The organism is Anabaena lutea FACHB-196, assembly GCF_014698305.1.
GTDB classification, from domain to species: Bacteria; Cyanobacteriota; Cyanobacteriia; order Cyanobacteriales; family Nostocaceae; genus Anabaena; species Anabaena lutea.
In genome coordinates, this window is sequence record NZ_JACJST010000022.1 from 57,672 (window position 1) to 105,938 (window position 48,267).

Annotated in this window: 50 protein-coding genes and 4 pseudogenes; 30 read left to right on the forward strand and 24 right to left on the reverse strand. The window is 40.3% G+C overall.

The window, feature by feature from the left end; translation table 11 throughout:
- Positions 1–224 precede the first annotated feature (224 nt).
- The 3 genes from H6G59_RS20545 (at position 225) to H6G59_RS27125 (ending at position 1,742) form a co-directional block, all read left to right on the forward strand.
- A complete protein-coding gene (locus H6G59_RS20545) occupies positions 225–473 on the forward strand; it encodes a colicin E3/pyocin S6 family cytotoxin (protein WP_190717750.1) in 249 nt (82 codons plus the stop codon).
- Between the two features lie 82 nt (positions 474–555).
- Positions 556–819, forward strand: a complete 264-nt coding sequence (locus H6G59_RS20550) for a DUF7683 domain-containing protein (RefSeq protein WP_190717752.1) — start codon at positions 556–558, stop codon at positions 817–819.
- Between the two features lie 179 nt (positions 820–998).
- Positions 999–1,742: a hypothetical protein gene (locus H6G59_RS27125; protein ID WP_242038935.1), complete on the forward strand. Its 744-nt coding sequence runs from the start codon at positions 999–1,001 to the stop codon at positions 1,740–1,742.
- Positions 1,743–1,803: 61 nt separating this feature from the next.
- Here the strand turns inward: H6G59_RS27125 and H6G59_RS20560 are convergent, their stop codons facing one another.
- From H6G59_RS20560 to apcD, 3 genes are all read right to left on the reverse strand, one after another.
- Complete coding sequence (locus H6G59_RS20560; protein ID WP_339327988.1) at positions 1,804–2,178, reverse strand: DUF2887 domain-containing protein; 375 nt, start codon at positions 2,176–2,178, stop codon at positions 1,804–1,806.
- Between the two features lie 55 nt (positions 2,179–2,233).
- Positions 2,234–2,875: a hypothetical protein gene (locus H6G59_RS20565; protein ID WP_242038936.1), complete on the reverse strand. Its 642-nt coding sequence runs from the start codon at positions 2,873–2,875 to the stop codon at positions 2,234–2,236.
- Between the two features lie 820 nt (positions 2,876–3,695).
- Positions 3,696–4,181 carry an allophycocyanin subunit alpha-B gene (apcD, locus tag H6G59_RS20570; protein ID WP_190717754.1) on the reverse strand — a complete coding sequence of 162 codons (486 nt, stop codon included), beginning with the start codon at positions 4,179–4,181 and terminating at the stop codon, positions 3,696–3,698.
- A 182-nt stretch (positions 4,182–4,363) separates the two neighbouring features.
- Here apcD and rlmD point away from each other — a divergent pair, with 182 nt between their 5' ends.
- A complete protein-coding gene (gene rlmD, locus H6G59_RS20575) occupies positions 4,364–5,743 on the forward strand; it encodes a 23S rRNA (uracil(1939)-C(5))-methyltransferase RlmD (RefSeq protein ID WP_190717756.1) in 1,380 nt (459 codons plus the stop codon).
- A 411-nt stretch (positions 5,744–6,154) separates the two neighbouring features.
- Entirely contained in the window at positions 6,155–6,604 is a 450-nt protein-coding gene (locus tag H6G59_RS20580; RefSeq protein WP_016951442.1) for an ATP-binding protein, read from the forward strand.
- Positions 6,605–6,705: 101 nt separating this feature from the next.
- Here H6G59_RS20580 and H6G59_RS20585 read toward each other — a convergent pair whose 3' ends face one another.
- Positions 6,706–6,978, reverse strand: coding sequence for a hypothetical protein (locus H6G59_RS20585; RefSeq protein ID WP_190717837.1), 273 nt, complete (start codon positions 6,976–6,978; stop codon positions 6,706–6,708).
- Positions 6,956–7,216: a DUF6439 family protein gene (locus tag H6G59_RS20590; protein ID WP_190717827.1), complete on the reverse strand. Its 261-nt coding sequence runs from the start codon at positions 7,214–7,216 to the stop codon at positions 6,956–6,958. Before H6G59_RS20590 ends, H6G59_RS20585 begins: the two co-directional genes overlap by 23 nt.
- Positions 7,217–7,331: 115 nt before the next feature.
- Here H6G59_RS20590 and H6G59_RS20595 point away from each other — a divergent pair, with 115 nt between their 5' ends.
- The 3 genes and pseudogenes from H6G59_RS20595 to H6G59_RS20605 form a co-directional block, all read left to right on the forward strand.
- The gene (locus H6G59_RS20595) at positions 7,332–7,700 is read left to right on the forward strand and encodes a sll0565 family protein (protein WP_190717759.1); all 369 of its coding nucleotides are present in this window, start codon (positions 7,332–7,334) and stop codon (positions 7,698–7,700) included.
- 95 nt (positions 7,701–7,795) lie between these two features.
- Positions 7,796–9,187, forward strand: a complete 1,392-nt coding sequence (gene asnS, locus H6G59_RS20600; protein ID WP_190717761.1) for an asparagine--tRNA ligase — start codon at positions 7,796–7,798, stop codon at positions 9,185–9,187.
- A gap of 252 nt (positions 9,188–9,439) precedes the next feature.
- Positions 9,440–9,811, forward strand: a pseudogene (locus tag H6G59_RS20605) (Uma2 family endonuclease); the annotation flags it as partial.
- A gap of 451 nt (positions 9,812–10,262) precedes the next feature.
- Here the strand turns inward: H6G59_RS20605 and H6G59_RS20610 are convergent.
- Together H6G59_RS20610 and H6G59_RS20615 are read right to left on the reverse strand one after the other, a co-directional pair.
- Positions 10,263–10,940 carry a response regulator transcription factor gene (locus H6G59_RS20610; RefSeq protein WP_071190900.1) on the reverse strand — a complete coding sequence of 226 codons (678 nt, stop codon included), beginning with the start codon at positions 10,938–10,940 and terminating at the stop codon, positions 10,263–10,265.
- A 336-nt stretch (positions 10,941–11,276) separates the two neighbouring features.
- On the reverse strand, positions 11,277–11,429 hold the full coding sequence (locus H6G59_RS20615) for a hypothetical protein (protein ID WP_190717839.1): 153 nt from the start codon (positions 11,427–11,429) through the stop codon (positions 11,277–11,279).
- A 552-nt stretch (positions 11,430–11,981) separates the two neighbouring features.
- Between H6G59_RS20615 and groES the strand changes: the two genes are divergently transcribed.
- The 7 genes and pseudogenes from groES (at position 11,982) to ureA (ending at position 18,990) form a co-directional block, all read left to right on the forward strand.
- Positions 11,982–12,293, forward strand: a complete 312-nt coding sequence (gene groES / locus H6G59_RS20620; protein WP_016951426.1) for a co-chaperone GroES — start codon at positions 11,982–11,984, stop codon at positions 12,291–12,293.
- Between the two features lie 128 nt (positions 12,294–12,421).
- Positions 12,422–14,059, forward strand: coding sequence for a chaperonin GroEL (gene groL, locus H6G59_RS20625; RefSeq protein ID WP_190717763.1), 1,638 nt, complete (start codon positions 12,422–12,424; stop codon positions 14,057–14,059).
- Positions 14,060–14,224: 165 nt separating this feature from the next.
- Positions 14,225–14,665: a hypothetical protein gene (locus tag H6G59_RS20630; RefSeq protein WP_190717765.1), complete on the forward strand. Its 441-nt coding sequence runs from the start codon at positions 14,225–14,227 to the stop codon at positions 14,663–14,665.
- Between the two features lie 386 nt (positions 14,666–15,051).
- Positions 15,052–17,382 carry a MinD/ParA family ATP-binding protein gene (locus tag H6G59_RS20635; RefSeq protein ID WP_339327989.1) on the forward strand — a complete coding sequence of 777 codons (2,331 nt, stop codon included), beginning with the start codon at positions 15,052–15,054 and terminating at the stop codon, positions 17,380–17,382.
- Between the two features lie 18 nt (positions 17,383–17,400).
- Positions 17,401–17,696 (forward strand): annotated as a pseudogene (locus H6G59_RS20640) (DUF4351 domain-containing protein); the annotation flags it as partial.
- Between the two features lie 116 nt (positions 17,697–17,812).
- Positions 17,813–18,652, forward strand: coding sequence for an urease accessory protein UreD (locus H6G59_RS20645; protein ID WP_190717769.1), 840 nt, complete (start codon positions 17,813–17,815; stop codon positions 18,650–18,652).
- A 35-nt stretch (positions 18,653–18,687) separates the two neighbouring features.
- Positions 18,688–18,990: an urease subunit gamma gene (gene ureA / locus H6G59_RS20650; RefSeq protein ID WP_190717771.1), complete on the forward strand. Its 303-nt coding sequence runs from the start codon at positions 18,688–18,690 to the stop codon at positions 18,988–18,990.
- 247 nt (positions 18,991–19,237) lie between these two features.
- On the opposite strand, the gene H6G59_RS20655 is transcribed toward ureA, so the two are convergent.
- From H6G59_RS20655 to H6G59_RS20665, 3 genes and pseudogenes are all read right to left on the reverse strand, one after another.
- Positions 19,238–19,870 carry a hypothetical protein gene (locus H6G59_RS20655; protein ID WP_190717773.1) on the reverse strand — a complete coding sequence of 211 codons (633 nt, stop codon included), beginning with the start codon at positions 19,868–19,870 and terminating at the stop codon, positions 19,238–19,240.
- 312 nt (positions 19,871–20,182) lie between these two features.
- Positions 20,183–20,347, reverse strand: a pseudogene (locus H6G59_RS27870) (CsbD family protein); the annotation flags it as partial.
- 263 nt (positions 20,348–20,610) lie between these two features.
- Positions 20,611–20,793 (reverse strand): CsbD family protein, encoded by a 183-nt coding sequence (locus H6G59_RS20665; RefSeq protein WP_190717775.1) that lies wholly within the window; start codon positions 20,791–20,793, stop codon positions 20,611–20,613.
- Between the two features lie 435 nt (positions 20,794–21,228).
- Between H6G59_RS20665 and H6G59_RS20670 the strand changes: the two genes are divergently transcribed.
- The 4 genes from H6G59_RS20670 (at position 21,229) to H6G59_RS20685 (ending at position 26,183) form a co-directional block, all read left to right on the forward strand.
- Positions 21,229–21,534 carry an urease subunit beta gene (locus H6G59_RS20670; protein ID WP_190717829.1) on the forward strand — a complete coding sequence of 102 codons (306 nt, stop codon included), beginning with the start codon at positions 21,229–21,231 and terminating at the stop codon, positions 21,532–21,534.
- A gap of 119 nt (positions 21,535–21,653) precedes the next feature.
- Positions 21,654–23,381 carry an urease subunit alpha gene (gene ureC, locus H6G59_RS20675; protein ID WP_190717777.1) on the forward strand — a complete coding sequence of 576 codons (1,728 nt, stop codon included), beginning with the start codon at positions 21,654–21,656 and terminating at the stop codon, positions 23,379–23,381.
- Between the two features lie 63 nt (positions 23,382–23,444).
- Positions 23,445–24,560: a hybrid sensor histidine kinase/response regulator gene (locus tag H6G59_RS20680; protein ID WP_190717831.1), complete on the forward strand. Its 1,116-nt coding sequence runs from the start codon at positions 23,445–23,447 to the stop codon at positions 24,558–24,560.
- A 237-nt stretch (positions 24,561–24,797) separates the two neighbouring features.
- Positions 24,798–26,183: an aldehyde dehydrogenase family protein gene (locus H6G59_RS20685; protein ID WP_190717779.1), complete on the forward strand. Its 1,386-nt coding sequence runs from the start codon at positions 24,798–24,800 to the stop codon at positions 26,181–26,183.
- Here H6G59_RS20685 and H6G59_RS27655 read toward each other — a convergent pair.
- The 5 genes from H6G59_RS27655 to H6G59_RS20705 all read right to left on the reverse strand — a co-directional run bounded on the left by H6G59_RS27655 (position 26,180) and on the right by H6G59_RS20705 (position 28,157).
- On the reverse strand, positions 26,180–26,308 hold the full coding sequence (locus tag H6G59_RS27655; protein ID WP_277924646.1) for a hypothetical protein: 129 nt from the start codon (positions 26,306–26,308) through the stop codon (positions 26,180–26,182). The two genes, H6G59_RS20685 and H6G59_RS27655, sit on opposite strands and share 4 nt — an antisense overlap.
- Positions 26,309–26,431: 123 nt before the next feature.
- The gene (locus H6G59_RS20690; RefSeq protein WP_190717781.1) at positions 26,432–27,025 is read right to left on the reverse strand and encodes a sulfite oxidase-like oxidoreductase; all 594 of its coding nucleotides are present in this window, start codon (positions 27,023–27,025) and stop codon (positions 26,432–26,434) included.
- Positions 27,026–27,151: 126 nt separating this feature from the next.
- A complete protein-coding gene (gene rpmF / locus H6G59_RS20695) occupies positions 27,152–27,325 on the reverse strand; it encodes a 50S ribosomal protein L32 (protein WP_071190913.1) in 174 nt (57 codons plus the stop codon).
- Between the two features lie 111 nt (positions 27,326–27,436).
- Positions 27,437–27,952 carry a hypothetical protein gene (locus H6G59_RS20700; RefSeq protein WP_190717782.1) on the reverse strand — a complete coding sequence of 172 codons (516 nt, stop codon included), beginning with the start codon at positions 27,950–27,952 and terminating at the stop codon, positions 27,437–27,439.
- Complete coding sequence (locus tag H6G59_RS20705; RefSeq protein ID WP_190717784.1) at positions 27,945–28,157, reverse strand: hypothetical protein; 213 nt, start codon at positions 28,155–28,157, stop codon at positions 27,945–27,947. The genes H6G59_RS20700 and H6G59_RS20705 overlap by 8 nt, the downstream gene beginning before the upstream one ends.
- Before the next feature lie 72 nt (positions 28,158–28,229).
- On the opposite strand from H6G59_RS20705, the gene H6G59_RS20710 reads away from it, so the two are divergent.
- Positions 28,230–30,083, forward strand: a complete 1,854-nt coding sequence (locus H6G59_RS20710) for a caspase family protein (protein ID WP_190717787.1) — start codon at positions 28,230–28,232, stop codon at positions 30,081–30,083.
- A gap of 172 nt (positions 30,084–30,255) precedes the next feature.
- On the opposite strand, the gene H6G59_RS20715 is transcribed toward H6G59_RS20710, so the two are convergent.
- On the reverse strand, positions 30,256–30,633 hold the full coding sequence (locus tag H6G59_RS20715) for a Mo-dependent nitrogenase C-terminal domain-containing protein (RefSeq protein WP_190717789.1): 378 nt from the start codon (positions 30,631–30,633) through the stop codon (positions 30,256–30,258).
- Positions 30,634–30,979: 346 nt separating this feature from the next.
- On the opposite strand from H6G59_RS20715, the gene H6G59_RS20720 reads away from it, so the two are divergent.
- Entirely contained in the window at positions 30,980–32,176 is a 1,197-nt protein-coding gene (locus H6G59_RS20720; RefSeq protein WP_190717791.1) for an anion transporter, read from the forward strand.
- 22 nt (positions 32,177–32,198) lie between these two features.
- Here the strand turns inward: H6G59_RS20720 and H6G59_RS20725 are convergent, their stop codons facing one another.
- From H6G59_RS20725 to H6G59_RS20745, 5 genes are all read right to left on the reverse strand, one after another.
- Positions 32,199–32,450: a PIN domain-containing protein gene (locus tag H6G59_RS20725; RefSeq protein WP_242038937.1), complete on the reverse strand. Its 252-nt coding sequence runs from the start codon at positions 32,448–32,450 to the stop codon at positions 32,199–32,201.
- A 106-nt stretch (positions 32,451–32,556) separates the two neighbouring features.
- Complete coding sequence (locus H6G59_RS20730) at positions 32,557–32,772, reverse strand: hypothetical protein (RefSeq protein WP_190717793.1); 216 nt, start codon at positions 32,770–32,772, stop codon at positions 32,557–32,559.
- Between the two features lie 307 nt (positions 32,773–33,079).
- Entirely contained in the window at positions 33,080–34,846 is a 1,767-nt protein-coding gene (locus H6G59_RS20735; RefSeq protein ID WP_190717795.1) for a ribonuclease J, read from the reverse strand.
- A gap of 300 nt (positions 34,847–35,146) precedes the next feature.
- Positions 35,147–36,031 carry a 4-hydroxy-tetrahydrodipicolinate synthase gene (gene dapA / locus H6G59_RS20740; RefSeq protein WP_190717796.1) on the reverse strand — a complete coding sequence of 295 codons (885 nt, stop codon included), beginning with the start codon at positions 36,029–36,031 and terminating at the stop codon, positions 35,147–35,149.
- A gap of 116 nt (positions 36,032–36,147) precedes the next feature.
- Entirely contained in the window at positions 36,148–37,179 is a 1,032-nt protein-coding gene (locus H6G59_RS20745) for an aspartate-semialdehyde dehydrogenase (protein ID WP_190717798.1), read from the reverse strand.
- A gap of 979 nt (positions 37,180–38,158) precedes the next feature.
- On the opposite strand from H6G59_RS20745, the gene tig reads away from it, so the two are divergent.
- The 4 genes from tig to H6G59_RS20765 all read left to right on the forward strand — a co-directional run bounded on the left by tig (position 38,159) and on the right by H6G59_RS20765 (position 42,844).
- On the forward strand, positions 38,159–39,574 hold the full coding sequence (tig, locus tag H6G59_RS20750) for a trigger factor (protein ID WP_190717800.1): 1,416 nt from the start codon (positions 38,159–38,161) through the stop codon (positions 39,572–39,574).
- A 247-nt stretch (positions 39,575–39,821) separates the two neighbouring features.
- Positions 39,822–40,520 (forward strand): ATP-dependent Clp endopeptidase proteolytic subunit ClpP, encoded by a 699-nt coding sequence (gene clpP / locus H6G59_RS20755; protein ID WP_190717833.1) that lies wholly within the window; start codon positions 39,822–39,824, stop codon positions 40,518–40,520.
- Positions 40,521–40,529: 9 nt separating this feature from the next.
- Positions 40,530–41,870 carry an ATP-dependent protease ATP-binding subunit ClpX gene (gene clpX, locus H6G59_RS20760; RefSeq protein ID WP_127054138.1) on the forward strand — a complete coding sequence of 447 codons (1,341 nt, stop codon included), beginning with the start codon at positions 40,530–40,532 and terminating at the stop codon, positions 41,868–41,870.
- A gap of 83 nt (positions 41,871–41,953) precedes the next feature.
- A complete protein-coding gene (locus H6G59_RS20765; protein WP_190717802.1) occupies positions 41,954–42,844 on the forward strand; it encodes an alpha/beta fold hydrolase in 891 nt (296 codons plus the stop codon).
- Between the two features lie 98 nt (positions 42,845–42,942).
- Here H6G59_RS20765 and H6G59_RS20770 read toward each other — a convergent pair whose 3' ends face one another.
- Together H6G59_RS20770 and H6G59_RS20775 are read right to left on the reverse strand one after the other, a co-directional pair.
- Positions 42,943–43,080, reverse strand: coding sequence for a hypothetical protein (locus H6G59_RS20770; protein ID WP_190717841.1), 138 nt, complete (start codon positions 43,078–43,080; stop codon positions 42,943–42,945).
- Positions 43,081–43,090: 10 nt separating this feature from the next.
- Positions 43,091–44,077, reverse strand: coding sequence for a GntR family transcriptional regulator (locus tag H6G59_RS20775; RefSeq protein WP_190717805.1), 987 nt, complete (start codon positions 44,075–44,077; stop codon positions 43,091–43,093).
- Positions 44,078–44,498: 421 nt separating this feature from the next.
- On the opposite strand from H6G59_RS20775, the gene H6G59_RS20780 reads away from it, so the two are divergent.
- Positions 44,499–45,266 carry a dienelactone hydrolase family protein gene (locus H6G59_RS20780; RefSeq protein ID WP_190717807.1) on the forward strand — a complete coding sequence of 256 codons (768 nt, stop codon included), beginning with the start codon at positions 44,499–44,501 and terminating at the stop codon, positions 45,264–45,266.
- Between the two features lie 108 nt (positions 45,267–45,374).
- Complete coding sequence (locus H6G59_RS20785) at positions 45,375–46,277, forward strand: S1 RNA-binding domain-containing protein (RefSeq protein WP_190717809.1); 903 nt, start codon at positions 45,375–45,377, stop codon at positions 46,275–46,277.
- Between the two features lie 49 nt (positions 46,278–46,326).
- Here H6G59_RS20785 and H6G59_RS20790 read toward each other — a convergent pair whose 3' ends face one another.
- On the reverse strand, positions 46,327–46,815 hold the full coding sequence (locus H6G59_RS20790) for a hypothetical protein (protein WP_190717811.1): 489 nt from the start codon (positions 46,813–46,815) through the stop codon (positions 46,327–46,329).
- Positions 46,816–46,961: 146 nt separating this feature from the next.
- On the opposite strand from H6G59_RS20790, the gene H6G59_RS20795 reads away from it, so the two are divergent.
- The 3 genes and pseudogenes from H6G59_RS20795 to H6G59_RS20805 all read left to right on the forward strand — a co-directional run.
- Entirely contained in the window at positions 46,962–47,174 is a 213-nt protein-coding gene (locus tag H6G59_RS20795) for a helix-turn-helix domain-containing protein (protein WP_190717813.1), read from the forward strand.
- Between the two features lie 45 nt (positions 47,175–47,219).
- Positions 47,220–47,432 carry a helix-turn-helix domain-containing protein gene (locus H6G59_RS20800; RefSeq protein WP_190717815.1) on the forward strand — a complete coding sequence of 71 codons (213 nt, stop codon included), beginning with the start codon at positions 47,220–47,222 and terminating at the stop codon, positions 47,430–47,432.
- A gap of 109 nt (positions 47,433–47,541) precedes the next feature.
- Positions 47,542–48,165, forward strand: a pseudogene (locus tag H6G59_RS20805) (molybdopterin-dependent oxidoreductase); the annotation flags it as partial.
- Positions 48,166–48,267: the final 102 nt, after the last annotated feature.

Consider the following 48,267-nt stretch of genomic DNA (forward strand, 5'->3'; position numbering starts at 1 on the left):
ATTCTCAATTGTATTTTCAGGTAGAAGCAGTGAGCTAGATATAAATGTATGTTTACTTATATGAAAAGACCAAAATTTATGTTACTATAATTACGCTTAGTAGCTTTTTCAAGTAAGCCTACTATTTCCCTAATGTGTCTTCAAAATTTACTCCCTTCAATACTCTCCTCAGTATAGAGATGGGTATCAAGGATTAATTATAATACACTATTAAGGAAATTAGTATGAGTTATGTTCCCGCTCCAAAAACTCTTGAAGCCTTTCCACAAGCTAAACTAGTTAAAAGTAGAACACCCGTACAAGGAGGCGGCACATTACGAAAAAGATGGGAGGATAAAAAGTATATATATGAGTGGGATTCTAGACATGGTTTAGTTGAAAAGTATGATAAACGAGGTAATCATCTGGGAGAGTTTGATCCTGTAACAGGAGAAAAAATAAACCCTAGAGTAGCTTCTCGTAGAATCATTTAACAAAATTGGGGGCTTTATGCCCCCATTATCTAAAAATTAGATTTAATATTAAATTGAGTAATGAGTATTAGGAGAGTGAGTAATGAGTATTAGAACACATAAACCATTAGTTCAAAGAGTTGTACGTTGGTATGCTAAATATGGCAGTGATCTTGTAGGAGAGAAAGTTTTGAATAATGTAAATCTTCCTAACCTCCAAAATTTATTTAGAGTGGAATCAAATAATCCTATGTATGATTGTTATCCAATTAAGTCTTTTGAACAAAAAAATTATATTGAAAAAACTTTTAGTTTTAAGCTAAACACACAGGCATACGATTATTTTATAGAATGTGATGCTATCTAAATGTGTAAAGCTGATTTATATTTTTATTTTCTAACTTCATCATTTTTATCTATTGATTAGGTGCATTTTACAAATTTAATATCTCATTATTTAACGTTATTCAATTAATTGAACAGGTAGCCCAAGATATCAAATTTGAACAACATCGCACGGTTTTAATTAGAGCCTATGGTTTATTTGTGCAAGCTATAAACCGTTTACGTTCAGCTATACAATTACAAGATATTAGCCGCAGAAATGCAGAAATTGACGCTGCTAGAGGAATGTTATTTGAGGCTTTAGCAGATTATACTAATCCCCATTTATTAGCAGAAACCTGTGCGCCTGGACAACTGCGGCGGTTAGAATGTTCTTGGGCTATTGAACAAGCAATTATTATCACTTATCAAGTGCAAAATGAAGTTTCGGCAGTAAGCGATCGCTTGCACCAACTCCAAACTAAAATATGTGAAGATGCCCATACTGTAATTAATCAATGTGAATCCCACGACGAACTTGATTTTCTCTTTCCTGAACTTACCCGCATTCATAATCATGATTTAGTAATCATCGAATCATGGCAAAATCATGTAGATTGGGTAAAATCTCTACCTCCAGCAGAATTAAAACTTTTAAATAGTGCTGATTTCAACAATTCCGAAACAACCCAAACTATAACTAATTCAGAAATACCACTAGAACAAATCAGCTATGAAACCATAGCCGAAAAATCTCATTTTTATTCATTACGTGATCAATTATTATTTATGTTTGCTCCAGAATTACGCCGGGAGTATGAAAATTATGTCAGTCAACAAGCTGCAAATTCTGGATACAGAACATTAGTTACATCTAATTTACAACAAGCATCAGATTTAACAGTTGCTAATCTTTTTCACTATTTTAATATTAGAAATGAATCACAGGAAGAAGTAAATCAATAATCAACTTTTGAAAATGTTAAAAAACTGCTCAGTAAAACTAATCACTTTCCATTTATTCTAACTACTCCGAAGGAGTTTCATCAACAGATTTTTCCGCGACTTTCCTCACCGCTTCAATATCCACACCTAAATTTGCGGCTATTTGTTCCACAGTCAAACCTAACTGCAATAACAGCGGTACTGTTTCTAACTTACCTTCTAACTTACCCGCTACGTTTGCTTCCTCCGCAACTTCTCGAAAATACCGTGTTTGCTTTAATTCATCTAGAGTAAACATTGCTTCAATCTCCTGACGAGTTAAATTACTTAATTTATAAACTAAGATCGTCTCTAACAATTCTAGAACTTTTTGCCTTTTACTGGCATCAGTTAATTGTTGTCGGGATTTTTGGATTAACTGTTTGGTATGATCAATCGCAGTTTCCTGTTTTTCCACAACTAGTTGATATTTTGTATATTTACTTGAAAAAATACTACGGTTTGTATTGACCTTACCTACCTATTTCTAGATTTTTCAAAATTAAATCTGCTCTTGGACTAAAGCCATCACCATATTCTACCGGCAAATGAGTGATGACATAGAAAGCTTTACCTTTTTGTTCTCCAATGTAAACAGCACCCACTATATTTTTACCTTGGCTGAAAACAATTCTTTCTTTCGCCCAGGCATATTTGACATTATTACTCCGGCTCACAACCCGCCATTTATTAGATGCAATTAAACCATTTTTGCCATTCACAAAGTTTCTAACTTGTCCGAGAGTTTTTAAATAATTCAAAAAGGCAAAATGAATATATGCATTCTCATTTTTTTTACCACCAAAGTTAGCAATAAACCTCACTCCGCTTCCTTCTCCAGAACTGCTTTCTGTAACTAAAAAATCCTTTTCAGGAAAGTAGGTAGTTAATAAATTGCTATATTTATATAGTCTGAGTTTAACGGGAACTTTTTCACCTTCGACGGTAATTGTGGCAGTTTTGGTAGGCGGTTTATCGGCTTGAGAATTATCTCTAGTTAAAAGTGCTGTTTGGGTAGTTGTGAGGGTGTTTTCATGCTTCTGTGGCATAGCACAAGCAATGGATACGCCTAGAAGCATTATTCCAGCGGTTAATCTCATTAAATTCAGCTTCATTTTATATCCCAAGTATTTAGTATTAACTTAAATAAAAGAAACAGACACAGAGGGAAACTCTGATGCTGAGAACCTTTCAAATGCGGAGTTTGGGTATTCAACCCAAGTTATCCTCCCGAGAGTAAACGCTCTGCGTCTTCTTGATCAGAGTTGACTGTTGGATCTGAGCAACTGTTCCTAACTCAATAATGTTGACGTATTTTTATATATCAATAAAATGCTAAATACAATACATTTTATCTGTAATTTTTACGTGATTTTCATCACTAGTATTTATGATTAGAATCACACGTATTCATGATTAAGATCGTCTCTTTATAATTAGCAAATTGGCATAATTCAGTACAACTGAACTCTAGCCGAGTCATTAATAGGGAACACATCAAGTGCCGACAGCCTTTTACAGGATTGTTGGCTTTTTATTAATGGTAATTCTAAACAATTAAAAATAATTCGTAATTCGTAATTCGTAATTCGTAATTCGTAATTCAGTTTTTCAACGGGGAAGCAAGCTAAGGGTAACGTCCCGTAGGTAAAGCTCACTTGAGCCGCTGACGCTGATTCAGTCGAACGCTTGTCAAAACTCACGGCGGAAGCCTGTCACTTGTCATATTACAAAAATAAGGCTAATGGTCGTTGAATAGGGATTTTGATCAAATATCCCCACAATCGGTTAATAACTTGACACATAATTTGCCATAGCCACTACCAAGTGTGGGGACAAGATGATCACATGAAGAAATTTATTGCCATCAAGTGCTAACGTCTGATAACTCTAGTAGACTCAAAATCCACTGGGAGAACCAGCACAGGCTTTATATCAGGACATCGCTTGAATGATGTAATCAAAGTAAGGCGCTGTTTCGGCGGCATCTTCAGCACTCAATAAATCCAATGATGCTTGCTTCAGGGAAGTGATAGCTTCAACCATTCCAGGAACAGGAACGCCCAGAGAGTTGTACATTTCCCGCACGCCTACTAAACCAATCTTTTCAATTGGTTCTTTATCGCCAGCAAGTACACCGTAGGTAATCAGGCGCAAGTACCAACCGAAATCACGGATACACAAAGCACGTTGTTTTTCACCGTAAGCATTACCGCCGGGGGCAATAAAGTCAGGACGCTTCTGCCAAAGTTTTTTGGTGGCTTCTTGGACTATCTTTTTTTCATTTTCGGCGAGGGTAGTAACGATTCTTGTGCGTTGTACACCAGTTTCCAAAAATTCTTTAATACTCTTGAGTTCGCCACTACTGGGGTAGCGCAGTTCGTCATCGGCTTGGAGAATAACTTGGCTAATTACAGTCATGATTATTAAGCTGTTACGCGAAATATTATTTGCTAGTTTAACTAGTTAGAGGTACAGAAGTGAAGGGTGTGAGAAGATAGGGATGGGAACTGGGGATTGGGGATTGGGGAAAATTAAGGAAGTAATTGTAATAATTCTTCAATCACCAAATCCAAAATCGAAAATCCAAAATTGAATGACTAATGACTAATACAGCTTGGCGACAGGGTGAAGTAATTGAAGTTGATATTTCTGATTTGAGTGATACTGGTGATGGCGTGGGACGCTTTGATCAGCGTGTGGTCTTTGTTCCAGACACTGTTAGGGGCGATCGCGTGCTGGTGAGATTATTACAAGTTAAACCAAAATATGCTTATGGTAAACTGGAGCAGATAGTCCAACGCTCTCCAGGACGTATCCGACCAAGTTGCATTGTGGCTGATAAATGTGGTGGCTGTCAGTGGCAGCATATTAATTATGATTATCAGTTAATAGCCAAGCGTAATCAGGTGATTCAAGCATTAGAACGTATTGGCGGGTTTGTTCAACCACCTGTAGACCCTGTATTGGGGGCTGATTCATCCTTAGGTTATCGGAATAAAGTTACCTATCCTCTGGGTGTCTCAGCGACAGGCCAAGTGCAAGCTGGTTATTACCAAAAAGGTAGCCACCAATTAATTAACTTAAATCAATGTCCAGTCCAAGACCAACGCTTAAATCCCATGCTGGCTGAAGTCAAGCAGGATATCCAAAAGCAAGGTTGGTCAATTTACAACGAACGTCGTCACCAAGGGCAAATTCGCCATCTGGGTTTACGTATTGGTCGTCGGACAGGTGAAATGCTGCTGACTTTGGTGGTGAAGGATTGGAAATTACCCAGAATTGAAAGCCAAGCCGAAGAATGGTTGCAGCGATATCCCCAATTGGTAGGAGTGTCACTGAATCGGAATAGCGATCGCACAAATGCTATCTTTGGCAACGAAACTCGTTGTGTTGCCGGAGTTCCTGCCCTGCGCGAAATATTTGCTGGGCTAGAATTTCAAGTACTCCCAGATACATTTTTTCAAGTATCCACCGAAACAGCAGAAGCCCTATTAAAGGTAATTCAGTCAGAACTCAATCTTCAAGGTCATGAAGTTCTGGTCGATGCCTACTGCGGCATTGGGACTTTAACCTTGCCTTTAGCGAAACAAGCCCGGCAAGTTACAGGCTTGGAAGTGCAATCAGCAGCCGTAGAACAGGCTATTTCCAATGCCCAACATAACGGGATTAATAATGTTACATTTCAAATAGGAGCAGTGGAGAAAATCCTGCCAGATTTGGGGATTATACCAGATGTTGTATTACTTGATCCGCCACGTAAAGGATGTGAAGCTAATGTCATCAAAACTTTACTTGACTTGAAACCATCTCGGATTGTTTACGTCAGTTGTAAAGTAGCTACCCTCGCCCGTGACCTTAAATTACTTTGTAAAGATGGAATATACACTCTTACCAGAGTACAGCCCGCTGATTTATTTCCCCAAACCGCTCACGTCGAAGCTGTCGCTTTTCTGGTATTATCACCTTTGGCTCAAAGTTAGCGAATTCTTTACAAAAACCCAAATGAAAAATTTGTAGTCTAGTGCATAGTACTAATGCTAAGATCTAATTAGGCTAAAAATAGAAATTCTTTTTTTACATTGAAGTTGCATAGGCTCTTAAAAAGGTGAATTAGATTGCGTAAATTATAAAGAGGCAATTAAATAGAGTATTTCCATACTCATTCAAATTAATAGCAACTTAAAAGTTGTTAAATGCATTAGTCAAGATAATTACAGCCAATTTTGAACCAAGCAATTCTAACTTATGTTTAGAGTCAATGCTCCCCAGCATTTTCAAAATTTAGTTTTACAGACGCTAGTTTGAAAGCAGCATGACCACCTCAATTTTTATCAGGGTGCCTGTGACAGCAAACTGATGTCTAGCTAACTAAAAGCTACGGGGTTTCTCTTGTGATTACCATTTCTCTTCGTCCAGTTGGACGTTCTTGGGGTACTATTAGTTTTGCCTCGACTCTTTATCTTTGTCCCATATTAGATTTACTATTGGCAGAAGTTCCCGCCAAATTACAAGCAGAGTTGCGGCTAGGACTTCAAGAAGCCCTAGTAAACGCAGCTAAACATGGAAATAATCTTGATCCCGGTAAATTAGTAGTAGTGCGTTTTTCCTTGATAGATAATCAATATTGGTGGATCATTTCCGACCAAGGTAGTGGATTTACACCTTTACCGGATTTCGATAGCGATCCCACAGACTATTTACCACCAGATGAAGCCGAAAGTGGTCGCGGAATGTCTCTTCTTCATCAAATTTTTGATCAGGTAGAATGGAACCGCAAAGGAACAGAATTAAGGCTTTGTAAGCAATTAGAAACCCGTCGTTTACTATCTTTACGACGATGAAGGCAGAAGGCAGGAGGCAGAAGGCAGGAGGCAGGGTGCAGTAAATCATTATTTCACCCCATCTCCCCATCCTGACAAGGGTAGGTTTTTAATATTATCTGTTAAGGCAGGACTAGGAAGACAAGGAGGGAAAGTAGACAAGGAAGATTTTCTCCGCACAATGGTCTTTTTGTTACCAATAGAATATGATTTTGTACGGTTTTCCTCCCTTGTCCACTGTCCTTCCTTGTCCCCCAAGTCTTGCCCTCACGACAATGTAAAATACCTACCCTTGTGAGATCTCCCCATCTCCCCATCTCCCCATCTCCCCATCTCCCCATCTCCCCATCTCCCCATCTCCCCATCTCCGCGTCACCTTTTCCCGTGACTTTCACAAGGAGGGGCTGAAATGGACTTATCTAGCCAACCAATAGCCTGTTCTAGCCTTACCTGTGCCTCTTGTGGCTGGTTTTTAACCAAAAACACCATCGCGGCGGCTACCTGTTCACTAGCGCGGGAATTGCGGTTAGACTTGAGACGATGCCAATCATCAGGAGAGATACTTAGTCTTTCCATCAGGGCTTGTGCCAGTTCTAAAGTGCTAATTTCATTCAGTTGACTGGTTTGAGACATTTGAGACATAAGACTAAGTGCTGAGTGCTAAGTGCTGAGTCAAAAGTTTTTAGTTCAGAATCTTGACTAATGACCAATGACTATTGATTAATTATCCTAGTTTACTAGTTTGTCGATGAAGCCGCCTAAACAATCAACTCAACCGTCACCAGAGGAAAATCCCGAAGCAGATTTTGCACAAGAACTGGAAGAAGTGGAAAATTCGCTTTTATTATTGAAAGAACGGTATGCCCAAGTGCAAAGGGATCAAAAACAAAAGGCACAATGGCAACAAGAACTAAAGAATCTCAAGCAAAATAAGCATCAGCACCCAGGAATTAAAACAGAGTTAAAACGCATTCAACAACAATTGGAAGCCTTAGAAATAAATTTAGAAAGCCAGTTGTTTTCTTGGACTAGTCTAAAAAGACCTTTTTGGCAAGTAGTCCGCTTTGGGGGAATGGGAGTTATTATCGGTTGGTTATTAAAATCTTGGGTTGGGTAGTTCTAATTTGGGATTGTAAAATTATAATTGGCTTAATTGTTAATTTTTCTTAAAATAAAAACTATACACTTCTGACAAAATACAAGTTGTAGAAAATGGTAAATCGCCGAATTGCAGAAATATTAAAAACTGGTCAACCTGAAGAGTCTTTAGTAGTTCAAGGTTGGGTAAGAACAAAACGCGAATTAAAAGGTTTTGCATTTTTAGAACTTAATGATGGTTCTTCATTAGGTAATTTGCAAATTGTCATTAATCAAGATTTACCAGACTACGAAGGAATCTTAAAACAAATCAATACTGGTGCTTCTGTAGAAATAACAGGTGTACTTGTCGCTTCCCAAGGAAAAGGACAGCGAATAGAATTAAAAGCTGATAGCGTTAAAGTCTACGGTGATGCTGATCCCGATACCTATCCTCTGCAAAAGAAACGCCATTCCTTTGAGTTTCTACGCACCATTGCACATTTGCGTTCTAGAACCAACTCTTTTGGTGCAGTATTCCGGGTGAGAAATGCTTGTTCAGCAGCTATTCACAAATTCTTCCAAGAAAAAGGATTTTTGTGGGTACATACTCCCATTATTACCGCTAGTGACTGTGAAGGTGCTGGGGAATTATTTAGCGTTACCAATTTGGATTTAAAGAATGTTCCCCGCAGCAAAAATCAAGAAATTGATTATAGCCAAGACTTCTTTAGTAAACCAGCTTATTTAACAGTAAGTGGACAATTAGAAGCCGAAATTATGGCGATGGCGTTTACTAACGTCTACACATTTGGCCCCACATTCCGCGCCGAAAATTCTAATACTTCTCGTCACTTAGCAGAATTTTGGATGGTTGAACCAGAAATGGCTTTTTGTGATTTAGAAGGTGATATGGATTTAGCGGAAGAGTTTCTGAAATATATCTTTAAATATGTATTAGAAACCTGTCCAGAAGACATGGAATTTTTCAATGAACGGATTGATAAAACTGTATTAGAAACTGCCAATAACATTATTAATAATCAATTTGAAAGATTGACTTATACAGAAGCAGTTAAACTTTTAGAAAAAGCTGATGTTAAATTTGATTATCCTGTTAGTTGGGGTGCAGATTTACAATCAGAACATGAACGCTATTTAGCAGAACAACTGTTTAAAAAGCCTGTGATTGTGACTGATTATCCCGCTCAAATCAAAGCCTTTTATATGCGGTTGAGTGACGATGAAAAAACTGTCCGCGCTATGGATATTCTTGCACCGAAAATAGGCGAAATAATTGGCGGTTCACAACGGGAAGAAAGACTTGATGTGTTAGAAAAACGGGTATTAGCCCAAGGTATGAACCCGGAAGATTTGTGGTGGTATTTAGATTTGCGTCGTTATGGTACTGTTCCCCATGCTGGTTTCGGTTTGGGGTTTGAAAGATTGGTGCAATTTATGACGGGAATGGGAAATATTCGAGATGTCATTCCGTTCCCGCGTACACCACAAAGCGCAGAGTTTTAATTGTAGGGTGGGTTAGGACGGTAGTCCGTAACCCACCATAAACTTCAGGATAATGGTGGGTTACGCTGTCGCTAACCCACCCTACGGTTTTAGGTGGGAATAGTCGTAGTTTTTATGTTCCGCGTTTTTATCTTCCGCAGAACGAAAGAACCGCCAAAGAAACCAAACAGCCCGATTAAAGAATTGAATTCAAAGGGAACAGCAGCAGAAACAGGAGTAGCATTAATCTCGAAGCTGTTGAAGCCAACATTTATGAAAGCCAGAATCGAATCTTTAAATAGATTTTTTTATCCTGATATCATGGTAACTTGCGACCAACGTGATCAAGAAACACCAGGATATAAAAGATTTCCTTGTTTAATAATTGAAGTTTTATCTGATTCTACAGAAGCATTTGATAGAGGAGATAAATTCATCGATTATCAAACTTTAGGAAGTTTACAAGAATATATTTTAATTAATACGAAAAAACCGAGAATCGAATGTTTCCGACGCAATGATGAAGGACTTTGGGTGTTACAGTCTTATGCGGGAGAACAAGCATCATTTCAATTACAAAGCATTAACTTTGAAGGAACAATGACGCAACTTTATGAAGATGTAAATTTTCTTCCTCCAGGGTAATTGGCTAAAATTAACCATCTACTTGGTGTTATCTCAAGTCCGGTTATTTACAGGTTATTTTTAAATCACCTGTATTCATGGTGCAGCAAATGTAATTCTTTATATACGTATATGTAAAAGACTGACTTTTAATTAATTCTCTGTTCTATGGAAACTTATCAAGCCCCAATCCACTATATTCCCTTGGTTGTTGCGGAAATTAGGAGATTTAAGTGGGGTGATGTAGTGATATTTTTAGGTGATATCCGGGTTGGAAGATAAGAGTTAAGGACTGTATCATAAAATATGAATTATGAAGTTTGAATTTAGAAAATCCAAATTTGACTTCACAATTCATAATTTATGAGCTTTCAGGCTGAATGCAAAAGAAAAATTCTAGTTTTGAGTTTTGAGTTAGGACACTGTAACTCAAAACTCATAACTTTAAAATTTCACCAAATCAGCAGTGGGTTTAAGCCATTTGATTTTCAATTGCCCAACGCGCTAGTTCGGTGCGGTTGTGGAGATTGGTTTTACCCAACATATTGGATACATGGCTTTCAACAGTACGCTGACTGACATTTAATTCTTCAGCGATTTCCCGGTTAGCTAAACCTCTGGCTACAAACTGAACTACTTTCAGTTCTGTTGGGGTTAACTGCACATCGAAGGGAACCTGGATACGGGAACCGTTTTCCCCTCCCTTTGTCTGGTGTTCTTTCCAACGGATAGTTTGCTTAAGTGAGGATTCTACTTGTGCTACGAGTTCTTCTGGTTCAAAGGGCTTGACCATGTACACGTCAGCACCTTTGTTCAGACCTTTAACTCGGTCTGCGCTTTGTCCCTTAGCGGAGAGGAAAAGAACAGGTATCCAACTAGTACGTTCGTTTTGCCGGACTTGTTCAACGAAAGTATATCCGTCCATTTCCGGCATCATCACGTCACAGATGATCATGTCTGGAACTTCATGTTCTAAAATTTCCAGAGCTTCTCGTCCATTTTCGGCGGTGATGACTTCGTATCCCCGGAATTCTAAGTAATCCTTCACCAGCAAGATGAGGTTAGGGTCATCGTCAATCAATAGAAGTCGTTTGTGATCTTTCATGCTGGGCTCTTTCATAGCAGTGGCACTTGTCGCGCTTCGATCCATCAAGGTCTTGAATAGTTATCCTCTATGGTGGATTATGGAGATGCTTTTTTTTCCCACTTAACTTGCCCTTGCTGCCTCGAAGTCTAAAAAGTGACGGTCACTTTCAATCTTATTAGTAGCTGGATGGCAAAAGTCCAGTAAGGGTACGGAGAGCAACAGTATTTATAATGCGCTATTATACATGGCTTTGAAAGGGGCGGGCTAAAAAAGATTGATAAAATCAAAATTCTTTTGGTTGACAACTTCAGTATTGGCTGAAGATGATCCTAGTTCAAAACTAACCCGCACTTTCATTCGCTGACTGCTGCTCTATTATATCCTTTGGATGTTAAGCCTCTATTTCAGAGGTTTACGAGAAACAGGGTAAGTTTCTGGCAAAGGATGGGTCAAAAATGCATATCCTTCAACCACCACCATTCTGCCGATTAAGTGTTCTTGGATGATCCGCTCGTCGGACTTCCGGTTTCGTTTGGCTATACCAGACCCCATCTGGGTAAACTACCATTATCTGCCTAGAACAACAAACACGCAAGCAGTTGGATTTAGTTCTGAAGATGCAAATGGGATGACGAAGAAAGCATTTGGTTGAGAGGTGGCTCCTTGAGTGGCTCTTGCAAGCATTTCCCGGATTCCAGACTAGCTTGTTTTAACCAGGAGTGAGCAACCATCTGCTCAGAAAAAACAGAAAGCTGTTTGGTGAATATTTGCCAGTTCTAGATTGTCCAAACAATGACTTGAGGTTTTAAGTTCCACAGTTTTAGTAGTTTTGGGGATTGGACGGCAATGTTACTCATTAAGCGGCTCCCTGATTACAGTTCTATAACAATTTGCCAGCTTTGCAAATAAAGTTGTCCATATAAAAATATTCATTACCTACGCAACAAAACCTGACAACTATACTAATTAAGTATAAATACTTAAGTACAGATGCGGTTTCTTAGTTCGGGAACCCGTACACCTGGAATTATTGCCATTAGACGCTGCACTTCGGTAAATTAGCACTCAGGAGTCGAGAGTGCTAACAAGGCAAGAAAAATTTTTATGGCAGCTGTATCTCTAAGCGTTTCTACAGTTCAACCTTTGGGCGATCGCGTTTTCGTAAAAGTGACCGCCGCTGAAGAAAAGACCGCAGGTGGTCTGTATTTGCCAGACACCGCTAAGGAAAAGCCCCAGGTAGGGGAAGTAGTAGCCCTTGGTCCTGGCAAGCGTAATGACGACGGTAATCGTCAAGAAATGGAAATTAAAATCGGCGATAAGGTGCTGTACTCCAAGTATGCAGGCACTGACATCAAGCTCGGTACTGAAGAATATGTACTGCTTTCTGAGAAGGATATTCTAGCAGTCGTGATCTAAAAGGGTGATGAGGGGTATGAGGTATGTAGGGACTGGAAAAAGTTTTCCCCTATGACCAATTACCAATCCCCAATCCCCAAATTCAAGACAAATTTTAAGTTATTACCTTTACCTGGATTTAGACTTATATGGCAAAGCGCATTATTTACAACGAAAACGCCCGTCGCGCTCTAGAACGCGGTATTGATATCCTAGCTGAGGCTGTAGCTGTTACCCTTGGCCCTAAAGGTCGCAACGTAGTTCTAGAGAAGAAATTTGGCGCACCACAAATCGTTAATGACGGTGTCACCATCGCTAAAGAAATCGAATTAGAAGACCACATTGAAAACACAGGTGTGGCGCTAATTCGTCAAGCTGCTTCTAAGACCAATGACGCTGCGGGTGATGGTACAACCACCGCTACCGTTTTGGCTCATGGGATCGTGAAGGAAGGCTTGCGGAACGTTGCAGCTGGTGCTAATGCGATTTTGCTGAAGCGTGGTATTGACAAAGCATCTGCGTTTTTAGTGGAAAGAATTGCTGAACACGCTCGTCCTGTAGAAGATTCTAAAGCGATCGCACAAGTTGCGGCAATTTCTGCTGGTAACGACGAAGAAGTCGGCAGCATGATTGCTCAAGCAATGGATAAAGTCGGTAAAGAAGGCGTAATTTCCCTAGAAGAAGGGAAGTCTATGACCACCGAACTCGAAATCACCGAAGGGATGCGCTTTGATAAAGGCTATATCTCTCCTTACTTCGCTACTGATGCAGAGCGGATGGAAACGGTTTTCGATGAGCCTTTCATCTTGTTGACAGACAAGAAAATTGCTTTAGTCCAAGACTTAGTTCCTGTACTTGAGCAAGTAGCTCGTTCTGGTCGTCCTTTGGTAATTATCGCCGAAGATATCGAAAAAGAAGCTTTAGCAACTTTGGTAGTTAACCGTTTGCGCGGTGTACTCAACGTTGCGGCTGTTAAGGCTCCTGGTTTTGGCGATCGCCGTAAGGCTATGCTAGAAGATATCGCTGTCTTAACTGGTGGTCTACTCATCACCGAAGATGCTGGTTTGAAGCTGGATACCACCAAGCTAGATAGCCTGGGTAAAGCTCGCCGTATCACCATCACCAAAGACAGCACCACAATTGTTGCTGAAGGTAACGAAGCTCCAGTTAAGGCTCGTTGCGAACAAATCCGTCGTCAGATGGAAGAAACCGAATCTTCCTACGACAAAGAAAAACTGCAAGAGCGTTTGGCTAAATTGTCTGGTGGTGTAGCTGTTGTGAAAGTTGGTGCAGCTACCGAAACCGAAATGAAGGACAAGAAGCTGCGCTTGGAAGATGCTATCAACGCTACCAAAGCTGCTGTAGAAGAAGGTATCGTCCCTGGTGGTGGTACAACCCTAGCTCACCTCGCTCCCCAATTAGAAGACTGGGCTAAGGCTAATCTCAAGGATGAAGAGTTGACTGGTGCTTTAATTGTGGCTCGTGCTTTACCTGCACCTCTGAAGAGAATTGCAGAAAATGCCGGTCAGAATGGCGCTGTCATTGCTGAACGTGTGAAAGAGAAGGATTTCAATGTAGGTTTCAACGCTGCTACCAACGAATTCGTTGATATGTTGGAAGCTGGTATTGTTGATCCTGCGAAAGTAACTCGTTCTGCGCTGCAAAATGCAGCTTCTATTGCGGGAATGGTGTTGACAACCGAATGTATCGTTGTTGACAAGCCTGAGCCTAAGGATGGCGCTCCTGCTGCTGGTGCTGGTATGGGTGGCGGAGATTTCGATTACTAAAATCTTTTCCTAGTTAGTTTAAATAATGGCCGCTTCCGCAAGGGGGCGGCTGTTTTTTTGTGTCCAAATCTGAGTGTTTTCTACGAGCAAATAATGAATTAATAATTTTAAGGAAATGCTATTTAATAATATACTGATATAGCTTAAACGCTAAGTTTCCTAAGTATGGAAGATTACCAAGCTGCTTTTATGCAGCGTCACCTTGATACTGAAATACTATGTAGAAAGGAATCGGAAAGAAGAGTAGCTGCTATGCACTTGGGAGGTATAACCATTGAGTGTTTATTAAAAGCCATGATTTTTGCTACCTTACCAAAAGGCGCAACTCAGGAATGGAAGACTGATACCAATGATCCTGGACATACTATTACTAATCCAAAACATAGCTATATAGAGGCATTAAAACGGCATAATAGACTCAGATCCAGAATTGATAATTTTCCCGAAGTGCGAAAATGGCTGGATGAAGTAGAAAATCCAAATAGCCAAAATTTTATAGATATGCGTTATTCTGGCCTTGAGCCTGATGATGAAAGTTACAAACGCTGGTTAAAAGCCTATCAAAGTCTCAAAGGGTGGTTACAGAAGCAAGCTACTCAACTTTAAAGAGGTGTCAAATGCAGGATAATTGGCAGGTTTTGCTAAAGCAGGAAATTGCAAACCAGTATGTGCATAATTCGCAAGAATGGATTGATTTAAATATTTCTACATCAGGTTTAATAAATCTAACGATTGTGAGTAATGCCTTGGTCAATTTATCCATTCCCCAGCGTAAAGAACAAATTTATAACTTACTTAAATCACAAGTTCCTCATTTATCTCCTGGCTTTATTTCCTTATATACGCTTCAAGAAGCGAAATCACTTAATCTTTCACCACCACAGGTTTTTGATCCAGCATCAATACAAACCTGGCAAGATTTAGCAATTCAAGCTGCAAACCCACAAAATCAATCAACAGCACCTCAGCGCGAACTCAGTCTACCCAGAACAGTGACATTTTATTCCTTTAAAGGAGGAGTAGGACGTACTACAGCATTAACTCATGTTGCTTGGATTTTAGCAATGCGGGGACGTAAAGTTGTAGCTGTAGATTTAGATTTAGAAGCACCGGGATTGAGTACAGCATTTAACCTGAAACCACAACCAAAGTATGGAATTGTTGATTATTTTTATGAACGTTCTTACTTACCGGAAGAAATAAATCCAAAGATTTCAATTGCCGAAATATTTGGTGAAGTGAGAATACCTAATGCTACAGGAAGATTATTTGTTGTTCCTGCTGGTTCTCTAAATCTTGATTATGTTTCTAAGGTTGATGATCTCCATGCTACTACTGTTATTGATGGAGATCAAAGTCTTTGGTCTGTTTTTAAACGTGAAATCTACGAACAATTAAAACCTGATATTCTCTTAATTGATTCAAGAACTGGAATTAATCAATGGGGAGCTTTATCATTAATCCAAGCTGCTGATGAAGCAATTATTTTTCTTTTTCCTAATGAACAAAACAAACAGGGAATAGAACTGCTACTACAATCACTTCAAGGGCTAAAAGATTTATCTATTAATTTTGTTTTTTCTCCCGTACCTGATACTACTAAAATTGGGTTATCTAAAGTAAAACAAATTTGGGAATCATTGCTAAACAGAATAAAGAGGGCAACAAATGATAAGTATGAAACAGATGAAGATGAATCAGATTTAGATAATGCCCAAAATTCAATAGAAGAACTTTTAGTAATTCCTTACCTTTTGCCAGTTGCGTTAGCTGACAGCTATCCTGTACAAGGAACACAAGATTATTACACAAAAATTGCTAACTTGATTGATGAAAAAGCTGATGAAATAAAACGTAGCAATATTTTAAATACTAATACTATAGATGAGCGATGGAATATTATTGAAAGTTTGCAATTTCCTGAAGTAGATGCTGATGCTGCGGATCAGAAACAAGATTTGAGTTTGTTATTTCAGCGCACCACTGATTTTGAAAAATTTTTAGACAATACAACCTGCCTAATTAGAGGACGAAAAGGAACAGGTAAAACTGCGCTGTATTTGCTTTTTCTAAAACACAAAAGTGTTGCTCAAAAATTAGCACACGGACGGTTGGATAATACTATATTTTTGTCGGCACATGGTAGATTTAAGGATAGTCGCCCATCTCGTGATGAATTCCAATTTATCCATCAAAATTTGCAGCCAAAAAATGGCACATGGGAAGCTTTCTGGAGAGCTTATTTACTGCTTAGATGTCATCAAGAAAATTTATTTCAGTTCCCGAAAGGTAAAAAAGGTGAAAAATTTATTGAATTGAAACGAATTATCAATAATTTACCTAGAGAAACATGGCAGTCTGAATGTACTCAAGCTTTGTTAGAATTATCTACTAATTCTGAACTACGTCTCATAATCAAAGATGCCATCAACATTCTTCTTAATGAAGAAGCTAAAAATAATTCTCAAAAACTGTGGTTTCTTTACGATGATTTAGATGAAGATTTTCCTGAAACAGGAGGAGTGAGGCAACAAGCACTAACTGGCTTATTTCAATTAGTTCAATCTTGTGATGCAAATAGATTAACAGAAATTAGGTTTAAAATTTTCTTGAGAGAAGATATATGGAATCGTTTAAGTTTTGACAATAAAAGTCATTTTACTGGACGAGATATTATCTTACAATGGGCTAAGATTGATTTTTTACGATTAGCACTTCGTCAAGCGATACAATCTGACCCTTTCAAAAATTTAGTTGACCGAGTTGCTCCTATTCCTATTGAAAGTATTGATCAAGCTAGTGAAGAGGCGATTGATAAAGCATTAGAATTACTTTGGGGAAGTCGTCGCCGAGGCGGAAATAGAGCTAAAAATGTATCTCGATGGGTTTATGAACGATTAACAGATTCAAGTGGTACTACTTTTCCTAGAAGTTTAAGTATATTACTCAAAGGAGCAAAAGAACAAGAACTAACCTATAAAGGGAAATCATCAATCAAACTTCGTACAGACCGCCTACTTCAAGGAAATTCTCTGGAATTTGGATTGAAAAAAGCATCAGAAAAACGCTGCGAAGAAATTAAAGAGGAATATCCTGATTTAATTAAATTTTTTGATTCTCTCAAAAATGTATCAGCTTTCTTGGAAAAAGAACCATTACAAAGAATATGGCAAGACTCAGCAAATGATATAGCAGACTTTGAAGAGTTCGCTTCTTTTTTAAGTGAGATTGGTATTATTGAATGGCGCGGAAAAGAGCAACGCTATAAGGTTGCTGATATCTATGCATATGGTTTTGGAATGGATCGTAGAGGTGGAGTATAAGAATATTTTTAACTTTATATTGCTGGTTGTATAGAAGTTCTTGCAGGTTTGCGGTTTGAAAAAGATTTGGTTCGTCAATTTCTCCAGGAGGATATTATGAAAGAGTCAGTAATTTATCAAGATATCGTTCAAAAAGAAGCATTGAAAATGATTAGTCGTCAGATAAAAAACGTTTTGGTGATGTTAAGGATTCATTAATAACATAAATTAGAGATTTATCTGCTGACGATTTAGAAGATTTGGGAGAAGCATTATTTGATTTTTCGGAAGTTACTGATTTGGTAACTTGGTTAAACACAAAAGTGAGCAATTAATAAAGTTTTGGCAATAGTATTTTTTAGAGACGTTATATACCACGTTTCTACAGATTTAATAATATTTGTATTTTGAATGATAAAGTTAAAATCAGGCAAACTTTATCCATTTATCAATGATTGTTAACAGTCCAATAGATAAAAATTGGCATGGAAAACTTAACTTAGTCTATGCTAATCACCAAGATTCTACGCAGTTAATTTATAACCACCAGCAAGCGCCATTTAAAGTACAACGCCCCTTTTACCCAGAAGGACAAGAAGTTTGCCATAGCGTTATTTTACACACGGCTGGGGGCATTGTGGGGGGCGATCGCTTATCTTCCGAAATTCACCTCGAAAAAAATTCCCAAACATTAATCACCACAGCCGCTGCTGGTAAGGTATATCGCAGTAACGGCTTACCCGCAAAACAAACCGTAAATATCCAAATTGATGCTAATGCTTGTTTAGAATATTTACCGCAAGAAACGATTTTATTCAACGGTGCTGTTTATCGCCAAGATTTAAAAGTAAATTTAGATACCAATTCTAGCTTTATTGGCTGGGAAATTACACGGTTGGGAAGGAGTGCGAGGGGAGAAAAGTTTTTAGAAGGAGAAATGCGATCGCACACCGAAATCTGGCAAAATGGTATTCCATTGTGGATTGATAAACAAATCATACCCGGTAGCGAAGAAGTATTTCACAGTCCCCACGGGTTAGCGGGAAACCCCATTGTTGGTACTCTAGTTTGGGCAGGAAGTCCCATTCCCGGAGAAATCATTGACAAAGCCCGTTCTTTAATCATTCACAACTCTGGGGCTGGAGTAACTCGCTTACCACATGGATTTTTGTGTCGATATCGTGGTAATTCTACATCTGAAGTCAGAAATTGGTTTACAAATATTTGGCAAATTTTACGAGTATCTTTGTTAAATCGTGGTAATTGTATTCCCAGAGTCTGGCAAATATAAACTAACCACTCCAGGCAGAGAGGACAGAGAGAAGAATGCAGCTTACACCCCAGGAAAAAGATAAGTTATTAATTTTCACGGCTGCTTTAGTAGCGGAAAGAAGAAAAAATAGAGGTTTGAAACTGAATTATCCCGAAGCAGTTGCTTTTATTTCTGCTGCTATTTTGGAAGGTGCAAGAGATGGTAAAACTGTTGCAGATTTGATGAGTTATGGAACAACTTTATTAACTCGTGATGATGTCATGGAAGGTATTCCAGAAATGATTCATGATGTGCAGGTAGAAGCCACTTTTCCTGATGGGACAAAGTTAGTTACTGTACATAATCCTATTCGTTAATTAAAACCCATGAAGATAGGAGAATGAGAAGATATAGCATTTCCTAGTCTAATGAAGTACAAAATTATCTGCGTCCATCTGCGTTCATCTGTCTTGAAAAGTTGAGCCACTTGCTTGCGGGGGTTCCCCCCGTTGTGCAAAGTGGCGTTCCTACGCCGGGAAACCCGGCTACGAGGAACTTTTCGCTGCGTTTAATTATTACTGCTTGTACCTCACTTGAGTGGGAATTGCTATAAAGACTTTTTTGCTATGGGTTTGAATTCGTTGTAGTACCAGCATCTGAATTCGCCTTAGGCGTATTAGGATATGTCTGCGTGTTAGAACTCGACTTATCTGGGGTAGAAGTCGATGTTGGAGTCTTGGTGGATGATTCAGCAGGAGCTACGTTAATCGTCGTGTTCTGTTGAGCGGGAGCAGGCTGTGGATTATTAGGGGCAATCACCTTAACATCTGTCTTCTCTTGTTTAGGTACTTGCGGCTGGGGAACGTCAACTTTAACGTTGACATTAGGCGCTCTTTGTTGAGCAGGAGTAGGAACATCTGCTGGTACAGGAACACGCTCAACAGTATTCGTCTTTTCGATGATAGTTGTCTGTTTAGCTGGCTGTTGAGCGGGTGCAGGAGCAGGTGTAACAATTACTGAGTTGGTAGTTGGCCGCCCCCAAAAGTAGTAAGCAAGTCCACCCATTGTCAGCAAAGCAGTAATACCCATCCCAATTATGAAGCCACTAGCGGTATTATTTTGATCGCGTGCTTCTAGGGCTTCGTTCTTAAGGTTTGTTCCAGAGACACGACCATCAGAGTAACCGTGATCATAAGACCTAGATTGCTCATTTCTGAGATGATTTTCACGATTATTAGGATTGTTTAAATTAGTCATAGTTAGTACCAGAAATGATTAGTGGAATTAGGACACAAACAAATTTATAAAGTCTGCCTCTGTTCAGTCAAATTTAGCGATGACTGAACGGCTTTTGAATTTCGCTGATGTAAACCTGAAATTTTCTCTGCCTTAATTGAGGAAATCTTGAACCTTGGCCTTCACATCTTCTATGGTGTTACGAACTTGGCTTTCGGCTTGTTTAGATTTTCCAGCAGCTTCGTCTTTCAGATCACCTGTAACATTGCCGGCTGCTTCTTGAGTTTTGCCTTCAATATTCTTAGAGACTGCCTTTGCTCTTCCTGAAAAACTAACAGTGCTTTTCACATCTTCTACAGTGTTACGAACTTGGCTTTCTGCCTGTTTAGCTTTACCAACAACTTGGTCTTTGGGGTCGCCTGTAACATTACCGAAAGCTTCTTGAGCTTTGCCGTCAATATTCTTAGATACTGCCTTTGCTCTATCAATCGTTGCTATTTGAATATGGGGTTGACCGCTTATATCAGTCAGTGAAGTTGCCGCCCAACTATCTCCAGAAGGTAAACCCAATCCTATGGAAGTTGAGACTAATAAAACTAGGCTAATAGTGAGCAATTATTTCCGAACTTGTTGAAGTAAAACCATTATAAACTCCAAAATTTTTCTTATTAAGGCATTGATTTGACTATTAACTAAAAGCGTGAAACTAGAAAGTATAGATAGTTTGATGGCTAGTTATACTTTCTAGAAGAATGACACTCTTAGTCAATAATTTTTTTGACTTGATCTTTCACATTTTCAACAACGTGAATACTGCTTGCTTCGACTTGTTTTGCCTGACCTTCAGCTTGAGCTTGAGGATCTCCCGTAATATTGCCTAAAGCTTCTTGAACTTTGCCTTCAATATTTTTGGCAGTTGCTTCAACCCGTTTTTCTAAGCTCATAATCATCTCCGTATCAATTTTTGAGATTAAATGAATTTAAAATCACATTACCGCTGTGGACGATGAGAATATCGCCACTCTTCACCTCTAATCCAAAACCGGACTTGAGAGTTTCCCACATCACAGGAATTACACGGTGCAGCGGATTATTAGAGGTGACTTAACAAATTACTTTGTTTCAGTACTGGGTGATTATTTTTGTAATTTAACACCAAGAATCAGTTTATTTTTATACCTAAAGACATAATTAAATTCTTATACCTAAAGACATAATTAAGCTGCATAGCAGCTAGATTGTATAATGTAAAGGAACTATAAATGCTTGCATACACCTCGGCGAGTTCTAGATATGAAGATATTGCAGAACATTTGTTCTCAAGCCTTCAAACCATTTGTCTAATTTTGAGAAAAGCTGTAAATCAGGAAAACCAAATTATGATTCCCGGAGAAATTATTACCCCAATAGGTGAAATAGAATTAAACGTAAATCGTCCCACTACTAAATTAGTAATAGCAAATACAGGAGATCGCCCAATTCAAATAGGTTCACATTTCCATTTTTACGAAGTCAACACCGCCTTACATTTTGACAGAGAAAAAGCGCGAGGAATGCGATTAGATATCCCTGCCGGCACAGCCGTGAGATTTGAACCAGGAGACGAAAAAGAAATAACATTAATCCCCCTCGTTGGTACACACCAAATATACGGCTTCAACAACAAAATCAACGGCAACCTCTAAAAAACCCTCAGCGAACCTCCGCGCTAACCTCAGCGTCCCTCTGCGTTAAAAAAAGGATAAAATATATCCTACAAAACGAACCTCTAAAAAAACCCTCTGCGTTAAAAAAAGGATAAAAAATGCCCTACAAAATGAACCGCCAAGCCTACACCGATACATACGGACCAACAGTAGGCGACAGAATTAGACTAGCTGACACAGAATTATTTATCGAAGTCGAACAAGACTTCACAACCTACGGCGACGAAGTAAAATTTGGTGGAGGAAAAGTCATCAGAGATGGAATGGGACAATCTCCAATTTCTAATTATGATGGTGCTGTAGATTTAGTAATTACTAATGCTTTGATTCTCGATTGGTGGGGAATTGTCAAAGCAGATATCGGCATTAAAGATGGGAAAATATTTAAAATTGGTAAAGCTGGAAATCCTTATATTCAAGACAACATAGACATTATTATCGGACCCGGAACCGAAGCTTTAGCAGGGGAAGGAATGATTCTCACCGCAGGAGGTATAGATACCCACATCCATTTTATATGTCCCCAACAGATTGAAGTAGCTATTGCATCTGGTATTACCACCATGATAGGTGGAGGAACAGGCCCAGCTACAGGTACAAACGCCACAACTTGTACTCCAGGAGCCTGGAATATTTACCGAATGCTGCAAGCGGCTGACGCTTTTCCAGTCAACTTGGGATTTTTAGGAAAAGGTAATACCAGTCAACCTCAAGGATTGGTAGAACAAATTGAAGCAGGTGTAATCGGTTTAAAATTACATGAAGACTGGGGAACTACTCCTGCCACAATTGATACTTGTTTAACCGTCGCTGATGAATATGACGTACAAGTTGCAATTCACACCGACACCCTCAACGAAGCCGGATTTGTCGAAGATACCATCGCGGCTTTTAAACATCGTGCCATTCACACCTACCACACCGAAGGCGCTGGGGGAGGACACGCACCCGATATTATCAAAGTCTGTGGACAAACCAACGTTTTACCATCTTCCACTAACCCCACCCGTCCTTACACCCTCAACACCCTAGATGAACATCTGGATATGTTGATGGTATGTCATCACCTTGATCCAGCAATTCCTGAAGATGTCTCTTTTGCTGAGTCCCGCATTCGTCGAGAAACCATCGCTGCTGAAGATATTCTGCACGACTTAGGCGCATTTAGTATGATTGCTTCCGATTCCCAAGCGATGGGACGTGTGGGAGAAGTAATAATTCGCACTTGGCAAACCGCCCACAAAATGAAGGTACAACGCGGAACACTCTCCCCTCTCCTGGTAGAAGAGGGGTTGGGGGAGAGGTCAGACAATTTCCGGGCTAAAAGATATGTAGCTAAATACACAATTAACCCCGCAATTACACATGGCATTTCCCAATATGTGGGGTCAGTGGAAGCAGGAAAATTAGCAGATTTATGCTTGTGGAAACCAGCGTTTTTTGGAGTGAAACCAGAAATCGTGATTAAAGGAGGAATGATTGCTTGGGCGCAAATGGGTGATGCTAATGCTAGTATTCCTACACCGCAGCCTGTACACGCACGCCCCATGTTTGGCAGTTTTGCAGGTGCTAGAAACGCCACGTCATTAACTTTTGTTTCCCAAGTAGGTTTAGAAAGAGAAATTCCCCAACAATTGGGTTTGAAAAAAACAGCAGTTGCAGTTTCGGGAACAAGACAAATTAGTAAGCTGGATATGAAGTTAAATGATGCTTTACCTCATATTGAAGTAAATCCTGAAACCTATGAAGTTCGTGCAGATGGTGAATTATTAACTTGTGAACCTGCGACAGTTTTACCAATGGCACAAAGGTATTTCCTATTTTAGTCTATGACTGAACAATACTTACAGGGGTTTCTCCAATCACATACATTCATTAGTACTTACCCCATGAGTTTAAAATCTCCTCGCACTAGCAAAATACTAGTTGTAGACGACTCTCCTGATAACATTTTTCTCGTCAAAACCATTTTAGAAACCGAAGGCTATATAATTAGTACTGCTGAAAATGGTGCTGAAGCAATGGCACAACTGCAAGCATCTCCCTGTGATTTGGTGTTACTGGATTTAATGATGCCAGGAATGGATGGCTATGAAGTAACTAGATGTATTCGTAGCGAAATGAATTTGCAGCAATATATCCCCATCTTACTAATTACTGCCCACGATACCCCTAACGTCGCCCAAGGATTGGATTTAGGTGCTGATGACTTTATCCGCAAACCCGTAACAGTCGATGAATTATTGGCCAGAGTGCGATCGCTTTTACGACTCAAACATAGTATAGATGAACGTGATGAAATTGCCCTCCAGCGCCAAGATTTCGTTTCCCGTCTCACCCATGACTTACGCACTCCCTTAGTAGCCGCAGATCGGATGTTAAGCCTATTACAGCAAGGTGCTTTAGGAGAGTTATCACCGCCCATGCAGGAAGTCATGACTATCATGGCACGTAGTAACATCAACCTCCTGACTATGGTTAATACTTTATTAGAAGTTTATCGCTTTGAAGCAGGGCGCAAAACTCTCACATTTCAACCAGTTAATCTCAGCCAGTTACTTAAAGAAATCGCTGGAGAATTAGCCCCTCTAGCCGCAGAAAAAGCACTAGCTATAAATTTGGAATTATCTGATAACTTAACCACAAAAACCTTTATGGGCGATCGCTTAGAACTACATCGTCTATTTACAAACCTGATAGGTAACGCTATCAAATTTACAGATTCTGGTTCAGTTACCATCCGCTTCAAGTGTCAACATAGACCAGAAAAAACAGATCAATTTATAAATATTATTGAAGTAGCTGATACAGGTTCTGGTATTTCTCCTGAAGAACAACTCACCTTATTTGAAAGATTTCGTCAAGGTAATCACAACCGTTCTGGTAGTGGATTAGGACTATACTTGGCGCGTCGTATTGCAGAAGCACATCAAGGTTTTATTCATGTAAAATCTGAATTAGGTCAAGGTAGTATTTTCATTGTTAATTTACCCATAAAATCTTGATTACCCCCTTCCCAGCGTAAGATTACTTATCTTCTTCCTTCTTCCTTCTTCCTTCGCGTTCTTTGCGTCTTTGCGGTTCTTTCGCATTCTTTTTCTACGAGACGCTACGCGTAGCTTGCTTCCCCGTTGCTTTAGCTTCCCGCAGGGTAGGAATACCCGGTTCATTTAATCGGTATTATTCCAGAAGGAGGTAAGGAATTAAAAAATCCAAATTCAAAATAGTTAGGAGATAAAAAAATGGTTACTACTGAAATATCAAAAATTGCCGAAATTCTCAACATACAACGGAATTTTTTCAAAACTGGTCAAACTAAAAACGTTGCTTTTCGGATTGCACAACTCAAAATTCTCAAGCAAGCAATTATTGAAAATAAACCAGCAATCATCAAAGCATTAAAAGCAGATTTGCATAAACCAGAATTTGAGACTTACGCCACAGAAATTGGTGGAGTCAAAGAAGTTGACTATGCACTCAAAAATATCACGAATTGGACTAAACCGAAAAAAGCAGAAGTTCCCTTAGAATTCTTTCCTTACTCAGCTAAAATTCATCCAGAACCTCTAGGAGTAGTTTTAATTATTGGACCTTGGAACTATCCCTTTCAGTTAATTATATCACCTTTAGTCGGTGCGATCACCGCCGGGAATTGTGCCATTATCAAACCTTCAGAAATTGCTCCCCATACTTCAAAGCTTGTCGCTGAAATCATTGGTAAATACTTTGAAAAAAATTATATTGCTGTTATAGAAGGAGGTGTAGAAATCAGCCAACAGTTACTAGAAGAAAAATTTGACCACATCTTCTTTACTGGTGGTACAGCCGTGGGGAAAATCGTTATGGCAGCAGCGGCAAAAACTCTCACCCCAGTCACCTTAGAATTAGGTGGGAAAAGTCCTTGTATTGTAGATGCAGAAATTAACCTAGAACATACAATCAAACGCATTATTTGGGGCAAATTTATTAACGCCGGACAAACTTGTATTGCCCCTGATTATCTATTAGTAGACCAAAAAATCAAACAAGATTTGCTAAATGGTCTGCAAAAATGCCTCAAAGAATTTTATGGTGATAATCCAGAAACCAGTCCTGATTATGCCAGAATTATTAGCCAAAAACAATTTGCCAGATTAGCAAATTTTCTCAAAGATGGTGAAATTGTTATTGGTGGAGAAACTAACCCAGAACAAAATTATATTGCTCCCACAATAATTGATAATATTTCTGTAGAAGATTCAGTTATGCAGGAGGAAATCTTTGGCCCCATTCTGCCGATAATTGCATATACAGATATTGCTGAAGCGATAGATTTAATTAACTCTCGACCAAAACCTTTAGCTTTATACTTGTTTTCCCAAAATAAAGACCTGCAAAAACGAGTTTTACAAGAAACTTCATCTGGTGGCGTATGTATCAACGATACAGTTATGCAATTTGGGATTTCATCTTTACCATTTGGTGGTTTAGGTGATAGTGGTATTGGTAGTTATCACGGTAAAGCTAGTTTTGACACTTTTTCCCATCACAAAAGTGTTTTGAAAAACTCATTTTGGCTGGATTTAAATTGGCGATACATTCCCTATAAAAACAAATTATGGCTACTGAAGCGAATTATTGGGATTTAGCCAGTTTTGCTAAAAGCCAAAGCTGTATAGCAGGAGTCAGGAGACGCTTCGCAGACCTCCGGTTCAGGAGACGCTTCGCAGACCTCCGGTTCAGGAGTAAAACCCTCTTGTAGTGGGAGTTTCATTATCAATTGATGTCCTAACCACCCTGTCCACGGCTATAATATCAAATCACTTAATTAAAGCTACAAATGAATCTCCGCGTCACCGCGTCACCGCGTCTCCGTGTCTGTCCATTTGTATCAACCTTAAACTGAAACTGTATAACGTTCCTCTGCCCAAGGTTCACCACGACGGTGATAACCATTACGTTCCCAAAAGCCTAATTCTTCCTGTTCTAAAAACTCTAAACCATTAATCCATTTAGCACTTTTCCAAGCATAAAGGTGAGGAACAATTAGCCGCATGGGGCCACCATGTTCTGCTGGTAATGGTTCTCCAAATAGTTGAATAGCAAAAAAGTTTTCTTCCCGCACAAAGTCTTGCAGGGAAATGTTTGTTGTGTAGTCACCGTAGCAGTGTTCCATAACATGGGCTGCTTTTGAATCTACTTCCAGCAAACTCATGAAATCTGTCACCTTAATCCCAGTCCATTTAACATCAAGTTTTGACCAGCGGGTGACACAGTGAAAATCTGCTGTAAATTCCTGTTGTGGTAGTTCGAGAAAATCTGACCATTTAAATACAGCTGGTTTTGCTAAACCCCAAACTCGAAATTCCCATTCTTCTATGCTGATTTGGGGCGTTTCACCATAAGTTAAGACGGGGAAACCTTTAGCTAGATGTTGGCCAGGAGGAACCCGTTCGCTTTCTTCTAGACCTGGTTTCTGAAAAAATTTCATCACATCACCTCCTGGAAACATCCGCCATAACGCTGGGCGTTTAGCGGTTTGTGGTTGATTTGATCAGGAAAGCACAGAAAAAGCGCTTCTATGGCTTTGCTATTCATGCTTTTCCTGATGCAGAAATTATGACTCTTCTTCTGGTTCTTCAGCCGTTGGATAGACGAATCGAGAACGTCCAGACAAAATTGATTTGCCGAGAGAGAGCGCTTTTTGAGCTTCAACAACAGCCTTGTGTGTCCAGGTAGCGCGGCGTTTGTCTCGTTTGGATTTTGATGTTTTCTTCTTTGGAACAGCCATGATAGCGGATATGGTGATTCTTGACAACCTTTTTATTCTAAGCCATCAATTGACATCAGCAATGGTAGATACTACAAATTTCGGCTAAGTCGAATACAGTTGATGATCTGCTTATGGTGTTTTGGGCGTAGATTGCTTAACTGTGGCAGGTACATCAGGTGCAGGATCAGGAAGTGCTGTTTGTGTTCCAAATAAAAGTAGCGATCGCGCAGTTTGGAAGTAAGTCACCCAACGTTGGGGATCAGGGCGCTGTTTCCATTCCACACGACTGACATCTAAAGCCAAAACTGGAGCGATTAATCCATGACTCTGCACGGTAACAATTATAGAAACATCTGTAACTAATATATCTTGGTCAAAGCTGCGTTGAGCCGCAGCCCTAGCAACCATTTTTGCTCTTTCCAGAACGGTTTCGTAGTTTTCATCCTTGAGACTTTCAATGCCTAAGTCAACTCTGGCTGTGTAAGCTTGCACATTTTGGGGTGCGATCGCGGACATGGCAAACCACAGAGGAACCGATAGTAACAGCCACATTCCTCCTTGAATTATCCGGATTTTCCTGCCAAATTGGCCAATAAATGAAAAGGGGATGATTGATGATGGTTCTTGAGTGTAAATCCTAATCATTAACTGCTGTCTCCTGAATAATGACCTTTCGTTTTAATTGAGTAAAAGTATTTTCCGCTTTAGTAACGTCATAAAGATTACATTTTATCTGGTGATTAGCAAGAAGGACAGTAGGCAGAAAATATATTTTGCTCGCTGCTAAAGGTTGAAACTTCCTAACTAAATTTTTTTGTGGGAATTCCCTACACACCACACCTTTGTTCATAGGTTAGCTTTGTTATTTGAGCAAGGCCAACCGCAATTTTAGGCAAACAATAAATAACCGACAAAGAGCGGGATGGTAAATTACTGGGCGATCGCTATTGGCATCAATCAATATCAATTATTCCAACCTTTAAGTTGCGCTCAAGCTGATGCTGAGGCATTAAAGGATTTTTTGGTGACAGAAACAGGTTTTTTGCCTGAAAACTCCCTGCTGATGACAACTACGTCGCCACCTATAGGGGAGCGAACCTCCTACCCAACTAAGGAAAATATTCTGTTTTTGCTGGAGGAATTAGCCGCCACATCTTGGCAACCAGAGGATCAGCTATGGTTCTTTTTCAGCGGCTATGGAGTTAACCACAACGATAAAGATTACTTAATGCCGATAGAAGGCAATGCCGAACAAGTTCGGGATACAGGCATAGAAGTGCGATCGCTAATGCAAGGTCTACAAGTTACCGGACTCAATGTCTTACTCATATTAGACATCAACCGCGCTTTTGGTACTCAAGCCGATGCTCCTGTTGGTCAAGAAATCCTCGAATTAGCCCAAGAATTACAATTAGCAACTATTCTTTCTTGCCAACCAGAGGAATTTTCTCACGAAAGTAGCGAACTAGGTCTCGGATTCTTTACAGCCGCCTTATTGCAAGCTTTACGTTCTGGGAAGGGCAGCAGCTTGGCAGATTTAAACAGCTATTTGAGTTCTTTCACCCCAGAACTATGTCAACATCATTGGCGACCTATCCAAAACCCTGCATCTTTTATCCCTGCTAAACCGCAAGTTATCTTGCCAATTTTGACATTAGATAGCGACTCGGAAGCAGAGCAAATTATTTTTCCTGAAGAAAACTTTGCTGTGAGGAGTGCAGCAATTCCTTTGGGAAATAAAGACTCTAAAAATTCTACCTCAGACAAAGCTTGGTGGGCAGAAAGCAAAACTGTAGAAACTACACTCAACAAAACTTCTTCAGAGGTTGAAAAGCCGGCTACTTCTCCAGATGGAGCAGTTTCTAATCCCTTGGTAGATAGTCATCAAATGCTGGCAACTTCTCCAGAATTAAATACAGCAGGCAGGTTTATCCCTTCCGCTGCTAAAGACTACGCCAGTCCCTCGGTTCAGGCCAACACCCCCATTTGGAAACAATTTATCTTATGGGGTGGAGGCAGCATGATTATAGTAGGTTTAATCGCTACTTTTCTTCTCCGCAATCAAGCTAGTTTTCGGTTTAAACAGTTATCAACAGCTGTTAGTAATCCTACAGTTTCCCAAACAATTGAACCAACACAACCAGTCAGCGCCCCCATTGCTTCCACTCCTGACCCCAAAAAGCGTGATCAAGCACTTTTTGAACTAGCGAAAATGTCCCTCAGCGAAACTAAAGCTGCTGATTTGAGTCAAGCGATCGCCACGGCTAGAAAAATTCAACCCGGTGAACCCCTTTATCAACAAGCTCAGGATAATATTCAGGTTTGGAGTCAGATGATTTTAGATTTAGCCACAGAACGCGCTCAAAAAGGACAATATGGTGAAGCGATCGCTACTTCTAAGTTAATTACTATTTCTGAGCCACTTTATCCCCAAGCGCAAGCGGCAATAGAAAAATGGCGACTAGAAGCCAAGCAGTATGTAAGTAACAAAACTGTGTTAGATGCGGCTAATGCTTTAATTCAACCCGGACAAGCTTCTAGCTACAATCGAGCCATTGAAGTTGCCAAGAGAGTACCACCAGGACAACCAGGCTTTGATATAGCCCAACAATCTATTAATCAATGGAGTGAACAGATTTTAGATTTGGCTAAAAATCGCGCCGCTCAAGGTGACTTCAGCACCGCTATTGAAACCGCTACTCTAGTCCCAGAGGTGACAGCCGCTTATGAAGACGCTCAGGATGCTCTTCAAAAATGGCAAGCTCAAAAGAATTAGTCATTAGTCATTGGTCATTAGTCATTAATTAAAAAGTCCAGAGTTCACAGAAACTGCAATTAACTCTGGACTCGGTACTCAATACTCAGTACTCGTTACTCGGTACTCAATACTCAATACTCGTTACTCGGTACTCAATACTCGGTACTCGGTACTCAGTACTCGCTACTCATTAGCAGTACTGTGAAATATCTTCGCCGCACTCATCAGCTAAATAGCACATTGCTCGAAACCTTAAACCTACTACTTCTTCATACAAAGGGTTTAGTTTGCACATTGGCGGAATGTGAAACAGGGTTTTACCAAATAGTTTGACATCACGCTCAAAAGGACATTGAGCCGGAATGTATTGACACAACCGATGAGCAAGCAAGCGATCGCTAACTTTGAGGTTATCCAACCACTGACGCAACGGCACCAGAAAATCCCAATCAAACTTAGAATGTGAACTTTGTAATTGGGTAGCATCAGCTGTACTCGTCTCTGCTTGATGGAGCGATACCCAACTGACTAGAAAAATCTTTTTAGTGGTATTATTAAATACCTTCATGATCACGCCTCTCTTTTAATGAGGGTATTCACCTTACCGATGAATATATATACAATTAAGACAATTGCCTTTCCTGAACAAAAACTATTCTGACGGGAATTATATAAAAAGTGTGAGTAGGCACTTAAAGTCAGAACCGATGTATTACTACGTCAAGTTAAGCGTAATTTTCCCGGAAGTGGTACTGTATTCCTCGGAACTTCTTCATAACTTAACACAGTTTAAATTCTAATGAAGACCTCTACCTTTGGGCAGGTTTTAGTGTAACATTTACAAGTCTTATTATATCTAATAATTATTAGTAGTTTTGATAAATATAAATGCTGCAAAAACTTAAGTTTAACCGTTGATTGTGCTGCAATTTACCATTTATGGCGTGTTAGGGCTAACTTACCTGGGTTTAGCACTGGGTTACATTCCCGGTTTACGGATGAACCGCGCCACTATTGCCCTCGTCGGTTCTGCTTTTTTAATTGCGTTGGGTGTCCTGAACTTACAGGAAGCATGGCTGGCTATTGATGCCAACACCATCGTATTTTTGTTGAGCATGATGGTAGTTAACGCCAATTTAGCCTATTCTGGGTTTTTCCGTAAAGCCCTATCGGTGTTATTGAGTATCACCCGCAGCCCTTTGGGATTATTAATAACTTTAACTTTTGGTAGCGGTATTCTCTCGGCTTTTTTCCTCAATGACACCTTAGCGCTGGTTTTTACACCGTTGACTCTCAGCTTGACACAAGCTTTAGGTTTGAATCCCATACCTTATTTACTAGCGATCGCAGGTGCAACTAATATCGGTTCAGTCGCCACTTTAAGTGGTAATCCCCAAAACATCCTTATTGGCTCATTTTCAGGCATCAGCTATCTAGATTTTTTACGGGCATTAGCGCCCATTGGGATAACAGGCTTATTTATTCAGGTAGCATTACTCTGGCTACTTTATCCAGATGTACGTTCAAACCAACCTTGTCAACTGTTAAAAATAGATAATCAACGCATTTTTAAACCCTTATTTAAGAAGACATTAATTATCACCACCGGATTATTAATTGCTTTTGCTGTGGGTTTACCTTTAGCAGAATCCGCCTTAGTCGCTGCCAGTTTGTTGCTGATTACTAGACGAATTAAACCACAACGTATTCTCAAAAAAGTAGATTGGAATTTGTTAGTAATGTTTTCTGGACTTTTTATATTAACGAAAGTCACACAGAAGTTGAATTTACTACAACCATTTACTCATGTAGTTAAATCTGAGCTTGGTTTATTAGGAATCACAACTATTATGTCAAATCTGATTTCTAATGTTCCTACTGTACTGCTACTACAGCCGCTAATTGCTCAAGATGATACTCGTTCTTGGCTGTTGCTGGCAGCATCATCAACCCTAGCTGGTAATTTAACTTTGTTTGGTGCTGTTGCCAATTTAATCACCGTAGAAGCCGCTGCTGAATTAGGCTACAAACTCACATTTTGGGAGCATCTCCGCTTTGGTGTACCGTTGACTGTTTCTACTCTACTTCTAGTTTACCTCTGGATTCATTAGCTGAACTACCTATCGTATTTCATTACACAATTTGCACTGACTGAGTATTAATTTCTATTAAGTTAGCCAGTTTTACGTCATTCGTAAATAATGTAGCGTTTAGAGATTTTGCAGTTGCTACAATTATGGCATCAGGAAGTCTAAGTTTGTATTGTTTGCGAAGTGCAATCGTTAAATTTTTAATATTATTATCAATACCAACAACTGTAATTTTATTTAAAAAATCAATTATTTGTGTTTCTTCAACTGAACTCAGGCTAGGATAAGATAACAATCAGTAATCACTGAAACAAAATATTGCCCGGATGCTAATGGGTTTACTAACCTACCACCCAAAAAATACAGCAATATATTTGTATCTAACAATATTAAAGGCTGCGTCAACTCCATTCATCCCTAATTTGTTGTTGATATTCTAGAGAGTCTTGAGTTAATTTAATAATACCCGCGTACTTGTTTAAATCACAATTTTCTTGTTGTTGTAATTGATAGGCATTTAAGATTTGTTCAATTTTTTGCCAGTCTTGATAATCAATCAAAACAGCCACTGGGTGCATTGCATCATCAGTAACAATTTTTTTGTTAATAGGTAGCATAACTCTTTACTTGCTATATAATCTTGATCTTTATTTATCTTAGCTTTTCACATCTTGAAAAAAAAGTAATTCTCTGAGCCTCAATACAAAAGAGCAAAGATGCTAAAAAACACCTTTGCTCCTTTGCGTCTATCGCGCGAAATAAATCTTAGAGGATGTTTGAAAAGTATTGCATGAAACCAATCAACCCCAAAAACCTAACCCCCCTTCCCTACAAGGGAATGGGGGTTTCAAAGCCTCTCTCCTCGTAGGAGAGAGGTTTGGAGAGAGGTTTTTCAGTAAATTTTTAGACTTCTCAAACAACCTCTTAGGAAGCTACTTGCGCCGTTGGACGAGTCCGTCGCCTTCTACCATCAGCAACCTTCACAGGTGGTTCATCAGGGATTTGCATCAACAAAGTCACAGAAGGTTGACATTGCAATTCTCGGCGCATGGAACGTGCCAATTCTTTTTCTAAAGTTCCTTGTAAACCACCCCAATCGATATCGGCTGGTTCCCCTCCGGCTGAAAATTCCGACCAACGGACACTGAGAATTTCTTCAATTCGCTGTTGTACCCACTTTAGCAAGAGTGATCTATCTATACTTGTCACCACACCCCGCAGGTGAATTTCTGGTTTTGCCAACAATTTACCAGTCCAATCAATGGCAGCCGCAACAGTAACAATACCTTCTGAAGCCATACTTTGCCGTTCTTGCAATACTTTGGCGCTGACCATACCAGAACTAGTAGTATCCACAAGTTCAATCCCTGATTGCACTTTACCTGCAACACGGATAGATTCTTCGGTCAGTTCTATCACATCCCCATTCTCAATAATAATCATATTTTCAGATGGGATGCCCATACTTTGAGCCGTTTCCGCGTGCTTGACCAACATCCGATGTTCGCCGTGGAAAGGCACAAAGAACTTGGGACGAGTTAAAGCAATCATCAGCTTTTGGTCTTCTTGACAACCGTGTCCAGAAACGTGAATGCCTTTATCCCGTCCATAGACCACTTTTGCTCCCTGAATCATCAATTTATCGATGGTGTTCACCACCGCAATTGTATTGCCAGGAATTGGGTTAGCGGAAAATACGACTGTATCTCCTGTCCGAATTTTGATGTGGGGGTGTTGTTTGTTAGCGATTCGGGTCATGGCTGACATCGTTTCACCCTGAGAGCCAGTGGTCAGAACCAGCACATTCTCATCGGGCATACTGCGAACCACGTGCAATGGTTGCAGCAGATTATCTTCGCACTTGATATAACCTAAATTCCGGGCATGGGCAATTAAATTCAGCATGGAACGCCCGACTACTGTGACTACACGGTTGTGTTTCTTTGCCAAATCCAAAATCATGTTGATGCGATGAACGCTGGAAGCAAAGGTGGTGACAAATAGTCTTCCAGTGGCTTGAGAGAAGACTCGATCCAGATTAGGATAAACAGAACGTTCTGAAGGTGTAAAACCTGGTACTTCTGAGTTAGTGGAATCACTTAATAAGCAAAGTACGCCTTTCTCGCCATGTTCTGCTAGACGTTGCAAGTCAAATTTTTCCCCATCGACTGGGGTGTGGTCAATTTTAAAATCTCCTGTGTGGATGACTACACCCAGGGGAGTATGCAAGGCAACTGTGAAGCTATCAGCGATGGAGTGGGTATTGCGGATATATTCGACAAAAAAGGCTTTGCCAATTCGGACTACATCGCGGGGCAGGACTGTTCTTAATTCTGTGCGATCGCGTACCCCTGCTTCTTCTAGTTTACCCTCTAGCATTGCCATTGCTAGTCTGGGGCCATAAATCACCGGGATATCAAATTGCTTGAGGTGAAAAGCAATCCCCCCGATATGGTCTTCATGACCATGAGTCACGACCATGCCTTTAATTTTATGGCGATTTTCTCGTAGATAAGTTGTATCTGGTAATACAATGTTAACACCATGCATTCCGTTGGTGGGAAAAGCCAATCCTGCATCTAACAGGATTATTTCGTCTTCGTACTCGAAAACACAGGTATTTTTACCGATTTCGTGCAAGCCACCCAAAGGAATAATTTTGAGGGCTGATTCAATTTCGTTTTTAACCATTTTCTCCTTGAGATTGTTGTTTGTTGTGAATCAGTTGATAGTTAGCTTTCTTGTATGAAATAGAACACTGATTTTATATAGTGTAGTCAGTGTAAAAACAGCCAAGTTTTAATTCAGATATCCAATTTTTTATTGAATAAAATGAAATTTTTACTGTTCGCGGCGCATTTCGGAGAACAGGATTTTTATATCTTTCAGTTGTAGCACAGATGTTTAAAACGCACCTTAGTAGCAATTACTGCCAATTATTTATATGTATTTTGGGCAATCGGAGTTTGCCAGTATCCAACATATTGGCGCTTAGATTAAACTCAGTTCTTTCAGCACAGCCTCTAACTTTTGACAGCTTTCTGCGTCACCTTCACATAGGGGCAGACGCATTGAACCAACCTCCCAACCTTGAAGTTTTAGTGCTTGCTTAACTAGGATAGGATTTGTAGTTAAAAATAAAGCTTTAAACAACGGGAACAGTTGTAGATGAATCTCCGTGGCAATTTGAATTTTACCGACATTAAAAGCGTGAATCATCTGTTGCAGTTGATTACCTACCAGATGAGAAGCTACACTTACTACACCCTTAGCACCTATAGCTAACATAGGCAAGGTTAAAGAATCATCTCCAGCGTAAATCTGAAATTCTTTGGGTGTCAAGCGGCGAATTTCACTGGACTGGTCTAAGTTGCCGCTGGCTTCTTTAATGCCGACAATGTTGTCAATTTGGGCTAAACGTACAACTGTTTCTGGACTCAGGTTTTGACCTGTACGACCCGGTATGTTATATAACAACATTGGTAAGTCGGGACAAGCTTTTGCTATTGCCTGAAAGTGTTGATACAATCCCGCTTGCGGCGGTTTGTTGTAATAGGGGACTACTTGTAAAGAACCATGTACTCCTATTCTAGCTGCTTTTTCGGTTGCTGCGATCGCTTCGGTTGTTGAGTTAGAACCACAGCCGGCAATTACTTTAGCTTTCCCAGCTACTGCCTGCAATACCTCAACAAACAACTGGTATTCCTCGTCCCAACTTAAGGTAGGAGATTCTCCTGTTGTCCCACATACGACTAATGTATCTGTACCGTTATTAACTAGATACGCTGCTAATTTGGCTGCTACATCATAGTTAACGCTGCCGTCTGCTTTAAACGGCGTAATCATAGCAGTTACAATTGTGCCAAAATCTCCCACCCTCTTTTTACTCCTGATTAGTCATTAGTCATTAGTTATTGGTCATTAGTCATTAGTCATTGGTTATTGGTGACGAGGTAGAAGAAAGGAAGATTACACAATTACCAATTACCAAACTACGCTGTAGTCGATTGCAGTAGATTTTTCTCTATTAATAATTCGGCTATTTGCACTGCATTTAATGCTGCGCCTTTGCGAATTTGGTCACCACACAGCCATAGTTCCAAGCCACAATGATGAGAAATATCTTGACGAATTCTCCCTACTAAAACTTCATCTTGCCCACTGGCTTCTATTGGCATGGGAAAATGATTTGTTTGCCAATCTTCTACCAATTTCACACCAGGGGCTTGACTTAAAATTGCTCTAGCCTCATCTGGATTAAAAGGTGTCTCGAATTCTAGATTAATTGCTTCTGAATGAGCGCGGAGTACGGGAACCCGTACACAAGTTGCAGTTATTCTGATTTCTTGACTACCAAATATTTTGCGGGTTTCATTGACCATTTTCAGTTCTTCTTCACAATACCCTAAATCGGTTAATGGGGAATTATGAGGAAATAAATTAAAAGCCAAGGGGTAAGGCAGCACTTCAGCTACTGGCTGTTTCCCTTGTAATATGTCACGGGTTTGGGTTTTGACTTCTTCCATTGCTTTAGCACCAGCACCACTAGCCGATTGGTAGGTAGCTGCCACAATCCGTTTTACTGGTTTAATCTTATGCAATGGCCATACTGCCAAGGTCATTAAAATTGTTGTGCAGTTGGGATTGGCAATAATGCCTTTGTGACTAGCTGCGGCTTGGGGATTTACTTCTGGTACTATCAAAGGAACTTCTGGGTGCATACGGAAAGCACTGGAGTTATCTATCACCACTGCGCCTTTGGCTACTGCTACCCCAGCCCAGGTTTTGGATGTTCCGCCGCCCGCACTAGCCAGCACTATATCCACATTTTCAAAAGCCTGTTCAGTTACAGGCTCAATCGGTATATTTTCTCCTTTAAATTTGAGTGTTTTGCCGACACTGCGCTCAGAGGCTAACAATTTTAAATTAGCAATCGGAAAATTCCGGCTTTCTAGTAATTCCAGCAACTCTGTGCCTACAGCACCAGTCGCTCCCAAAATAGCTACACGATAGGATTTAGACAAACTCAACTCCTCCTTTAAGAGGTTATTAACAATTTTTTGGCACAAATCACAATATTTATAATGGGCAAATCATAAGTTAAATAGGTTTGAATAGTTTTGAGAGCTTTTTCAGGTTTGCTGAATCAAGATATGAGATTCAAAAATTATATCCTCTCAACTTTGGCTTTTGGCGCTGAGTTCGATTGCTTATCCCTCAAGAAATTCTAGGAAAGAGCTATCGCGTTAGACTTAATTCATACTTCAATCCAGCAACATCTGTTTTCTCAATTTATTCAAAATTTCAACCCTTTATATTTTTTATACTTTAGCGATATGGACTTTTACAATAATTACTGATTAAATTTCACTTGGGAATTTTCATCAAATATTATCATATAACAAACGGTACTTTCAGATAAAAATTGAAATATTGGCATTGAGGTATTTTCTGTATGCCTGACCTATCAGGTAAAAAAGCCTGTTGCCTGTAAAGTTAGGTTGCCGATAGTCAGAAATATACTCTATTTACGATAGATTCAGAACCAGGACATCAGAAAATATCTATGTAGCAAAATAATATTAGCACTCTTTTTGCAGAAAGCTGTCACAACCAATGGTAGAACCCTAGACTGAGAGTTACTATGTTGAAAGGATATCATGGTATGAGCCATCTGATCAGCACTACTAATGCCCAGTTGTGAGTAAAAAACCCAAACAGTGGAGAATTTAGCAGGTTTTTTAGTCCCAAGCACTGAATAACTGCTCAAGACTTATGAATTTGAGGTAAAAATGCTATCGGTAAAGATATTGCAGTAAAGTGTTAAGTCTTTTGCCATTGGCAGTAAACTGGATATCTGCTAGAGGGCAATTGTCCCCACCTTAGATTAGATCATGTCTACAAGGCATATCCTATCCCCTGAGACAGCAAGTTAGTAACGCGAACCATACGCGTCTTGGTATGTACTCAGAGATGAAAACACCAGAAAATTAGAGACAACGCATGAAAGTCACCCAGGAAAAACTTCCCGCCAGCCAAATTGGGCTGGAAATAGAGATTACACCGGAAATTACCAAACAAAAATACGAACAGGTTGTTAAAAACTTAAGTAAAACTGTCAATATTCCTGGGTTTCGCAAAGGCAAAGTACCCCGGCAGATATTATTACAGCGCCTAGGCGTAACTCGTATTAAAGCAGCAGCCCTGGAAGAATTAATTCCAGATGGTATTGAAGAAGCAGTCAAACAAGAAGCTATCCAGGCCATTGGTCAACCGCGTTTACGCTCATCCTTTGATGATTTGATTAATAATTATGAACCTGGGCAACCCTTGGTGATTTCAGCTGCGGTTGATATAGAACCAGAAATCAATTTGACGCAGTACACAGGTTTGCAAGCCAAAGCCGAGGAAATCAAGTACGATCCCACAAGGGTGGATGAGTTACTAGACAAGGAACGCCAAGAAATGGCTACCTTGATTCCTGTGGAAGGACGAGCAGCCCAAATTGGGGATATCGCCGTAGTTGATTTTAAAGGTGTGATCACCAAAGCTGAAGGTGAAGACGAATCAGCAGAACCCACACCAATTCCCGGTGGAGAAGCGACTGATTTTCAAGTCGAGTTACAAGAAGATAAGTTTATCCCTGGTTTTGTCACCGGTATGGTAGGCATGAACCCTGGAGACACTAGAGAAATTGCGGCGCAGTTTCCAGATCCTTATGCTAACAAAGAGTTGGCTGGTAAACCCGCACTGTTCACAGTAACACTCAAAGAAATTAAAGAAAAAGAACTACCGGAATTGAATGACGATTTTGCTCAAGAAGTGAGTGAATTTGAGACATTGGCACAATTGCGGGCATCTTTAGAAACGCGCTATCAAAAAGAGGCTGAAGATAAAACTAAGGCAAATCAGCAAGAAGCCTTGTTAGAAGTACTGATCAAAAACGTAGAAGTTGATTTACCAGCGACCTTAATTGAACAAGAAGTCGATGCCATGTTGACACAGACAGCAATGAAACTGTCACAGCAGGGGCTAGATGTGAAAAAGCTGTTTACCCAAGATATTATTCCCCAATTGCGGGAGCGATCGCAGCCAGAGGCAATTGAACGCCTAAAACGTTCCCTAGCCATCCAAGAAATCGGCAAACGCGAATCTATCCAAGTGACACCTCCAGAAGTTCAAGCTAGAGTCAAAGAACTGATAGAACAGTATCCTGACGAAGACGTAGATCCTGTAAGACTACAATCAGTGGTAGAGAACGAACTGTTAAACGAAAAAATCATTGATTGGCTTTTAGCCAACTCCAGTGTGGAACTAGTACCTTACGGTTCTTTAAGTGCGACAGAGGAACCAGCAGCAGAATCAGCAGATCAAAGTCCTGAAACTGCTACCGAAGAAGCAACTACAAGTCCTGAGTAAGGAAGATGGGGAGATGGGAAGACGAGGGAGATAGGGAGAAATAATTACCTTCTGCCTTCCGCCTTTGCGCCTCCTACTTCCTGCCTCCTGACTTCATACTCAGCATCCAAGACTAACTTCAACGGCAAGAATTTATATTTATATAAGGCATAATGGTTAACACATAGCTCAAATCAAAATTCAATCCGTGAAAAAAGCAGCCATAACGGCTGCAAAATCTGTCCCACTTATTGTTAAATATTCTTGTATGCTTGTATCGCAGTCGGGAAATTACCCAATTAGCAGCTTGAGTCCTATAGGCATTAGTTGCAACTTGAGCAGTCCTAGCAACATCGTCCCGATGGTGGTAGAACAATCAGGTGTGGGGGAAAGGGCTTTTGATATCTACTCCCGCCTACTGCGAGAGCGGATTATTTTTTTGGGAACACCAATAGATGATGCTGTCGCTAACTCAATTGTGGCCCAATTGCTATTCTTAGATGCTGAAGACGCAGAAAAGGATATTCAACTTTACATTAATTCTCCTGGTGGTTCTGTCTACGCAGGGATGGCAATCTATGATACAATACAGCAGATACGTCCCGATGTTGTGACCATCTGTTTTGGACTAGCCGCGAGCATGGGGGCCTTTTTATTAACATCTGGAACTCCTGGAAAGCGGATGTCTTTACCTGACTCCCGGATCATGATTCACCAACCCCTTGGTGGCGCTCAAGGACAAGCCATTGACATTGAAATTCAAGCGCGAGAAATTCTTTACATTAAGGGTAACTTAAACCAGTTAATGGCCAAACATACTGGTCAACCTTTAGAAAGAATCGAAGCCGATACGGAACGCGACTTTTTCATGTCGGCAGAAGAGGCGAAGAATTACGGTTTGATCGATCAGGTCATTTCCCGACAAAATCTTCCCACAGCAGGGGAAAACGTCACCATTCTGAAATAAGAGGCTGGTATGTCTAAGTACGACTCCCATTTAAAATGTTCATTTTGCGGCAAGTCTCAAGAGCAGGTGCGTAAATTAATCGCGGGGCCGGGAGTCTACATCTGCGATGAATGCGTTGACTTGTGTAATGAAATCCTAGATGAGGAGTTACTTGATACGAATGCTGCCGCTTCCCAACCAGCACCACGGTCAGAACCACCTCAAAAACGCCGTACCCGTTCTGCTAATCTCTCATTTAACCAAATACCCAAACCCAGAGAGATTAAAAAATATCTAGACGAACACGTTATCGGTCAAGACGAGGCCAAAAAAGTTTTGTCAGTGGCAGTTTACAATCACTACAAGCGCTTGGCTATTGTTCAGTCTAAAGCGAATGGTAAAGGTGGAGTAGATGATGCCATAGAACTACAAAAGTCCAATATTTTATTAATGGGACCCACCGGTTGCGGCAAAACTCTCTTAGCGCAAACTCTGGCAAAAATCCTTGATGTCCCCTTTGCTGTTGCTGATGCCACAACGCTGACAGAAGCAGGGTATGTAGGGGAAGATGTGGAAAATATCTTGTTGCGACTGTTGCAAGTGGCAGATTTAGATGTAGAGGAAGCACAGCGGGGAATTATCTACATCGACGAAATTGACAAAATCGCCCGCAAGAGTGAAAATACCTCGATTACAAGGGATGTTTCTGGAGAAGGGGTACAGCAAGCTTTGCTGAAAATGTTGGAGGGAACAATTGCCAACGTTCCACCCCAAGGCGGACGTAAGCACCCTTATCAAGACTGTATCCAGATTGATACTAGTAACATTCTGTTTATCTGCGGCGGTGCCTTTGTAGGCTTGGAAAAAGTCGTAGATCAGAGAGTGGGTAAAAAGTCAATGGGCTTTGTCCAACCGGGAGAAGGTCAAAGTAAGGAAAAACGGGCAGCAGATACACTGCGCCATCTTCAACCAGATGACTTGGTAAAATTTGGCATGATTCCCGAATTCATAGGGCGGATGCCAATGGTAGCGGTGGTAGATCCCCTGGATGAAGAGGCGCTCATGGCAATTCTCACTCAACCACGCAGCGCTTTGGTGAAGCAGTACCAAAAACTGCTGAAAATGGATAATGTCCAGTTAGATTTTAAACCAGAAGCCTTAAAAGCGATCGCGCAAGAAGCCTACCGTCGTAAAACAGGGGCGCGGGCTTTGCGGGGTATTGTGGAAGAATTGATGCTGGATGTCATGTATGAGTTACCATCCCGTAAAGATGTCACTCGCTGCACTGTCACCAAGGAAATGGTTGAGAAGCGTTCCACTGCTGAACTGCTAGTACATCCTTCTTCACTACCTAAACCAGAATCAGCATAATAGTCATTAGTCACTAGTTATTAGTCATCAGTAAAGGCACAATGACTAATGACAAAGGACTAATGACAAAGGACTAATGACTAATGCCTTATATCAAAGTTCGCGGGGTTGAGCATTACTACGAGTGGATGAAAAAATCATCGGATTTGGTAAAGCCAGTGATGATTTTCATTCATGGTTGGGCTGGTTCGTCTAGATATTGGCGCAGTACGGCTGAGGCTTTATTAGCAGAATTTGATTGTTTACTCTATGATATGCGGGGGTTTGGACGTTCCCGTGGTAAACCTACCATAGTCCAAGCTGGGGAGTCTTTGGTTGAGTCACAGTCAACTGAGGAAAAAGCTGAGGCCATTGCTGAGTTAAGTTATGAATTAGAAGAATACGCTGAAGATTTGGCTGCTTTGTTAGATGGGTTGCAACTTCCGCGTGTTTATATTAATGCTCATTCAATGGGTGCTTCCGTTGCCACTTTGTTTATCAACCGCTACCCAGAAAGAGTGGAAAAAGCGATTTTAACTTGTAGTGGCATTTTTGAATATGACGAAAAAGCATTTTCTGCCTTTTATAAATTCGGTGGACTAGTAGTTAAATTCCGTCCCAAGTGGTTAGGGAAAATCCCCTTGGCTGACAAGATATTTATGGCGAGATTTTTGCATAGCCCCATCCCCAAATCTGAACGTCAGGCTTTTTTACAAGATTTTATTGATGCTGATTATGATGCAGCTTTAGGGACAATTTTTACTTCTGTTAGTAAGCACCAAGCCGAAATCATGCCCCAGGAATTTGCCAAATTAACAGTACCAACGCTGCTGGTAGCTGGAGAATATGACATCATTATTCCAGCTGAATTGGGACGGAAAGCGGCTGCACTAAATGAGAAAGTTGAATTAGCTTTGATTCCGAATACAGCCCATTTCCCCATGCTGGAAGACCCAGAAACTTATTTGCAGCGAGTACGAGAGTTTTTACAATAATTCGTAATTCGTAATAATGCCTACGGCAGGCTACCGCCAACGTAATTCGTAAACAGGGAATAGGGAACAGGGAACAGGGAACAGGGAACAGAGAATTCTTAATTTTCCCCGCGTCTCCGTGTCCTCCCCGTCTCCGTGTCTCCGCGTCTTCCCCTACCCGTATCTCCCCATCTCCCCATCTCCCCATCTCCCCATCTCCCCATCTCCCCATCCCCGCGTCCTCCCCAAATCCCCAAGTCCCCGGACTTAAATCAAGCCAAGTTCTCGTTTGAGCAAGTTAATCGACTGAGTACCAATGTAGTTTTCGCAGCGAATCAGTTTGGGTGGACGAATGAGATCGTCTAGAACTATTTGCACTCCTGCTTGTACTGCTAAATAGCTGGTTTGATCGGTACAAAAAGTTATTTCCGCCCGTTTGATGATTGCTTGCAGTTTATAAGCATCCTTTGGTTGGGAAGTCATCACCAATAGTTCATCCCCTCGTAAACCGTGCAGGATGATCTCTGTCGCTCTGAGAATACCAGGACTAAGGCTGACAATGCCAATACAACTAGCTTTGGGAAGGCTTTTAACTACATTGAGTTCCTTGGCATAGTCGTGGATATCTAGGGGAATCACACGCACAGCTTTTGGCGCTGCGATCGCTTCTACTTCTCCGATAAAATATCGACTGGTGACTAATGTGGCCGAGGTAGTTTTATCTAACACCGCCGATAATTCTTCCATCGCTACCAACTGGACTGGGATTTTTAAGGCTTCTTGTAATTCATCCACCATTAATTCCCCAGCACCAATGTCTTGAGATGGTACTACTACCAGAACTCTAGCACTACAACGCAAGCGCCAGTCTACTTCTGCTAAACATAGTTCTCGTGCTTCATTCAGAGAGCAACCTTGATTGAGCAATTCATCCAAGGCTTGTTGGACTACTTTGTATGCTTCGGGATATTGCTTAAGAATAGGTGACTTTGACCTACTTCCGCCCTCATGACCTTGGGTTCGGACATAGATTCCTGAACCTGCCAGACTTTCGACAAATCCTTCTTCCTCCAACTGCCGATAAACCTTACTAATCGTATTCCGATGTAATCCGGTTTGCATTGCTAATGCCCTAGTGCTGGGCAATTTGTATGCAGGTGGATATTGCCCAGATGCGATCGCAAATCGGATTTGATTAAACAGTTGGTTAGATGCCGGAATTTCACTATCTGGCTGAATACGGAATTGAATCATCACCAATTCTCCTGATTACTGGTAGCTGCTCTTTATCAACTGTGTATGCTACCCGGTTAAATATATTATTGATATGTTCAGTGAGTCGGCACAATCAAACCGATGTATGTGTAGTTTTGTAAAAACCTTGAATTGAGATATTTTCAAGGTATAGCAACAGACAGGGCGGTTAGGACACCAACTGATTATAAAACCTAGACACCGAAAGACTTTTCAAACTGTCACCTGTCACCTGTTCTCTGTCACCTGCTATATTTGTTGATTTTAGATTTTGTTACATAGGTTGATTTTTTAACGCCGATTTACTTGGATTTTGCTGATGGATATTGCGAATACATACAAGGGATAATTTGGTTGAAAACAGCCTGAACATACTGGCATAGTTATATCAGACAATTACAGCGCTATAGTAAAAATTATTATGACAGAACGAGTCATAGACACCACAACGGTTAATCTTCCTCTACAAGAGACTACGTCAACGCCAGATAATTTGCAAATGGCTGCTTACCTGGCACAACCTCAAAATCTTGGTACTTATCCAGGAATTGTGCTTCTGCAAGAGATTTTTGGTGTCAATGATCATATTCGGGATGTAACAGAACGGATTGCTAAACTAGGATATGTAGCCATTGCTCCGGCACTCTTTCAACGTCAAGCACCTGGATATGAAGCAGGTTACACCCCCGAAGATATTGAAACGGGTAGAGGTTACGCCATGCAAACCAAAGCCTCAGAACTATTAAGCGATATTCAACTAGCTATCAATTATCTCAAAAGTCTTCCCAAAGTCAAACCCGATGCCTTTGGCTGTATTGGCTTTTGTTTTGGCGGTCATGTAGCATATTTAGCCGCCACCCTTCCAGATATTCAAGCCACGGCTTCCTTTTATGGTGCTGGTATTACCACCCGCACACCCGGAGGTGGAGAACCTACTGTTACCCGCACCAAAGACATTCCTGGAACTATCTATACCTTTTTTGGCAGAGAAGATGCCAGTATTCCTCAAGAACAGGTAAACCAAATCGAAGCCGAGTTAGAAAAATATAACATTTCCCATCGTGTGTTTCGCTACGATGGATCTGAACACGGATTTTTCTGTGACCGTCGTGCCAGCTATAATCCTAAAGCTGCGTCCGATGCTTGGGAACAAGTACAAAAACTTTTTGCCAGCGTTTTAGCAGTGTAAAAAGAGGTTTTTTAAGAGACTCCCTAGTTGATTTCTCCTGAACTCCTGGAAAGCGTAGCTTCACGAAGCAGCACTCCTTCTTCTCATAACAATTTATCTTCAAACATCATGAATTCCGAATCACAACTTTCTCAAACAGCCAATTCGTCTTTTTCAATGGACGATTTTGCCAAAGCACTGGAAAAACACGACTACCAATTTCAAAAGGGACAGGTTGTACATGGTAAGGTGTTTCAACTTGAGCATGATGGAGCTTATGTTGATATTGGTGGTAAGTCGTCGGCTTTTCTCCCCCGCGAAGAGGCTTCTTTGAGAGCAGTAACTGATTTGGCAGAAGTCCTACCGTTGCAGGAGGATATGGAATTTTTGATTATCCGAGATCAGGATGCTGAAGGTCAAGTTACTCTTTCTCGTAAGCAGTTGGAAATTCAGCACATCTGGGAGAAACTCGTACAAATGCAGGAAAATTCCCAAACAGTCCAAGTGCGGGTAACAGGTGTGAATAAAGGTGGTGTTACTGTTGATCTTCTTGGTTTACGGGGATTTATTCCGCGATCGCACCTTGCCGAACGTGATAGTCTGGAAGCACTCAAAGGTCAAACTCTAACTGCGGGATTTTTGGAAGTCAACTCTAATACCAAAAAACTCATTCTTTCCCAACGTTTAGCCACTCGTTCTAGCAACTTCAGTTTATTAGAAGTCGGTCAATTAGTGGAAGGAAAAATTACCGGCATCAAACCTTTTGGTGTATTTGTAGAGTTAAGTGGTGTTAGCGCCTTACTGCACATCAAACAAGTAAGCCAAAAATTTATTGAATCTTTGGAAAAAGTCTTTCAAATCGGTCAGCCTATCAAAGCTGTAATTATTGACTTAGATGAAGGTAAAGGTCGAGTCGCTATTTCTACCAGAGTCTTGGAAAACTTCCCTGGTGAAGTGCTGGAAAACATGGAAGAAGTGATGAGTTCAGCTGAAGCCCGTGCTAACCGTGCTGCTAATAAACCGGCAGAATAGGTAATTGGTGATTGGTGAGATGGGCGAATTACCTTTCACCTATATTTTTTTACACCAGTAACAGCGCTTTTTCCTGGCAATAGCTTCTTCGCAGTTCTTGTAATGTTTCTTCAGAAAAGGCAAATTTAATTAATGCAATTAATTGACCCCAACTGTAAAGCACAGACTCTGAAGAAGCTTCGCAAAATTGACGAGTAAAAAATACTCCCCACCATGAAGGGGCGTGCTTTCTTTGAGTATAATTACTGTATTTACGCCAGCGTTTGCGCCACTTGATACAGTCTGAAGTAGTGGGAGAATCTACGCTGATAATCGGCGGAAAATCGGCGTAACTGACAAATTTACTTAAACCTTTGCCGTGGACATAAACCACGTAACGCCAACATTCAACTTTATAAATATCCTCAAAATTAATTTTGAACATCACGCAAACAGCATCTTCAGTCACAAATCTTGTTAATTGATGGAGAGTTGATGATTTGTGGACAATTTTTGATGTGCGAATAGAAGTTGTTTTTGGCTTGAGAGATGATACCATGATATAAGTGTTCTTTTGAAAGTAAGATTTACTTTTGAAAGCGATGACACCTTTGGGATCGCTTTTCAGTTGACAAAGCCGGAGGGCGATCTTTTTATTTGATCTAATCTAGACTAGACTTATATAAGTCATCTGTCAAGTAAATTATGGGAATGATTCGGCTAAAGATTCGAGAGTTTGCTGGTGAGAAAGGTTGGACATTGAAAGAGGTATCTGACCGTTCTGGTGTAGTTTACAGCACACTCCGAACTTATGCGCGATCGCCTGGACTAGCAACAGTAGATTTTACAGCCATCCAGAAATTAGCCCGCATCTTTGATGTCATGATTGAAGACTTGGTAGAAGTAGTGGAAGACTAACCAATCCAAGTTAATCTACACATATAATGGTGTATCAAGTAAATTATGGGGCTAATTAGGCTAAGAATTCGAGAATTCGCTGATGAAAAGGGTTGGACGCTCAAAGAAGTTTCTGACCGTTCCGGTGTGGCATATAGTTCTGTGAGAGCCTATGCAAGAGCGCCTGGATTAGCTATGGTAGACTTTACATCTATACTTAAAATGGCTCGCATCTTTGATGTCATGATTGAAGACTTGGTAGAAGTAGTGGAAGAGTGATTTCACGTCAAGTCTAAACGTTCTATACAATATCTCTATAGGTTTAGACAGTAAAAATAATTTTTGGCAATAATAATAGTTAGTTAAGCGAGTTGAAATTTGGCTAACTATGGATAATTTACCCGAAATCAAGTCTAACTCCCCTGCTGGGGGTGGTTTACCTGTAATCCAATATTGGGTAGAAAAAACCCTCTCACCACAAGGGTTACAATTATGGCAAACCCTCAATCATAAAAGTACGTGTTTATCCTGCGCTTGGGGTACAGGTGGACAAAAAGGGGGGTTTGTAAATGAAGCGGGAGAATATTTACAACGCTGTGCTAAAAGTGTAGAAGCGATCGCAGCGGAATTGCAACCAGGAATTAAACAAGATTTTTTCCAACAATATAGCATCAGTGAATTACAACAACTTACTTCTCAAGAATGCGATCGCTTGGGTAGACTTAGTTATCCTCTCATTCTCAGATCAGGATCATCCCATTATCAACGCATTAGCTGGGAAGAAGTTTACCAAATCGCTACACAAGCCTTTAGTTCAGCACCAGAACGCATTGCTAGTTATAGTTCTGGACGTTCATCTAACGAAGCTGCCTATTTACTACAATTATTAGTGCGATCGCTTGGTAGTAATAATTTAGCAGATTGTTCAGATTTATGTCACGCGCCCTCAACCGTAGGCTTAAAAAAAGTTTTCGGTTCAGGCACATCAATGGTAAGTTTAGAGAGCCTCAAACCAGGGTAAGCTCATCTAATTTGGTATAGTATGAACTTGACAAAAGAAACAAGATAAGCAGCAGGAAGCAGAGAAAAATTTTACTTGACATGACAGCAAAAG

Excerpts from the sequence above, each read along its gene's own strand:
- H6G59_RS20545 (WP_190717750.1), top strand. The coding sequence starts at position 225 with ATGAGTTATGTTCCCGCTCCAAAAACTCTTGAAGCCTTTCCACAAGCT.
- H6G59_RS20550 (WP_190717752.1), top strand. The coding sequence starts at position 556 with ATGAGTATTAGAACACATAAACCATTAGTTCAAAGAGTTGTACGTTGG.
- H6G59_RS20565 (WP_242038936.1), bottom strand. The coding sequence starts at position 2,875 with ATGAAGCTGAATTTAATGAGATTAACCGCTGGAATAATGCTTCTAGGC.
- apcD (WP_190717754.1), bottom strand. The coding sequence starts at position 4,181 with ATGACTGTAATTAGCCAAGTTATTCTCCAAGCCGATGACGAACTGCGC.
- rlmD (WP_190717756.1), top strand. The coding sequence starts at position 4,364 with ATGACTAATACAGCTTGGCGACAGGGTGAAGTAATTGAAGTTGATATT.
- H6G59_RS20590 (WP_190717827.1), bottom strand. The coding sequence starts at position 7,216 with ATGTCTCAAACCAGTCAACTGAATGAAATTAGCACTTTAGAACTGGCA.
- H6G59_RS20595 (WP_190717759.1), top strand. The coding sequence starts at position 7,332 with ATGAAGCCGCCTAAACAATCAACTCAACCGTCACCAGAGGAAAATCCC.
- asnS (WP_190717761.1), top strand. The coding sequence starts at position 7,796 with ATGGTAAATCGCCGAATTGCAGAAATATTAAAAACTGGTCAACCTGAA.
- H6G59_RS20610 (WP_071190900.1), bottom strand. The coding sequence starts at position 10,940 with ATGGATCGAAGCGCGACAAGTGCCACTGCTATGAAAGAGCCCAGCATG.
- H6G59_RS20615 (WP_190717839.1), bottom strand. The coding sequence starts at position 11,429 with ATGGGGTCTGGTATAGCCAAACGAAACCGGAAGTCCGACGAGCGGATC.
- groES (WP_016951426.1), top strand. The coding sequence starts at position 11,982 with ATGGCAGCTGTATCTCTAAGCGTTTCTACAGTTCAACCTTTGGGCGAT.
- groL (WP_190717763.1), top strand. The coding sequence starts at position 12,422 with ATGGCAAAGCGCATTATTTACAACGAAAACGCCCGTCGCGCTCTAGAA.
- H6G59_RS20630 (WP_190717765.1), top strand. The coding sequence starts at position 14,225 with ATGGAAGATTACCAAGCTGCTTTTATGCAGCGTCACCTTGATACTGAA.
- H6G59_RS20645 (WP_190717769.1), top strand. The coding sequence starts at position 17,813 with ATGATTGTTAACAGTCCAATAGATAAAAATTGGCATGGAAAACTTAAC.
- ureA (WP_190717771.1), top strand. The coding sequence starts at position 18,688 with ATGCAGCTTACACCCCAGGAAAAAGATAAGTTATTAATTTTCACGGCT.
- H6G59_RS20655 (WP_190717773.1), bottom strand. The coding sequence starts at position 19,870 with ATGACTAATTTAAACAATCCTAATAATCGTGAAAATCATCTCAGAAAT.
- H6G59_RS20665 (WP_190717775.1), bottom strand. The coding sequence starts at position 20,793 with ATGAGCTTAGAAAAACGGGTTGAAGCAACTGCCAAAAATATTGAAGGC.
- H6G59_RS20670 (WP_190717829.1), top strand. The coding sequence starts at position 21,229 with ATGATTCCCGGAGAAATTATTACCCCAATAGGTGAAATAGAATTAAAC.
- ureC (WP_190717777.1), top strand. The coding sequence starts at position 21,654 with ATGCCCTACAAAATGAACCGCCAAGCCTACACCGATACATACGGACCA.
- H6G59_RS20680 (WP_190717831.1), top strand. The coding sequence starts at position 23,445 with ATGAGTTTAAAATCTCCTCGCACTAGCAAAATACTAGTTGTAGACGAC.
- H6G59_RS20685 (WP_190717779.1), top strand. The coding sequence starts at position 24,798 with ATGGTTACTACTGAAATATCAAAAATTGCCGAAATTCTCAACATACAA.
- H6G59_RS27655 (WP_277924646.1), bottom strand. The coding sequence starts at position 26,308 with ATGAAACTCCCACTACAAGAGGGTTTTACTCCTGAACCGGAGGTCTGC.
- H6G59_RS20690 (WP_190717781.1), bottom strand. The coding sequence starts at position 27,025 with ATGAAATTTTTTCAGAAACCAGGTCTAGAAGAAAGCGAACGGGTTCCT.
- rpmF (WP_071190913.1), bottom strand. The coding sequence starts at position 27,325 with ATGGCTGTTCCAAAGAAGAAAACATCAAAATCCAAACGAGACAAACGC.
- H6G59_RS20700 (WP_190717782.1), bottom strand. The coding sequence starts at position 27,952 with ATGATTAGGATTTACACTCAAGAACCATCATCAATCATCCCCTTTTCA.
- H6G59_RS20705 (WP_190717784.1), bottom strand. The coding sequence starts at position 28,157 with ATGAACAAAGGTGTGGTGTGTAGGGAATTCCCACAAAAAAATTTAGTT.
- H6G59_RS20710 (WP_190717787.1), top strand. The coding sequence starts at position 28,230 with ATGGTAAATTACTGGGCGATCGCTATTGGCATCAATCAATATCAATTA.
- H6G59_RS20715 (WP_190717789.1), bottom strand. The coding sequence starts at position 30,633 with ATGAAGGTATTTAATAATACCACTAAAAAGATTTTTCTAGTCAGTTGG.
- H6G59_RS20730 (WP_190717793.1), bottom strand. The coding sequence starts at position 32,772 with ATGCTACCTATTAACAAAAAAATTGTTACTGATGATGCAATGCACCCA.
- H6G59_RS20735 (WP_190717795.1), bottom strand. The coding sequence starts at position 34,846 with ATGGTTAAAAACGAAATTGAATCAGCCCTCAAAATTATTCCTTTGGGT.
- tig (WP_190717800.1), top strand. The coding sequence starts at position 38,159 with ATGAAAGTCACCCAGGAAAAACTTCCCGCCAGCCAAATTGGGCTGGAA.
- clpP (WP_190717833.1), top strand. The coding sequence starts at position 39,822 with ATGCTTGTATCGCAGTCGGGAAATTACCCAATTAGCAGCTTGAGTCCT.
- clpX (WP_127054138.1), top strand. The coding sequence starts at position 40,530 with ATGTCTAAGTACGACTCCCATTTAAAATGTTCATTTTGCGGCAAGTCT.
- H6G59_RS20765 (WP_190717802.1), top strand. The coding sequence starts at position 41,954 with ATGCCTTATATCAAAGTTCGCGGGGTTGAGCATTACTACGAGTGGATG.
- H6G59_RS20775 (WP_190717805.1), bottom strand. The coding sequence starts at position 44,077 with ATGATTCAATTCCGTATTCAGCCAGATAGTGAAATTCCGGCATCTAAC.
- H6G59_RS20780 (WP_190717807.1), top strand. The coding sequence starts at position 44,499 with ATGACAGAACGAGTCATAGACACCACAACGGTTAATCTTCCTCTACAA.
- H6G59_RS20785 (WP_190717809.1), top strand. The coding sequence starts at position 45,375 with ATGAATTCCGAATCACAACTTTCTCAAACAGCCAATTCGTCTTTTTCA.
- H6G59_RS20790 (WP_190717811.1), bottom strand. The coding sequence starts at position 46,815 with ATGGTATCATCTCTCAAGCCAAAAACAACTTCTATTCGCACATCAAAA.
- H6G59_RS20795 (WP_190717813.1), top strand. The coding sequence starts at position 46,962 with ATGGGAATGATTCGGCTAAAGATTCGAGAGTTTGCTGGTGAGAAAGGT.
- H6G59_RS20800 (WP_190717815.1), top strand. The coding sequence starts at position 47,220 with ATGGGGCTAATTAGGCTAAGAATTCGAGAATTCGCTGATGAAAAGGGT.